At 54.0% G+C, this 47,354-nt stretch carries 53 protein-coding genes; 10 read left to right on the forward strand and 43 right to left on the reverse strand.

The genetic code is table 11. The features are described 5' to 3' along the window. Positions 1-194: 194 nt before the first annotated feature. On the forward strand, positions 195-743 hold the full coding sequence (locus tag KNP81_RS14200) for a DUF4256 domain-containing protein (RefSeq protein ID WP_029595342.1): 549 nt from the start codon (positions 195-197) through the stop codon (positions 741-743). Between the two features lie 24 nt (positions 744-767). Here the strand turns inward: KNP81_RS14200 and KNP81_RS14205 are convergent, their stop codons facing one another. The 24 genes from KNP81_RS14205 to KNP81_RS14320 all read right to left on the reverse strand — a co-directional run bounded on the left by KNP81_RS14205 (position 768) and on the right by KNP81_RS14320 (position 23,813). Further along, entirely contained in the window at positions 768-1,250 is a 483-nt protein-coding gene (locus KNP81_RS14205; protein WP_214720403.1) for a hypothetical protein, read from the reverse strand. Beyond that, positions 1,250-1,531: a hypothetical protein gene (locus KNP81_RS14210; RefSeq protein ID WP_214720404.1), complete on the reverse strand. Its 282-nt coding sequence runs from the start codon at positions 1,529-1,531 to the stop codon at positions 1,250-1,252. Before KNP81_RS14210 ends, KNP81_RS14205 begins: the two co-directional genes overlap by 1 nt. A gap of 209 nt (positions 1,532-1,740) precedes the next feature. Further along, positions 1,741-2,922 carry a glycine C-acetyltransferase gene (locus KNP81_RS14215; RefSeq protein WP_214720405.1) on the reverse strand — a complete coding sequence of 394 codons (1,182 nt, stop codon included), beginning with the start codon at positions 2,920-2,922 and terminating at the stop codon, positions 1,741-1,743. Between the two features lie 15 nt (positions 2,923-2,937). Continuing rightward, positions 2,938-4,014: an L-threonine 3-dehydrogenase gene (tdh, locus tag KNP81_RS14220; RefSeq protein ID WP_214720406.1), complete on the reverse strand. Its 1,077-nt coding sequence runs from the start codon at positions 4,012-4,014 to the stop codon at positions 2,938-2,940. Positions 4,015-4,183: 169 nt separating this feature from the next. Beyond that, on the reverse strand, positions 4,184-4,444 hold the full coding sequence (locus KNP81_RS14225; RefSeq protein ID WP_012726477.1) for a stage V sporulation protein S: 261 nt from the start codon (positions 4,442-4,444) through the stop codon (positions 4,184-4,186). A 26-nt stretch (positions 4,445-4,470) separates the two neighbouring features. After that, complete coding sequence (locus KNP81_RS14230) at positions 4,471-5,265, reverse strand: TIGR00282 family metallophosphoesterase (RefSeq protein WP_214720407.1); 795 nt, start codon at positions 5,263-5,265, stop codon at positions 4,471-4,473. Between the two features lie 48 nt (positions 5,266-5,313). Beyond that, entirely contained in the window at positions 5,314-6,876 is a 1,563-nt protein-coding gene (gene rny, locus KNP81_RS14235) for a ribonuclease Y (RefSeq protein ID WP_029595337.1), read from the reverse strand. Positions 6,877-7,063: 187 nt separating this feature from the next. Continuing rightward, entirely contained in the window at positions 7,064-8,113 is a 1,050-nt protein-coding gene (gene recA, locus KNP81_RS14240) for a recombinase RecA (RefSeq protein ID WP_021067612.1), read from the reverse strand. A gap of 76 nt (positions 8,114-8,189) precedes the next feature. Next, positions 8,190-9,416: a competence/damage-inducible protein A gene (locus KNP81_RS14245; RefSeq protein WP_021067613.1), complete on the reverse strand. Its 1,227-nt coding sequence runs from the start codon at positions 9,414-9,416 to the stop codon at positions 8,190-8,192. A gap of 68 nt (positions 9,417-9,484) precedes the next feature. Then, entirely contained in the window at positions 9,485-10,063 is a 579-nt protein-coding gene (pgsA, locus tag KNP81_RS14250; RefSeq protein WP_021067614.1) for a CDP-diacylglycerol--glycerol-3-phosphate 3-phosphatidyltransferase, read from the reverse strand. Positions 10,064-10,094: 31 nt separating this feature from the next. Next, entirely contained in the window at positions 10,095-10,946 is an 852-nt protein-coding gene (locus KNP81_RS14255; RefSeq protein WP_251130371.1) for a helix-turn-helix domain-containing protein, read from the reverse strand. Between the two features lie 48 nt (positions 10,947-10,994). Beyond that, positions 10,995-11,771, reverse strand: a complete 777-nt coding sequence (locus KNP81_RS14260) for a YmfK family protein (protein WP_021067616.1) — start codon at positions 11,769-11,771, stop codon at positions 10,995-10,997. A 97-nt stretch (positions 11,772-11,868) separates the two neighbouring features. Beyond that, on the reverse strand, positions 11,869-12,564 hold the full coding sequence (gene ymfI, locus KNP81_RS14265; protein ID WP_214720409.1) for an elongation factor P 5-aminopentanone reductase: 696 nt from the start codon (positions 12,562-12,564) through the stop codon (positions 11,869-11,871). Beyond that, positions 12,561-13,820, reverse strand: coding sequence for an EF-P 5-aminopentanol modification-associated protein YfmH (gene yfmH / locus KNP81_RS14270; protein ID WP_214720410.1), 1,260 nt, complete (start codon positions 13,818-13,820; stop codon positions 12,561-12,563). The genes ymfI and yfmH overlap by 4 nt, the downstream gene beginning before the upstream one ends. Continuing rightward, positions 13,817-15,055 (reverse strand): EF-P 5-aminopentanol modification-associated protein YfmF, encoded by a 1,239-nt coding sequence (gene yfmF, locus KNP81_RS14275; protein ID WP_214720411.1) that lies wholly within the window; start codon positions 15,053-15,055, stop codon positions 13,817-13,819. Before yfmF ends, yfmH begins: the two co-directional genes overlap by 4 nt. Positions 15,056-15,063: 8 nt before the next feature. Further along, positions 15,064-15,615 (reverse strand): cob(I)yrinic acid a,c-diamide adenosyltransferase, encoded by a 552-nt coding sequence (locus tag KNP81_RS14280; protein WP_021067620.1) that lies wholly within the window; start codon positions 15,613-15,615, stop codon positions 15,064-15,066. A gap of 52 nt (positions 15,616-15,667) precedes the next feature. Beyond that, positions 15,668-17,371: a sensor histidine kinase gene (locus tag KNP81_RS14285; protein ID WP_214720412.1), complete on the reverse strand. Its 1,704-nt coding sequence runs from the start codon at positions 17,369-17,371 to the stop codon at positions 15,668-15,670. Beyond that, positions 17,371-18,087, reverse strand: coding sequence for a response regulator transcription factor (locus KNP81_RS14290; RefSeq protein ID WP_021067622.1), 717 nt, complete (start codon positions 18,085-18,087; stop codon positions 17,371-17,373). The genes KNP81_RS14285 and KNP81_RS14290 overlap by 1 nt, the downstream gene beginning before the upstream one ends. A gap of 159 nt (positions 18,088-18,246) precedes the next feature. Further along, complete coding sequence (gene ccsB, locus KNP81_RS14295) at positions 18,247-19,431, reverse strand: c-type cytochrome biogenesis protein CcsB (RefSeq protein WP_214720413.1); 1,185 nt, start codon at positions 19,429-19,431, stop codon at positions 18,247-18,249. Next, on the reverse strand, positions 19,431-20,978 hold the full coding sequence (resB, locus tag KNP81_RS14300) for a cytochrome c biogenesis protein ResB (RefSeq protein WP_251130372.1): 1,548 nt from the start codon (positions 20,976-20,978) through the stop codon (positions 19,431-19,433). Before resB ends, ccsB begins: the two co-directional genes overlap by 1 nt. Positions 20,979-20,997: 19 nt before the next feature. Further along, positions 20,998-21,579, reverse strand: coding sequence for a redoxin domain-containing protein (locus KNP81_RS14305; protein WP_214720414.1), 582 nt, complete (start codon positions 21,577-21,579; stop codon positions 20,998-21,000). 136 nt (positions 21,580-21,715) lie between these two features. Then, complete coding sequence (locus KNP81_RS14310; RefSeq protein WP_021067626.1) at positions 21,716-22,474, reverse strand: pseudouridine synthase; 759 nt, start codon at positions 22,472-22,474, stop codon at positions 21,716-21,718. Next, positions 22,475-23,068, reverse strand: coding sequence for an SMC-Scp complex subunit ScpB (gene scpB / locus KNP81_RS14315; protein WP_021067627.1), 594 nt, complete (start codon positions 23,066-23,068; stop codon positions 22,475-22,477). It lies immediately after the preceding gene. Then, positions 23,046-23,813 carry a segregation and condensation protein A gene (locus tag KNP81_RS14320; RefSeq protein WP_214720415.1) on the reverse strand — a complete coding sequence of 256 codons (768 nt, stop codon included), beginning with the start codon at positions 23,811-23,813 and terminating at the stop codon, positions 23,046-23,048. Before KNP81_RS14320 ends, scpB begins: the two co-directional genes overlap by 23 nt. Positions 23,814-23,891: 78 nt before the next feature. Between KNP81_RS14320 and KNP81_RS14325 the strand changes: the two genes are divergently transcribed. Beyond that, on the forward strand, positions 23,892-24,362 hold the full coding sequence (locus tag KNP81_RS14325; RefSeq protein ID WP_214720416.1) for a DUF309 domain-containing protein: 471 nt from the start codon (positions 23,892-23,894) through the stop codon (positions 24,360-24,362). An 11-nt stretch (positions 24,363-24,373) separates the two neighbouring features. Here KNP81_RS14325 and KNP81_RS14330 read toward each other — a convergent pair whose 3' ends face one another. The 6 genes from KNP81_RS14330 to xerD form a co-directional block, all read right to left on the reverse strand. Further along, complete coding sequence (locus tag KNP81_RS14330) at positions 24,374-24,730, reverse strand: GCN5 family acetyltransferase (RefSeq protein WP_214720417.1); 357 nt, start codon at positions 24,728-24,730, stop codon at positions 24,374-24,376. A gap of 89 nt (positions 24,731-24,819) precedes the next feature. Beyond that, positions 24,820-25,260 carry a peptidylprolyl isomerase gene (locus KNP81_RS14335; protein ID WP_029334855.1) on the reverse strand — a complete coding sequence of 147 codons (441 nt, stop codon included), beginning with the start codon at positions 25,258-25,260 and terminating at the stop codon, positions 24,820-24,822. Positions 25,261-25,374: 114 nt separating this feature from the next. Continuing rightward, positions 25,375-26,676: a pyrimidine-nucleoside phosphorylase gene (locus KNP81_RS14340; protein ID WP_214720418.1), complete on the reverse strand. Its 1,302-nt coding sequence runs from the start codon at positions 26,674-26,676 to the stop codon at positions 25,375-25,377. Positions 26,677-26,704: 28 nt separating this feature from the next. Further along, complete coding sequence (locus KNP81_RS14345; protein ID WP_214720419.1) at positions 26,705-27,514, reverse strand: purine-nucleoside phosphorylase; 810 nt, start codon at positions 27,512-27,514, stop codon at positions 26,705-26,707. Positions 27,515-27,527: 13 nt separating this feature from the next. Then, positions 27,528-28,694, reverse strand: coding sequence for a phosphopentomutase (gene deoB / locus KNP81_RS14350; RefSeq protein ID WP_214720420.1), 1,167 nt, complete (start codon positions 28,692-28,694; stop codon positions 27,528-27,530). Between the two features lie 23 nt (positions 28,695-28,717). Then, complete coding sequence (gene xerD / locus KNP81_RS14355) at positions 28,718-29,602, reverse strand: site-specific tyrosine recombinase XerD (protein ID WP_021067635.1); 885 nt, start codon at positions 29,600-29,602, stop codon at positions 28,718-28,720. A gap of 225 nt (positions 29,603-29,827) precedes the next feature. On the opposite strand from xerD, the gene KNP81_RS14360 reads away from it, so the two are divergent. The 4 genes from KNP81_RS14360 to KNP81_RS14375 are packed head-to-tail and all read left to right on the forward strand — an operon-like array spanning position 29,828 to position 33,245. Continuing rightward, on the forward strand, positions 29,828-30,826 hold the full coding sequence (locus KNP81_RS14360; RefSeq protein ID WP_214720421.1) for an ROK family transcriptional regulator: 999 nt from the start codon (positions 29,828-29,830) through the stop codon (positions 30,824-30,826). Between the two features lie 11 nt (positions 30,827-30,837). After that, entirely contained in the window at positions 30,838-32,019 is a 1,182-nt protein-coding gene (locus KNP81_RS14365; protein WP_214720422.1) for an MFS transporter, read from the forward strand. After that, positions 32,016-32,396, forward strand: coding sequence for a VOC family protein (locus KNP81_RS14370; protein WP_021067638.1), 381 nt, complete (start codon positions 32,016-32,018; stop codon positions 32,394-32,396). Before KNP81_RS14365 ends, KNP81_RS14370 begins: the two co-directional genes overlap by 4 nt. 12 nt (positions 32,397-32,408) lie before the next feature. Beyond that, on the forward strand, positions 32,409-33,245 hold the full coding sequence (locus KNP81_RS14375) for a Cof-type HAD-IIB family hydrolase (RefSeq protein WP_214720423.1): 837 nt from the start codon (positions 32,409-32,411) through the stop codon (positions 33,243-33,245). A 46-nt stretch (positions 33,246-33,291) separates the two neighbouring features. Here the strand turns inward: KNP81_RS14375 and fur are convergent, their stop codons facing one another. Both fur and KNP81_RS14385 read right to left on the reverse strand, forming a co-directional pair. After that, on the reverse strand, positions 33,292-33,771 hold the full coding sequence (fur, locus tag KNP81_RS14380; RefSeq protein ID WP_016509373.1) for a ferric iron uptake transcriptional regulator: 480 nt from the start codon (positions 33,769-33,771) through the stop codon (positions 33,292-33,294). Positions 33,772-33,883: 112 nt separating this feature from the next. Continuing rightward, the gene (locus tag KNP81_RS14385) at positions 33,884-34,414 is read right to left on the reverse strand and encodes an NUDIX domain-containing protein (RefSeq protein WP_214720424.1); all 531 of its coding nucleotides are present in this window, start codon (positions 34,412-34,414) and stop codon (positions 33,884-33,886) included. Positions 34,415-34,490: 76 nt separating this feature from the next. Here KNP81_RS14385 and KNP81_RS14390 point away from each other — a divergent pair, with 76 nt between their 5' ends. After that, the gene (locus KNP81_RS14390; RefSeq protein WP_214720425.1) at positions 34,491-35,321 is read left to right on the forward strand and encodes an aldo/keto reductase; all 831 of its coding nucleotides are present in this window, start codon (positions 34,491-34,493) and stop codon (positions 35,319-35,321) included. A gap of 3 nt (positions 35,322-35,324) precedes the next feature. On the opposite strand, the gene KNP81_RS14395 is transcribed toward KNP81_RS14390, so the two are convergent. After that, complete coding sequence (locus KNP81_RS14395; protein WP_214720426.1) at positions 35,325-35,864, reverse strand: PadR family transcriptional regulator; 540 nt, start codon at positions 35,862-35,864, stop codon at positions 35,325-35,327. A gap of 126 nt (positions 35,865-35,990) precedes the next feature. Here KNP81_RS14395 and KNP81_RS14400 point away from each other — a divergent pair, with 126 nt between their 5' ends. After that, positions 35,991-36,305, forward strand: a complete 315-nt coding sequence (locus KNP81_RS14400; protein WP_214720427.1) for a thioredoxin family protein — start codon at positions 35,991-35,993, stop codon at positions 36,303-36,305. 33 nt (positions 36,306-36,338) lie between these two features. On the opposite strand, the gene KNP81_RS14405 is transcribed toward KNP81_RS14400, so the two are convergent. The 9 genes from KNP81_RS14405 to KNP81_RS14445 form a co-directional block, all read right to left on the reverse strand. Next, a complete protein-coding gene (locus tag KNP81_RS14405) occupies positions 36,339-37,268 on the reverse strand; it encodes an NAD(P)/FAD-dependent oxidoreductase (RefSeq protein ID WP_214720428.1) in 930 nt (309 codons plus the stop codon). Beyond that, the gene (locus KNP81_RS14410; protein WP_214720429.1) at positions 37,265-37,846 is read right to left on the reverse strand and encodes a CDP-alcohol phosphatidyltransferase family protein; all 582 of its coding nucleotides are present in this window, start codon (positions 37,844-37,846) and stop codon (positions 37,265-37,267) included. Before KNP81_RS14410 ends, KNP81_RS14405 begins: the two co-directional genes overlap by 4 nt. Then, on the reverse strand, positions 37,846-38,733 hold the full coding sequence (locus KNP81_RS14415) for an ABC transporter ATP-binding protein (protein WP_214720430.1): 888 nt from the start codon (positions 38,731-38,733) through the stop codon (positions 37,846-37,848). Before KNP81_RS14415 ends, KNP81_RS14410 begins: the two co-directional genes overlap by 1 nt. Next, the gene (locus KNP81_RS14420) at positions 38,730-39,431 is read right to left on the reverse strand and encodes an ABC transporter permease subunit (protein ID WP_214720431.1); all 702 of its coding nucleotides are present in this window, start codon (positions 39,429-39,431) and stop codon (positions 38,730-38,732) included. Before KNP81_RS14420 ends, KNP81_RS14415 begins: the two co-directional genes overlap by 4 nt. Then, positions 39,428-40,201, reverse strand: coding sequence for an ABC transporter permease family protein (locus KNP81_RS14425; RefSeq protein ID WP_214720432.1), 774 nt, complete (start codon positions 40,199-40,201; stop codon positions 39,428-39,430). Before KNP81_RS14425 ends, KNP81_RS14420 begins: the two co-directional genes overlap by 4 nt. After that, positions 40,188-41,357: an ABC transporter substrate-binding protein gene (locus KNP81_RS14430; RefSeq protein WP_214720433.1), complete on the reverse strand. Its 1,170-nt coding sequence runs from the start codon at positions 41,355-41,357 to the stop codon at positions 40,188-40,190. Before KNP81_RS14430 ends, KNP81_RS14425 begins: the two co-directional genes overlap by 14 nt. Positions 41,358-41,391: 34 nt before the next feature. Then, positions 41,392-42,138: an SDR family NAD(P)-dependent oxidoreductase gene (locus KNP81_RS14435; protein ID WP_214720434.1), complete on the reverse strand. Its 747-nt coding sequence runs from the start codon at positions 42,136-42,138 to the stop codon at positions 41,392-41,394. Next, positions 42,135-43,112, reverse strand: a complete 978-nt coding sequence (locus KNP81_RS14440) for an MBL fold metallo-hydrolase (RefSeq protein ID WP_214720435.1) — start codon at positions 43,110-43,112, stop codon at positions 42,135-42,137. Before KNP81_RS14440 ends, KNP81_RS14435 begins: the two co-directional genes overlap by 4 nt. A 101-nt stretch (positions 43,113-43,213) precedes the next feature. Beyond that, positions 43,214-44,650: an NADP-dependent glyceraldehyde-3-phosphate dehydrogenase gene (locus KNP81_RS14445; RefSeq protein ID WP_214720439.1), complete on the reverse strand. Its 1,437-nt coding sequence runs from the start codon at positions 44,648-44,650 to the stop codon at positions 43,214-43,216. 227 nt (positions 44,651-44,877) lie between these two features. Here KNP81_RS14445 and KNP81_RS14450 point away from each other — a divergent pair, with 227 nt between their 5' ends. Beyond that, entirely contained in the window at positions 44,878-45,753 is an 876-nt protein-coding gene (locus tag KNP81_RS14450) for a chemotaxis protein CheV (protein ID WP_214720440.1), read from the forward strand. Positions 45,754-45,796: 43 nt separating this feature from the next. On the opposite strand, the gene KNP81_RS14455 is transcribed toward KNP81_RS14450, so the two are convergent. Further along, positions 45,797-46,174, reverse strand: a complete 378-nt coding sequence (locus KNP81_RS14455) for an Hpt domain-containing protein (protein WP_214720436.1) — start codon at positions 46,172-46,174, stop codon at positions 45,797-45,799. Between the two features lie 141 nt (positions 46,175-46,315). Here KNP81_RS14455 and KNP81_RS14460 point away from each other — a divergent pair, with 141 nt between their 5' ends. After that, complete coding sequence (locus tag KNP81_RS14460) at positions 46,316-47,251, forward strand: magnesium transporter CorA family protein (protein ID WP_214720437.1); 936 nt, start codon at positions 46,316-46,318, stop codon at positions 47,249-47,251. Positions 47,252-47,354 lie beyond the last annotated feature (103 nt).

A 47,354-nucleotide genomic window follows, 5' to 3' on the forward strand; every position in this document is an offset into this window, starting at 1 on the left:
ACGCAAAAACACCTCCGATGCTAGCACTTTTTTTAAGTGTACCACTGCGAAGGTGTTTTTATATTGTCTCAAAAATTTAGGTTAGCCCATTCTTGCTTTGAGAGGGCGCCTGTTTTTAAACTTATTTCGGTTGCTTCAGATTCATTCTGCATAGCGTATACTAAAAGAAAACGCTGATTAGGAGGAAGCTAAATATGAATACGTTATCAAATCATGAAAAAGACGAGATATTGCAAACTCTGCATGTTCGATTTAATGACCACCCGGAACGGCATCCTGATTTCACTTGGCACGACGTCTTGACGCGTCTTCAAGCAAACGACCAGAAACTCGGCGTGCTTGCCGAGATGGAACGGACTAGCGGTGAGCCAGATGTCATTCGACTTCCGAATGGTGCCTTAGCTTTTTGCGACTGCTCACCTGAAAGCCCGAGTGGCCGACGCAGCCTCTGCTATGACGATGCGGCGTTAGCGGCACGAAAAAAAAACAAACCGGATGGGAGTGCCGTCGCATCAGCTGAGAAGATGGGAATCGAGCTACTCGACGAAGCAACGTATCGCCATCTGCAGACGCTCGGCACGTTCGACTTGAAGACGTCGAGCTGGATTGCCACCCCGGAATCGATTCGTCAAAAAGGCGGCGCCTTATTCTGCGACCGGCGCTACGACCAGATCTTCGTCTATCATAATGGTGCCGATTCGTATTATGCGGCCCGAGGATTCCGCGGAATGTTCATCCTTTAAGCAAGGCCACGTGCCTTGCTTTTTTTATGTGAAGAGCCAATTGAAGACGATGGGGACATACTTGACGAAAAATAGACTCACCGGTACGATGGCAAATGCTCTAAACACCCACATATACCATCCGTTATATTCTCGAGTGAAAAAGATCAACGCACTATATGTGACTGCATTCCCAGTAACATCTGGTTCTTCCATCCCTTGCGCAATAATTTCTTTCCATCCTGGAAGTAGACCCGGCGCAAACGAGGCCGCAAAGTCCGGCGTGATATCGTACTTCAACCGCACATACCAGGCGATTATATACACCGATATGAAAAGCAGTGACCACAGCGTCAGAGCAATATTAAGTAACAGCCCTTTCCAACTCTCACTCCGAAAATAAAACACACCAATTAAAATCAACACGCTAAAGATGACGTTGATAATGAATGGGGGTGAAATCGTCAGGATAGAAAATGTTTCGGCGGACATGATTGTTCCGACCGCTAAATTCGTGTTTTGCTCCATCACCACGTTCTCACTTCATTCACGTGCGGTAATAGCTCATCATACAATTCAACGTATAGTATCCCCATCCCCATGCCAATCCCGAGGAGCAACAGAAGTGCTCCTATGTGCTTTGTCGTCATGCAGACGATGATGACATGAAGCACGAGCGTACCAATAATGCTGTCCACAGTCGTACTATCCCCTGATACAATTCGTTTCGGCTTGATCAGCAAATACATGCCGGCGGTTGATAAAATGATACCTAGACAGACGCTTAAAAATAGAACAGTCGCTAACATCTTTCTTTTAAACTCCTTTATGTATGAAAATACGGTATGTGAAATAATAAATATCTAAAAACTATGAGTTACCTGTTCAAATTTTAGAGCCTGCCTTCCTATATGTCTACCAAAAATTTCAAATGAATGTACGAATGGGCATGATTGTTTATCTCACGACCACATCGCCCCAATAAAAAAACTGCAGACGATTTGTCTGCAGTTCAATCTTACGCGTGGAGTGTGACGTTCAATTCTTCGGCGACCGCCTTGAAGGCAGCGAGCGCACGTTCGAGGTCGTCACGGGTATGTTCCGCCGTCACGATCGTCCGAATCCGGGCCTTGCCTTTCTCGACCGTCGGGAAGGCGATGCTCTGTGCGAACACGCCGTGGTCTTTCAGCTTATCCGAGAATGTGTGCGCGAGCGTCTCTTCACCGAGCATGACCGGTGTGATCGGCGTCGTCGCATGGCCGATATCGAAGCCGAGATCACGAAGACCCGTCTTGAAGAACTCGGTGTTCGCCCAAAGCTTATCGAACAGCTCCTCTTCTTCTTTCATGACACGGATCGCCTCACGGTTCGCCGCGACGACCGCTGGCGGGTGTGACGTCGAGAACAAGAACGGACGTCCCTTTTGAATCAAGAAGTCACGAATGTCGTTCGAGCAGGCGACGTAGCCACCGAGGACACCGATCGCTTTCGACAGCGTCCCGACTTGGAGCGCGACCCGGCCGTCAAGCCCGAAGTGGTTGACCGTACCGCGGCCGTTTTTGCCCAGCACGCCCGAGGCGTGGGCATCGTCGACCATGACCGCCGCGTCATACTTCTCGGCGAGCTCGACGATTTCTGGAAGCGGCGCGATGTTGCCGTCCATCGAGAAGACGCCGTCCGTGACGACGAGACGCGTCCGATAGTCCTGCGTCTCTTTCAACGCCGCCGCTAAATCGGCGAGGTCGGTGTGCTTATAGATGCGGCGAGCCGCTTTCGTCAACCGGATGCCATCGATAATCGAGGCGTGGTTGAGCGCGTCACTGATGACGACGTCCTCCGGACCGAGGAGGGCCGACAAGACGCCGAGGTTCGTCGCGAAGCCCGACTGGAACACGAGCGCCGCTTCCGTATGTTTGAACTCGGCGAGCTCGCGTTCGAACGCCTCGTGCATCTCGAACGTCCCGGCAATCGTCCGGACCGAACCTGTGCCGGCCCCGAACTGTTCGACCGCTTCAATCGCCGCTTGTTTCAAGCGCGGATGGTTGGCGAGTCCGAGATAGTTGTTCGAAGACAGCTGGACGAGCGATTTGCCGTCGATCGTGACTTCGTTCGCTTGCGCCGACTCGAGCGGCACGAGTGAGCGGAACGTGCCCGCTTGTTTCATTTCATTGACTGCTTCTGTAATATGTTCAAATGCCATATCGATTCCCCCTGTTTATGGTAATAAGACCACTTTACCGCACTTCCCGGCCCGCATGAGCTCGAAACCTTGCTCGAACTCCTCGAGCTTGAACACGTGCGTGATAATCGGTTCTACGTTCAGCTGACCTGTCGCGAGTAGCGTCGACACTTGACCCCACGTCTCATACATCTTACGTCCGGTGATGCCCTGAACGCGCACCCCTTTGAAGACGACGTCACGCGTCAAGTCAATGGCGACCGGCTTGGCTGGTAGTGACAACACATTGACGTCCCCGCCGGCCGTGACCATCTTGAACGCCTGGTCGATGGCGACCGGATGCCCGCTCATCTCACAGACGACATCGATGCCGTCCCCATCGGTCTGATCCATGATCAGCTCGAGCGGATTTTGCTCGAGGCTATTGATGACGACGTCCGCCCCCATGTCTTCGGCGAGCTTCAACCGGTACGGGTTGACGTCAATCGCATAGACGCGGCTCGCGCCCGCCGCTTTGGCGACGCCGACGGCCATGAGCCCGATTGGCCCACACCCGACGATGGCGACCGACTTGGCCGACACGTCACTCGCGAGCACTGTATGGACGGCGTTTCCAAGCGGCTCTTGAATCGAGGCGAGCTTGGCCGGCATCGACTCTGGATTGACCCACAAGTTCTCTTCGGGCATGACGACGTATTCAGCGAAACAGCCTTGCGTGTCGACACCGATGATTTTCGTGTTCTTACAGATATGATACTGCCCGCGCAAACACTGTTTACATTGGTGACAGACGATATGCGTCTCGGCCGATACGGTTTGTCCGATTTGGATGCGTTTCGTTCCTTCCCCGAGCGCCACGACTTCCCCCGCGAACTCGTGACCGAACACGTATGGCGGTTTGACCCGGCTCTTTGCCCAGTCGTCCCACTCATAAATGTGGACATCGGTCCCACAAATCGATGTCGCTTTCACTTTGATTAACACTTCCCCGGTTCCTGGTGTCGGGATTGGCACTTCGACCAATTGGGCCCCGAATCCGGCCGTATGTTTTTGAATCGCTTTCATCACAGGTGTCGTTGCTTCCTTCTCTGTCGTAGACACGAGCTGTTCCATTGAAAACGTCCCCCTCTTCATCTCTTAATCGAACTTCACGTTCTCTTTCATCTTGTCATAAAATGACGAACCTGAGAAGATAGAACGTCGATTTTCCAGACAAAAAAGAGAAGCCATCCGCGCCGATGGCTTCTCTTACAAGAATAGGACCTATGTCCCGACCGCAAGCTCATCGTGGTTCGATGATGAGCTTGATTGCCGTTCGTTCTTCTCCGTCAATCATAATGTCGGTGAACGCAGGGATGCAAATCAAATCCAGCCCGCTCGGCGCGACGAAACCACGCGCGATCGCGACCGCTTTGATGGATTGATTGAGCGCTCCAGCGCCGATTGCTTGAATCTCACACGTTCCTTTTTCACGAAGTACGCCAGCGAGTGCACCCGCCACGGAGTTAGGATTCGATTTTGCCGAAACTTTGAGTACGTCCATTCTTGTTTCCCCCTCGGGTAGGTTGTTCAATCAAACCATACGGTCTGATCATCTAGGTGTATGCGTTCGATTTTCGTGGCTCGTTTCGATTGGTCATCGATTGTGATTAAAACTCCATTTAGTTGTTCCCGTCCCTCGGCAACTTCAAACCGGACCGGGAGCTGGGTGATGAATTTTCTTAAGACGACCTCGGCATCCATGCCGAGCACCCCGTCGAGCGGACCCGTCATCCCGACGTCAGTGATGTACGCCGTGCCATTGTTCAGGATGCGGTTGTCAGCCGTCTGAACGTGCGTATGGGTGCCGACGACGGCTTGGACGCGACCGTCAAGGTGATAGCCCATCGCAATCTTCTCACTCGTCGCCTCGGCGTGCATGTCGACGAAAATCGCATCGACCTCGCCGCGAATCTCTTCGACGAGCGCGTCGACGGTGCGGAACGGACAGTCGAGCGACGGCAGGAACACCGTCCCCATCGCGTTGATGACGGCGAGCTTCTTCCCGCCTTGTTTCAACACCATCATCCCGACACCGGGCGTACCGGTAGGATAGTTGGCCGGGCGGACGATGCGGTCGGCATCATCGATCCAGTCAAAGATGTCACGGTTGTCCCAAGTATGATTCCCCATCGTCACGCCGTGGAATCCAAGCTCGAGAAATTGTTGATAGATTTTTTTTGTGATACCGCGTCCGTTGGCTGCGTTTTCACCGTTGACGAGCATGAACGTCGGGCTATATTTGCTTTTTAAGCGTCCGATTTGGGCGCTCAAGATGTCGCGACCTGGTTTTCCGACCACGTCGCCGATAAATAAGATTTTCATAGTCTTGTCCTCCTCCAATAGAAAAAGCGGAGAATGTCTCCGCTCTTGTTACTTCGCATAATCGACGGCACGCGTTTCGCGAATGACCGTCACTTTGATTTGGCCTGGATAGTCAAGCTCATCTTCGATCCGTTTACAGATGTCACGGGCCATCTTGTTCGCCACGACGTCATCGACGACGTCTGGGCGGACGATGATCCGGACTTCACGTCCCGCTTGGATGGCATATGACTTCTCGACGCCTTCGAACGACTCACAGATCGCTTCGAGGCGCTCCAGGCGTCGGATATAGCTTTCGAGCGTCTCTTGACGGGCTCCTGGACGCGCCGCTGACAAGGCGTCAGCCGCTGCGACGAGAACCGCGATCGTCGATGTCGCTTCGACGTCCCCATGGTGCGAGGCGATCGAGTTGATGACGACCGGATGCTCTTTGTACTTCGTGGCGAGCTCGACACCGATCTCGACGTGGCTGCCTTCGACTTCATGGTCGATGGCTTTCCCGATATCGTGGAGGAGACCCGCTCGCTTGGCGAGCGTGACGTCTTCCCCGAGCTCGGCGGCCATCATGCCGGCGAGGTGGGCCACTTCGACCGAGTGGGCGAGCACGTTTTGACCGTAACTCGTCCGGTAACGCATTCGACCGAGCGTCTTGACGAGGTCCGGGTGGACTCCGTGGATGCCGGCTGAGAATGTCGCTTCTTCCCCGTATTCACGGATGCGTTCATCGACTTCACGACGTGATTTCTCGACCATCTCTTCGATGCGGGCCGGATGGATCCGACCGTCTTGAACGAGTTTTTCGAGCGTCATCTTGGCGATTTCACGACGGACCGGGTCAAATCCAGACAGGATGACCGCTTCCGGCGTGTCATCGATGATGAGGTCGATGCCGGTGAGTGTCTCGAGCGTGCGGATGTTACGTCCTTCACGTCCGATAATCCGCCCTTTCATCTCATCACTCGGCAAGTTGACGACTGATACGGTCGTCTCGGCGACGTGTTCGGCCGCATAACGTTGCATCGTGAGAGACAAGAGGTGTTTCGCTTTTTTATCAGCTTCTAATTTTGCTTTTTGCTCGATTTCTTTTTGAAGGAGAGCAGCATCGTGAAGCGCTTCCTGCTTCGCTTCGTCCATGATGATGGTCCGTGCTTCTTCTTTCGACAAGGCTGCCACGCGTACTAGTTCTTGGCGTGCCTCCTCATATAATTCCTCCACTTTGCTCTCGAGCGTTTCCGCTTCACGCTTCCGTTTCGCGAGTGCAGCCTCACGTTCATCCAAGGCGTCTTCTTTCCGTTCAAGCATGTCTGCTTTCCGGTCGAGAAGCTCTTCCTTTTGGACGAAACGATTTTCTTTCACTTTCTGCTCTTCACGTCGTTCGCGCAATTCTTGTTCGGTTTCATTGCGAAGTTGAATCATCTCTTCTTTTACTTCAAGCCGTGCTTCTTTTTGCATCGCTTCCGATTGTTGTCGCGCTTGCTCTACAATCTTGGTCGCTTCCGTCTCGGCACCTTGAATCTTCGCTTCGGCGATCGATTTACGCACAAAAAAACCTGCAACAAAAGCTATCGGCAAAAGGAGGATCAGAATAAGCTCTAATAGCCATTCCATCATGTTCACCTCCCTTTCGCAAGGTTATTTTATTTTTTCATGAATGAAAACGCGAGCGAGCCCGCGTATAGCTTTATTGTACTTATTTACCTGTTAGAATGCAATGCACGGACAGGATAGAACTACCAATTCATCAAAAAAATTATACTAAAAAAATCTCGCCTGAACCATGTCAGGCGAGAAAGGTTACTTACTCTTCGTCTAAAAGTGAGAGGACGTCATCGTTGTCAGCTTCGACTGTGACCGTCTTTTCACCGTTGAGACCGTAGTGGTCGCGGATCCGTTCTTCAACCGATGCGGCCACCGACGGGTTCTCTTTCATATACTGCTTCGCGTTCTCACGGCCTTGACCGAGACGCTCTTCGTTGTACGAGTACCACGCGCCGCTCTTTTGAACAATATCGAGGTCGGCCCCGATGTCGATGAGCTCGCCTTCACGTGAGATGCCTTCGCCGTACATGATATCGACTTCTGCCGTCTTGAACGGTGGCGCGATCTTGTTTTTGACGACTTTGATTTTCGTCCGGTTCCCGACCATGTCTTGACCTTGTTTGAGCGTTTCAGCACGACGGACCTCGAGACGGACCGACGAGTAGAACTTGAGGGCACGACCACCCGGTGTCGTTTCCGGGTTACCGAACATGATTCCGATTTTCTCACGGATTTGGTTGATGAAGATGACGATTGTCTTCGACTTGTTCGTCGCACCAGACAATTTACGGAGCGCTTGGCTCATGAGGCGGGCTTGAAGACCGACGTGTGAGTCTCCCATCTCCCCTTCAATCTCGGCTTTCGGAACGAGTGCCGCAACCGAGTCGACGACGAGGATATCGACCGCACCAGAGCGGACGAGGGCTTCCGCGATTTCAAGGGCTTGTTCCCCTGTATCCGGTTGTGATAAGAGCAACTCATCGATGTTGACGCCCAAGTTTTGTGCGTATTTCGGGTCGAGCGCGTGCTCGGCGTCGACGAAGGCAGCTTGTCCGCCACGCTTTTGAACTTCAGCGATGGCGTGAAGCGCCACCGTCGTCTTACCTGACGATTCAGGTCCGTACACTTCGATAACACGACCACGTGGATAACCACCTGCACCGAGCGCGATGTCAAGGGCGATTGAGCCTGACGGGGTCACCGAAACTTGCTGATCTGTATTTTCACCGAGGCGCATGATTGAGCCTTTACCGAATTGTTTCTCAATTTGGCGTAATGCCATTTCTAACGCTTGTTTACGATCACTCATAGATTAATGAGCCTCCTTTGATTGATACTTTCATTATAAGCGAAGCGAAGACGATACACAAGTTTTTTGCGAACGTTTATTCGCCTTTTTTCATTTGTTGCAGGAGCGCCCACATTCCGTCTTTCGTAGCCCGGGCTTGAATGACATGCCGCTCTTGATGCGGGTAATCACGTTCAATCACGTCAATCCCGTCCGGTGACCGGATGCCGATGAACACTTTTCCGACCGGCTGACCCGAATTTGACGTCGGACCGGCCTCGCCGGTGAACGCCAGCCCATAATCCGTTCCGGTCTGACGCGTCAGACCGAGGATCATTTCAAAGGCGACTTCTTTTGAGACGACCGAGTGTGAATCAATTGTATCAAGGGACACCCCTAAAAACCTATTTTTTAGCTCGTCGGAGTACGTGACGACCCCGCCCTTGAACACCGAGGATGCTCCTGGAACGGCCGTGAGCATCGCTTGGGCTTGACCGCCCGTGAGCGACTCGGCAATCGACAGCGTCGCCTTGCGCGCTTGTAACTCGTGAATCAGCCGTGCGGCGAGCGTATCCTCGTCTGAACCAAAGTAATAGTGACCGACCCGCGCCAAAATATCCTGTTTGACCCGTTCAATCATCTCCCGCGCCACGGTCTCAGTATCGGCGCGGGCGCTGATGCGCAGTCGTGCCTCGCCCGACTCGGCGTACGGGGCGACCGTTGGGTTCGACCCGGTCATCAAATCGACGACGGCCGCGTCGAGCGCCGACTCACCGATTTCATAAAAGCGCAACGATTCAGAGACGATGGTCATCCCGCCGAATTTTTCTGGGAACGTGGCGTCGACGATCGCTTTCATCTCCCACGGGACACCCGGTAACAACAGCCATGTCGGTTCGTCCTCGATCCACATCCCGGGCGCGAGACCGACCGGGTTGGTGAGCACTTCGGCCCCGGTTAAGACGTCTGCTTGCCGCGCGTCCCCTTCGTTCGGCTCGCGTCCGCGCGAGGCGACGAAACGATGGATCGTCTCGAGCGATGCCTCGTCACGGATGAGTGGACGACCGAGCACCTCGGCGAGTGTCGTCTTCGTGATATCATCCGCCGTCGGCCCAAGGCCGCCAGTGACAATGACGAATTCACTTCGTGATCGCGCTTGTTCGAATGTCGCTCGCAAACGTTCCTGATTATCTCCGACGACTACATGATACAGCACGGACAACCCATATTTCGACAGCTGTTCTGATAAGTAACGGGCGTTCGTGTTCGTGATTTCCCCTAAGAGCAGTTCAGAGCCTACCGCAATGATTTCGGTGCGTTTCATCCAAATTCCTCCTCCCAATAAAAAAACGAGCTGTTCGGCCAAGCTGAACAACTCGTCTATGCCGATGGTTACATCGACTTTACAATGATCTTATAGTTTTGTGCGAAATATTCGGCCCCTGAGTAAATCGTCAAGACGAGCGCGAGCCACATGGCCCATTCGCCGAACGGGATACCGACATAGCTGAAAATCGGGTTGCCGAACAGCAGGAAGATGATGGCAAAGAGTTGGACCCATGTCTTCGCTTTGCCCGACTTCCCGGCCGCGACGACGATTCCTTCATCGGCCGCCACGAGACGAAGTCCCGTCACCGCGAACTCACGCGAGAGAATGACGACGACGACCCATGCCGCGACGAGATCCATCTCGACGAGCAGGACGAGTGCCGCCGTGACGAGTAGTTTGTCAGCGAGCGGATCCATGAATTTCCCAAAGTTCGTGACCAAGTTGTGCTTCCGGGCGAGATGCCCGTCAAGCCAGTCAGTGATAGCGGCAATCGTAAAGATGACCGCGGCGATGAATTGATGGAGCGGTACGTCCGCCCCGAGGAAAGCGATGTCTCCCCAATCAAAATCTACGGCGAGTAAGACGACGAACACGGGGATGAGCAACACCCGTAACATCGTCAAACGGTTAGGTAGGTTCATCGAGAACTCCTCCTCTAGAAGGAGAGTCAACTTATTCTGCGTCGACTCTCTTTACAAATATATTTTGTGTGACCGGCGAGTCGGCTAATTCAAGCTCCCGGCCATTGACAACAATTTTCTCGACCCCACCGATCAAGCCGATTCGGATGCGAAGCGTATCCGTCTCCGCGTCCTCGATGACAATCGGGTTTTGTTTCGATTGGTTCGGATATTCCGGAGCGAGGAACGCTCCCTCGAGTGAGGTGTCCCGAACACCGACATATGTCGCCGGCGACTCTTTCACATGAATCTCCGTCGTCAGTTTATCGGCCGTCGCGATCTCATATGTGAGGTCTGCCCCGTTCGTCGACGCGACCGCAATCGGTTCCGTCTCTTCTGCCGGTTCTTCTTCGACCGGTTCTTCAGCCGGCGGTTCTTCTTCGACCGGCTCTTCTTCCGGCACGTCCTTGTTTTGATCAATGGTTACACCCGAGTTCGTCTGTTCAGTAGGTGACGCGTTTTGGTCGCCGAAATCAAGGTTTCGGACGACGTAATAGACGGCCGTCATCAACAGGAACGCGACGAGCACGAGCATGACTTTTGGTACCCAACGCGAGACACGGCTCGACGTCTCGGACGCTTTCGAATAGGTTTGCTTTCGCGATAATTGAACGGTCGGTTGCGGCTCGATTTTCGGCAAGTCTTTCGCATACGTTTCGTACAGTTCATCGACATCAAGTCCTAACGATTCCGCATACGTTTTAATGAACGCCCGTGCATAGAACGAGCCAGGGAGATTTTTGTAATCACCTTCCTCGATCGCGATGATATAGCGTTTTTGAATCTTCGTCGTCTGCTGGATTTGGTCGAGCGTCAAACCGCTCGCCTCACGCCTTTGTTTCAAAAAAGTCCCTAGTTCTGTCACAGGGGTCCACACCTTCCATTCAAGTAGTTATTCAAACCATTCTGCCTCACGATGTGTCTCTTGAGGAATGATAATCTCCTCATCTTGTGAGTTCCTCAGTTCGATGATGTAATCAAAGTCTTCGAACACGCAATCGGTGTTGCGCACGTATAGGTCCGGATGCTCGATGACTTTCACGGACGGCAACCGCATGACTTCTCGAATCAATTGACGATGGCGTTCATCCATCGTCCGCGTCGAGACGGCACCGTCGATGATATAGACGTGGTCCCCTTCGCGTTCTTCTTCGAACAGCGACGTCCGCACCGTCTGCTTCATGAGCGTCGATGACAGGAACAGCCAGCGCTTGTTCGCACAGACGCTCGCCGCAACAATCGACTCGGTCTTCCCGACACGCGGATTGCCGCGCACCCCGATCAACAAGTGCCGTTCTTCTTTCATCAGTTCGGCGACGAAGTCGACGAGGACACCTAAGTCCTCGCGGACGAATTTGAACGTCTTCTTGTCGTCATTGTCGTGCTCGATGTAGCGCCCATGTCGAATCGCGATTCGGTCGCGAAGTTTCGGTCGCCGGAGCTTGATGACGACGATGGCTTCCATCTTGCGCAAAATATGTTCCAGACGATGGACGTGATCCGCGGCCGGGGCCTTTAACAGCATGCCGCGGCGCTGGAGATCGACGCCGTTAATCGTCACGATTGAGATTTGAAGCATCCCCATCAGGGAAGCGATATCCCCCAGGATACCGGGCCGATTTTGGCAAAGTTCATATTCGAGATACCATTCTTCGAACTTATGATCCATCTCGTCCACCCTTTCCGATGTGTGCTCGCTACCTTGTTCATTCTAAATTATTTTAGAAGAATTGAAAAGAACTCGTTTCAGTCGTGGCGACAAAGTTTCACACCCAACCGCCATCGATACGGAGCACGGCACCGGTCATATAGGCTGCAGCCGGGGAGCAAAGGAAACGAATCGTCTCCGCCACTTCTTCAGGTCCGCCTAACCGGCCGAGCGGAATCTCCTCACGGGCCGTTTGTTTCGTCTCTTCTACCGTATCATTCATCGGAGTGTCAATCCACCCCGGTGTGACCGCGTTGATGCGGACATGAAACGGTCCCGCCTCACGCGCGAACGCTTTGACGAATCCGAGTTGGGCGGCCTTGACCGTCGAATAGAGGACTTCCCCAGCCGCACCGACCTCACCCCAGACGCTCGAGACGACGACGATATCCAAGGGGCGGTCGTACGCTTTTTGCCCGACGACGTGTTGCACGAGCCGGACCATCGAGCGGACATGAATCCGGTACAGCCGATCGAGTTCGAGGAGCGACTGGTCGACGAGCAACCCGTAGGCATGATTGCCGGCGACGTGGATGATGCGGTCTACCGGTCCGAGTGTGTCGAGCCAAGCCTCGAGCCCGGCCTCATCATCGAGGTCACACGTGACGACGTCAGCCGTCAGTCCTTCGCTCGCGACGAACGCACGGAGCGATTCCGCCTGCGTATGCGCCTGCAAGATGAGGTCATCGTCCCGGAACGACCTGGCGACGGCACGGCCAATCGCCCCGCTCGCTCCTGTAATCAGCGTCGTCACGGTTTCTTGACGATGCAGACGGTCCGGTGATCGGCTTGGAAGAGACGGTCATACGCGGCGTACAAATCGTCAAGTGAAATCGCATCGAGCAAATCCGGGATGTCGAACATGTTGCCACCGCTGAGCGCGTAACGTGAGAACTGGTTGGCGATGAACTCCGGTGAGTTGAGTGCTTTCAAAAACTGTCCTTTCATCATGCGCTTCTTGCGATCGAGCGTCTCGGCGCCGAGTTCGAGCGGACGATCGAGGGCAGACGTGATACGGTCGACGAATGGCTCGACGTGCGGCGTCTCCATCGACAGGACGGCGAAGGCGAACGTCTCTTCTGACGTATAGTCGAAGGAGAACGCGTCATCGATCAATCCTTCGGCATACAGTTCCGCATAGAGCGGCGCCGTCGTGTCGAACAAGGCGTGCATGAGGAGCTCGACGATGAGCTCTTGCTTCATGCCGTCCTTGCCCGTGAGCGGCGTATCCTTATATCCGATCATCACTTTCGGGACGGAGACGTCCATCTCGATAATGCGTTCGGCCAGATGCACCGTCTCCGGCTCCTCGATTTCTTCCCGCGCTGTCAACAGCGGCTGTGGGAACGTCTTCGCCGCCTGATTGGCGGTGATTTCCGCAAGGATGGCGTCCGGGTCGATATTCCCGACGACGAACAGCACCATGTTGCTCGGATGATAGAACGCTTGATGGCAACGATACAAATCGTCGGCCGTGATGGCGCTGATCGATTCAATCGTCCCGGCGATGTCGATTTTGACCGGATGTTCGGCGTACATCGCCTCAATCAAACCGAAGTAGAGCCGCCAGCCTGGATTGTCTTGATACATCTGAATCTCTTGGCCGATGATGCCTTTCTCTTTCTCGACCGACGCTTCCGTGAAGTACGGCGCTTGGACGAAGTCGATTAACGTCTTCAAGTTCTCGCTGACGTTCGACGTCGCACCGAACAAGTATGCCGTCCGTGTGAACGACGTGAACGCGTTCGCCGACGCGCCGAGGCGTCCGAATTGTTGGAACACGTCACCGTCCTCTTTCTCGAACATCTTATGCTCGAGGAAGTGGGCGATTCCGTCCGGTACGTCGACCCAGTCCTCTAGCTTGAACCGACGATCAATCGACCCGTATTTGGTCGTGAACGTGGCGTACGTTTTCTCATAGCCGGTCTTTTTCAATAAGTAAACCGTCAATCCGTTCTCGAGGACGGTATAATGTAGCGTCTCTCCGACGTTTGGAAAATCGAGTTTCATGCGGTTCCCCCCTTTAAACAATAGACGGCCTGTAGCGTCAATCGGTTCGCGAGCGCGGCCACGTCTTGACGCGACGTCCGTTCGATAATCGCCATCTCTTCGTCGAGCGAGAACGGACGGATGTCCGAACCGCTCATCCAAGCAATCAATTGACGCGGATTGTCGCCGAGTTGACGACGCTGATGGAATAACATCGCTTTCGTCTGTTCGAGCGTCTCATCCTCGAACGTGCCGGCTTGAAGGTCGACTAGCTGGTCGGCGATAATCGCCTCGGTCTTGGCCTGGTTCGAGGCATCGATTCCGGCGTAGACGAACAGCATCCGGCTGAGCGAGCTATACTGCGAGGCCGCGTAATAGGCCAAGCTCTCTTTTTCGCGGACGTTCATGAACAGTTTCGAGTGCGGGAAGCCGCCGAATAAGCCGTTGACGACTTGCATCCGGACGGCGTCCTCACTTCTCGGGTCGATGTCGACTTGATAGGCAAGGTGCAACTTGCTCTGATTGATGGCTTGATGTTCCTCGAGCCGTTGAAACTCACGGTCGACCGGCTGGGGATACTCCCGAACGAGACGTTCTCCGAGCCCTTCGAGCGGGGCGAACGCGTCCGTCACTTGTTCACGACTGACGTCTCCGACGACATAAACGTCGACGCGGTCGTGACGGATCATCGATTCATACGCTTCGAACAACGTCCGAGGTGTCACGTGCTCCAACTGGTCAAGTGTCCCAAGCGATGGGATGGCGAGTTCTCCGCCGAGCAGCTCTTGCAGACGTTGTTGGGCAAAGCGCATCTTGTCATCGTATACCGATTCGATCCGTTGACGCTGAAGGCGGGTCTCTTGCTCAACGATGAGCGGTTGGAACGCCCCGTCATAGGCGTTCGGACGAAGTAGCACTTCCTCGAGCAGTTTGATGGCTTGAGCTAGCACCGGTTCGCCGACGAGTTCGTCGTTCACGACTTCAAGCTGGAACTGGATGATATGCTCTTTGCCGACTTTCGAGGCCCCGGCGTACAGGCTTGCGTCATACAGTTGTTCGAGCGGTGTATGGAACAGTTCGATCGACGGATAGGCTTCCGTCGCCTTCTCCATCACATACGGCAACAAGGCGCGGGCTGCAATCGTCTCAGGCGACAATGGCGCCGCGAACGAGACGAGACATGTCGTCGTCTTGAATTTTTGGGTCGGGTAGACCGAATAGTGCAATCGCTGTTGAAATTGTTCGATTCCTTTCATAACTGGATCTACTCCTTCTTCTTTTTCGTTTTAAAGACATCGGCACCGCGGGCATATTCTTGGTCGGGCACACCGGCCACGACGTTGGCGTAACGGGCCGCAGTAAATAAGTAATCACTCAATCGATTGTAGTACGGGAGTTGACGGACGGCTGCATCGACATTGACAAGTTCTCGTTCGACACGGCGACAGACGGTGCGCGCCACATGCAGGCTTGCCGCTCCGACACTGCCTCCCGGCAAAATGAACCGGACGAGCTCAGGACATTTGGCCTCAAGCTCGTCAATCCACGTCTCAAGCTCCGTGACGATTACTAAATCGACTTGTTGCGGCGGGTCTTGTTTATACATCAGCTCCGAGCCGAGATCGAACAAGTCGTGCTGGATTCGTGTCAATTGGGTCCGGAGCGTCTCGTCCGTCTGATGGGCGAGCGCGAGACCGATCTGACTGTTCAACTCATCTAACAGTCCCATCGCCTGGATGTGGGGATGGACTTTCAAGACGCGTCCACCGATGAGCGACGTCTCGCCCTTGTCCCCGCCTCGTGTGTACAGTTTCATGTCATTTCCTCCTTTAGCCACAAATGGTGACCCATAGGAGTCACCATTGTCGTTATGCCTGCGGTTGCGTGTACGGGAGACGGATTGTGAACGTCGTCCCTTCGTCGAGCGCGCTTGAGACGTCGACCGTGCCGTGATGGGCATCGATGACGTTCTTGACGATGGCGAGACCGATTCCGGTACCTGCCTTGCCGCCGCTCGTCCGTGCTTTATCCGCTTTGTAGAACCGTTCGAACACGAACGGTAAATCTTCTTTCGGGATGCCGCTGCCCGTGTCGGACAGACGGATCACGAAGCCGGTCTCTTCTGCGCTCGCTTCGAGTCGAATCGAACCGGACTCGGTATGTGCGATGGCATTGCCGATCAAATTCGTGAACACTTGTTCCAATCGGTCCCCGTCCGCCTCAATCGTGTAACGCGGAGCCTCAGTCGAGAGGGTGATCCCTTTCTCGTTCGCCATCTGGTTGAACTTGCGCATGACGCGCGGTAAAAACTCACCGAGGTCGAACGTCGCGAATTGCATCGTCTCTTTGCCTGATTCAATCCGTGCCAAGTCGAGTAAATCGTTGACGAGTCGGGCGAGCCGGAGTGACTCATCATAGATGATGGACGCGAATTCTTTCGTCGCATCATCACTCTCGGTCATGCCGTCGATAATCGCTTCGGAATACCCTTGGAGCGTCACGAGCGGGGTCCGGAGTTCATGGCTGACGTTGGCGACGAAATCGGTCCGCATCTTGTCGAGGCGATGGCTCTCTGTCGTGTCACGGATGACGACGACGGCCCCTTCGAAATCGTCCTCGCCAAGAAGCGGTGTCACGGTCAACGTGTAATAATGGTCGTGCTGTTTCACTTCAATCGTCTTCTCCGGAGCCCCAGCGACGACGTCCTCATAGAGCGACAACACGACTTCGTGCGGTTGCTCGTCAATGAGGAGCGGTTGGGCTTGCGGATTCGTCACGATGACGTTCGCATGGCGGTCGAGGGTGATGACCCCATCGGCCATCGACCGTAAAATCGAGGCCAATTGTAGCCGTTCCCGATCGAGCGCGTTCACATACGTTGACAGCTGGCTGCTCATCGCATTGAACGAGCCGGCCAGTTCGCCGATCTCGTCGTTCGACTTTTGAACGAGGCGCAGATCGAACTGCCCTTCCCCTGTCTTGTTGACGGCGTCGCGCATCTCCCGGAGCGGTGCCGTGATGCGCGTCGATAAGAAGAACGCGAACACGGTCGTGACGATGATGGCCGAGGCGACCGTCCAAAAGATGATTGTCCGGGCCCCTTCGTTCGCACTCGAGATCGCATCAAGCGGTTCAATCAAATAAAGCGTATACTCGCCCGTCTCGAGTGAGAACGTCGTCCGGTATGCGAGCGCGGCCTGGTCGTCAAACGACGAGAAGTTCCCGATCGACGTCTCTCCGACGGCTTGATACGCTTCCCAGTCTTGACGTCCGAGTTCGGTCATGAGCCCATCGACTTCGGTCCCGAAATTCGAGCGGACCGTCCCGTTCTCCAATATATAGTTGGCGCCGTACACTTCGATGATTTGATCAACCGTCCGCGATGCGTCCCCTTCTTGGAGCAGTACGGATTGAACTTGTCCCCCGAGTTTGGCCAAATGGCCTCGTTCCTGATCAATATGAAACGAGTTGAAAAACTCGAGCATCAGAACGGAGACGATGAACAAGATAAGACTGACCAATACGAGAATCGTCAACCACAGCTTTGTGACGATGCTATTGCGGCGAATCATCACTCACTGACGACTTCGAACTTGTAACCGACACCCCATACCGTCGTAATCATGTGCGCGGCTTCTGGAGAGACCCGGTTCAACTTTTCCCGGAGTCGCTTCACGTGTGTGTCGACCGTTCGAAGGTCTCCAAAGAATTCATAGTTCCAGACTTCTTTTAATAGCTGTTCCCGTGAGAACACTTTGTCAACTTGCTTGGCCAAGAAGAACAACAGTTCATATTCTTTCGGCGTGAGCGCAATCTCTTCTCCGTCGACCGTGACACGGTGCGCGTCGTTATCGATCGTCAAATGCGGGAAGACGATTAAGTCTTTTGATTTTTCAGCCGTACGTAAATATTTGGTCGATCCTGAACGGCGGAGGAGCGCCTTGACGCGTAGGACGACCTCACGCGGGCTGAACGGTTTGACGATATAATCGTCGGCCCCGACCTCGAACCCTTGGACACGGTCGACTTCTTCCCCTTTCGCCGTCAACATGATGACCGGCGTCGCTTTCGATTTGCGAAGTTCGGTACACACCTCGACACCGTCCATTTTCGGCATCATCAAATCGAGCAAGATGACATCGAAATTATGCTCGAGGGCGAGCTGTAACGCCTCTTCCCCGTTCGTCGCTTCGACAATCACGTACTGTTCCCGTTCCAAATACATTTTTAATAGTCGGCGAATTCTTTCCTCGTCGTCGACCACTAAAATTTTTGTTTTATTAGCCATCCACTAAACCTCCTAATCGAACCATTACAAGATGTAGCGATTGTTGCACAATTGTGAACATTTCGCTCTCTTTCATAACTATACCACTCTATTATTTGGCTTCACAACGGTCAGTTGATAGCGCCATGAAAAAAGAAGCCACCGGAGTGACTTCTTTGTTTACGCATATGAATGCAAACCGGCGATGACAAGGTTGACGAAGACGAGGTTGAACATGATGACGGCGAATCCACCGACACAGAGCCAAGCCGCTTTCGTTCCCGTCCAGCCACGCTGGATCCGCATATGCAAGTAATAGATATAGATGAGCATCGTGATGAGCGCCCACACTTCTTTCGGGTCCCAGCCCCAGAAACGGTTCCAGGCGATTTGGGCCCAAATCATGGCGAAGATGAGGCCCCCGAGAATGAACACCGGCAAGCCGATGGCGATCGAACGGTAACTGATCTCGTCAGCGAGGTCGAGGTCGACCTTTTTCGCGAGCGGCTGTAACGCCTCGGCGACGCGCTTGCGTAAGATGACGAAACGGAGCAGCACATAAATCACAGCGCCGGCGATGACCGACCAGATGAGTGTGTTCAATTTCAACGTGTTGATGAACGTCGGCAAATCGAGTGACAAGCCACTGGCACCAGAGACAAGTTGCGCCCCTTCCGGTACGAACAGCATCGGCATGAAGTACTCATACGACTCTTGCGTTCCGCGGTCGTTCGTGAACTCGACGACGCCACCGGCACCAATCGCCTTGAAGAGCATCGAGACGAGAATGAAGCCGAGCGTACACATGAGCACGAACATCGTGACTTCGAGCCATGTCCGAGACTTCGACTGCTCGCGCATCGACGTCTCGTTCAGCAAGAAGATGAGGCCTGATGCAAAGCTGATGGCCAGAATCCCTTGTCCGAGCGCTGCGGTCGTGACGTGAATCTTCAACCAGACACTGTTCAAGGCTGGGATGAGCGGTGCCACTTCGCTCGAGAACATCGAGGCGAAGGCGATGACGAGCAACGCCACCGGCATGGCGAACAACCCGAGCACATCATTCTTATAAATGCCATACACGACGAGGAAGCCAAGCACCATCATCATTCCGAAGAACGTCGTGTATTCGTATAGGTTCGATACCGGCGCATAGCCGACCCCGACCCACCGTAAAATAAAATATCCCATTTGGGCGATAAAGCCGATGACCGCCAGCATGAACGCATATTTTCCATAGGCGATACGGTTGACGTTGCGGTCTTTGCGCATCCCGCTGACCGCGATTGTGAACAACACAGTCGCGACAGCGTACAGGATGAACGCGATGAAGAGCAAACGACTGCTCCACTGAATCCACTCCATTATGATTCCCCTCTTTCATTGGTTGAGTTGTCGTCTGTCTTTTTTTCAAACCGTGCCTGATCTTCCCAGATCGGCAGGCCATGTTTCTCTAGGAGCGGTGTGATTTCGCGGTTAAGTGAAGATGGGTTCTTGTTTGTGAAACCGGCGACAAGCACGTCCGTCTCGCCGTGACGGCGAATCCAGATGCGACGGTGCGGCCAATACATACCCATCACGATCCCGACCATGAAGATGATTCCCCCGACGATTAACACTGGATACGTCGAGTCACTCTTGACGCGAAGACCGCTCGTGCTCGCCATCTCCGTCCCGGCGAATTGGACCGCATAGCGATTCTCCTCGTCGGCAACGTTCAAGCGAATCCCGATCAAGTTCGATTCGGTCGTGCCGTCCGGCGTGTCAATCGCCATGAAGAAGGCCGGATTGAGCGCCCGTGGCGATTTCGTGTTCGGCTGGCCGTCCTTGACCTCAAAGTCCGGATACAAGTCGTTCAGTTTGACCGTGACGTCACCGAGGTCGTATGTCGTCTCCGGGTTTGTCAAATTGACCGTGAACGGTCCATACACGTCGCCTGTCTCTTTATCAGCGACATTGAATGACATCGACAAGAACTCTGGCCGACTCGAATACTGTTCTTGATACACTTCATATTTTTCAAACTTGAACGGATGGTTCACTTTCGTCGAACCGGTATCGACTTCCTCGAGTTGCGGCGATCCGTCCTCGTTCGTTCCGGTCTTCTTGAACAGCGTCAATTCCGTCTCATAGTTTTTTGGGACTGCACCCGCTTTTTCGATTGCCTCGGCAAACTTCGCATCTTCGGCGTTGTTTTCCGGATCATACATCTCTAAAATGAATTGATCGTTGCGGAGATAATATTCATCATCCGTCGCCTCGAGCGGAACCGTATCGCCTTCGCGCACCCATTCGAGCGTGTCCGTATGGAATGCCGGGAAGACGCGTAGCATCGCCCCGATGAAGAAGATGACGAGCCCGATGTGGTTGACGTATGGGCCCCAACGGCCAAAACGGTATTTTTCGGCGAGTAAGGCGTCGCCGTCACGCTTCACTTGATAGCGCTTCGCTTTTAAGGCGTCGCCGAAGGCATCGATTTGTTCGTCCGAGCCTTTGCCTTCTCCAATCAGACGTTGTCCGCGCATGAAGCGATCGGTACGTCGGACCGGCTGGTATTTCAATGCTTTATACAGCGGGAAAAATCGGTCGATTGACACGACGATGAGTGATAACGTCAGCATGACGATCAACGTGATGTACCACCATGATGTATAGAGGTTATGGAATCCTAACGTGTAATAAATCGTTCCCGGTGTTCCGTACTCGTCCGTATAATACTGACTCGCCGGCAACTGTTGCGGAATATACATCTCTTGCGGGAAAATCGTTCCAATCGCTGACCCGACGATGATGAGCCCGATCAGCCATAGACCGACCTTGACCGATGCAAAAAAGCTCCACACCCGGTCAATCCATGACCGTGGACGACGCTTCGATCGTAAATCGGCGCCGTCGTATTTCATATCTAGCATATGTGCGCCCCCCGTTCGCTTACAATGACTTCTCGGCCAACTCCATCAGTTTCTCTTTCGTGAGTTCACCTTCGTACTTTTCAATCACTTTGCCATCCGCATCGATGACGAATGTGACTGGCAAGTTATAAATCCCGTACGCCTTCTCGACTTCGCTGCGCGTGTCCATCAAAATCGGGTAGTCGAGCTTGACGCCGAGGTCGTTCACAAAATTATCGACCCGGAGCGGTGTCTCACCGACATTGACCGCCCAAAAATCAACGCCCATGTCTTGAAGGGCCGCATAGTTGTCCTGAACGACCGGCATCTCTTTCTCGCACGGTTCACAGAACGTGCCCCAGAAGTTCAAGAGTAGCCCTTTGCCGTCGTATGTTTCACGCTCGACCATCGTCGTCCCGTCTAAACTGACGAGCTTGAAGTTCGGCGCATCGTCACCGGCCTCGACCCGTCCGTCGTTGCCGGCTTGTTCAATCAATTGCATGATGACGACCGCTCCTGCGAACAGGACCATCGTCATGATCATGAGCCGCCAAAATGACCGTTTTTTCTTATGGGCCATCGCCTGATTCATGCGATCACCCGACTTTGTTTCTTTCGTCATGAGTTCACACCATCCTTCAGTTGTTATTGTACTGAAAAAACACCAAAAACGCACATTAACAGACTTTTTTCATCTTTTTGTCACACAATCTCCACAAACTAAAAAATCATCCTATCTCAGGACGATTTTTTAGTTGTTATTTTTTCTTTTTCTTGCCTCGTTGTACAGGGGGTACGGTCGGGTTGGCAAGTTCACGCAACTTGGATACTTCTTTGCGTGACAGTTCACGCCATTCGCCCGTCGTGAGACCGTCGAGCGTCAAGAAACCGAACTGTTCGCGCTTCAATTTGATGACTTCCGAACCGACTGCTTCGAGCATGCGGCGGATTTGACGGTTATGGCCTTCCGAGATGACGATTTCTAGAATGGCCGAGTTTTTCTTATGGTCGACCGTCTTCATCTTCACTTGGGCACTGCCCGTCTTATATCCGTCATCGAGCTCGACGCCCGACTCGAGTTGTTTCATCGCGATATACGAAGGAATGTTCTTCACTTTCGCCACATAGCGTTTCGGGATTTTGAACTTCGGATGGGTCATCATGTTCGAGAACTCTCCATCGTTCGTCAAGATGATGAGTCCCGTCGTGTTATAGTCGAGACGTCCGACCGGGAAGACACGTGATCCGGGTGGGACGAGGTCGGTGATGACTTTACGACCTTTATCGTCTTCGACCGTCGAGACGTAACCGCTCGGCTTGTAGAGGACATAGTAGACATGCTCTTCTTGTTCGATTTTCACACCGTCGACTTCGACTTCAGACTTCGGTCCGACTTTCGTCCCGAGTTCGCGCACGACTTTCCCGTTGACGCGGACCCGTCCATCTAAAATCATTTCTTCGGCTTTGCGCCGTGAGGCGACACCTGCTTGGGCAATCACTTTTTGTAAACGTTCCATTTATTCATTCTCCAATCTATCTTGCATAATCGCAGACGGCTGGCCGAAGAACAAATCACCTTCGTCCGAGAGCTCGTCTTCAAACGTTAATGGGGGCAATTCATCAAGTGAATTAAACCCGAAATGGTCTAGGAAATGCTCGGTCGTGCGGTACAACTTGGCCCGTCCGATCGTCTTGGCCCGGCCCGCCGACTCAATCAACCCTTTTGATAACAGCGTATGGATGACGCGTTCGACTTTGACGCCCCGCACTTCTTCGATATCGGCCCGGGTGACCGGTTGCTTGTACGCGATGATGACGAGCGTCTCCATCGCGGCCCGAGACAACGCTTGTTCGGCCATCGTGCCGACGTAACGCTGAATATACTCGGATACCTCGGGGACCGTCACGAGCTTGTACACGCCCGCCGATTCAATCAATTGGAACGGGCGACCGGAGTCTTTAAACGATACTTCTAGCTTACTCAACTGTTCGCGGGCGGCGGCTTCCGAAATGTCGAGTGTATCCGCGAGGGCACGCACTTCCATCCCTTCTTCGCCGACAACGAACAGTAGACTCTCAATAATCGTTTCATAAGACAGCAACGGCTTCATTCCTTTCCTTTGATGATTCGACGAACGAGATTTGAATGTCCCGTTCTTCTTGTTTGGTCGTGACGACACGCAACTTGATCAATTCGAGTAGCGCCATGAACGTGACGACGAGGTCGGAGACATCGGGCCGCTCCTCAAAAAACGAAAAGAACGAGGTCGTCCCTGCTGCCGAGACGTGCTCGTGCAACCGCGTCATCTGCTCCTCCAGCGTCCGTTCTTCGCGCTTGATCGTCTTCTTGCGGCGTTCTTTCCACCGCTTGCGCTCGACCATCTTCGAATAGGCGTGCAACAAGTCCGAGAAGTTGAGCGGTCCGTCGTACGGTTGGACGAGGTCGGACATATAGCGCGTCAAATCTTGGCCCGGGCGGCTGTACAGTTCGAGCCGAGACTCTTCCTGCTCGCGCATGAACACGACCGCTTCTTTATAGGCCTTATATTCAATCAACTGTCGAATCAACCCTTCGCGGGTCGGTTCTTCGCCGAAGTCAGGAATGTCATCCTCTTCGACCGGTACCGGTGGCAACAGCTGCTTGCTCTTCAATTGGAGCAACGTCGCCGCCATGACCAAATACTCACTGGCCACATCGAGCTCAAATTTTTGCATCGCCCGGATAAAGGCGACATACTGGTCCGTGACCTCGGAGACAGAGATGTCCGCGATGTCGAGCTCCATCTTGCCGATCAAGTGGAGCAGCAAGTCGAGCGGACCTTCGAACGTATCGATTTTGACGTTGTACGCTTCCATAGAGACACCTGCCATTTACATTTTTGCGCTTTAGTATAACATGTTTTGTAGTACCGTGACCACGAAAGGAGAAATTTGATGTCAACGCCTTTAATCCAGTATACGCTCTTGTTTGAATGCCATGCCGATTATTTCGAATGCCACGAAGTGCTCGAGGAAGCTTGGCAAGACGGAGGCCGTCAAGATTTAGGTTACGCCGCCTTGATTCAGTACGCCGTCGCCCATTACCATGCCCGCCGCGGCAATATGGCCGGGGCGAAAAAGAGCATCGCGGCGTTGCAGCAAAAGCTTGGATTGGCCGCGACCGAGCTCGAGGGGCACGGCATCGACGTGGACGCGTTCGCCAAGGACCTGGGTCGTTGGCCGCTTCCCGAGACGCTCCCGCTCGACAACCCGACGCGGCAACGAATCGAGCGTTTGAAGCCCACTTTCGAACCGACGACGCTCACGTTTGACGAGCTCGTCCATAAACATATATATCGAGACCGAACACCGGTCGTCAACGAGCGTCTCCGGGCGCTCGAGGCACGCAAAAAAGCTAGGCGCTGAGCCTAGCTTTTTTAGATTGCGACTTGATTCCATTTATCGAGCAAGTCCCCGGTCTTGCCTCGACCGACGAGCGTCAAGTCGAGCGGCAATAAGTTGCGGGTCTCATCGAGCAGTTCGTAAGAACGCTTCTCGCCGCGGAACGACGGAGACAGCGCGATATGATGGATGATCATCGTCGTCTCTTGTTGCTCCATCCCGATAATCCCGACGAAGTCTTCCCCGACTCTCCAGAGATAAAGGAATTTGGCAGGATCATCTTCATAGGACCGAACGAGGTCGAGCAAGGCGAGCGGAGATTTGTCGCTACATGAGAACGCGAGCAAGCCCATCGCCGTCTTTTCGTACGATTGTTTGTATTTCACCAGCATTGCTGGTTTCACCACCTTTAGTCATTCATGTTTCACTAAGTGAACACGTGAGAGACATGGCTCATTGTGCCATAACGTTCAGGCAGAAATCAATTCTCGTCCCAAACTTTAACTTCGGCCATCTTCGTGCCTTGACGAAGTTTGACCGCGTGCTCAAGACCAGACGTCACTTTTCCGAAGACCGTGTGGACACCGTCGAGATGTGGTTGTGGCTCATGGACGATAAAGAACTGTGACGAGCCCGTGTTGCGTCCGGCGTGTGCCATTGAAAGCGAACCCGCTTCATGTTTGTATGGGAACGATGTCGATGTCTCACATGGGATCGTCTTGCCTGAACCGCCCATGCCTGTCCCGTCTGGGCAACCGCCTTGGCTGACGAAACCTGGGATGACCCGGTGGAACGTCAAACCGTTATAGAAGCCGCTGTTCGCGAGCTCCTCGAAGTTGTCGACCGTGATTGGTGCCGCATCGTGGAACAAGTCGAATTCGATCATTTCGCCGTTCTCTAATTTCATAGATCCTTTTTTCATGAAAAGTTACCCCTTTATGTTCATATTGTCATTCTCACTCACACATTGCCCATTCTATCAAAAAAAACCGTCTGTCTCCACTATTTTGTGGAAACAGACGTTCTGACTTGCCGCTTACTGGATGACGGCGTGGACGAGTGGACGCGCCGTCGGCTCTGTCGCACCGAGTGTGTACGCGTGGTCCATCCGCTCGAGCGCAGATGTCATGTCTTCTTTGTTCGAACGGAGCACGGCGATCACGTCACCGGCCTCGACCTTGTCACCGACTTTCTTCTCGAGCGTGATACCGGCCGCGAAGTCGAGCTGATCATCTTTTGTCGCGCGACCTGCGCCGAGGAGCATCGCTGCCACACCGACTTCGTCAGCGATAATCGACTCGACGTAACCTGCTTGTTTCGCGACGAACGTCGTCTCATACTTCGCTTGCGGAAGTTTCGACAAGTCATCGACGAGCGACGCGTCGCCACCTTGTGCCGCTACGAACTGACGGAACACTTCGAGGGCACGACCGTCGGCCATCCGTTTCTCAAGGTCAGCGTACGCTTCCTCGAACGTCTGATAGAACTCGCCGAGTACCGCCATATGGCCGGCAATCGTGAGGGCAATCGTCTTCAAGTCGGTCACGTCTTTGCCCGAGAGGACTTCAATCGCTTCTTTCACTTCATTGGCGTTCCCGATTTCGAAACCGAGCGGCTGGTCCATATCCGTGATGACGGCGACCGTTTGACGGCCGACGTTCTTACCGATGGCGACCATCTCTTCAGCGAGCGCTTTCGCGTCGTCGAACGACTTCATGAACGCGCCTGAACCCGTCTTGACGTCGAGGACGATGCTGTCGGCACCGGCCGCGATCTTCTTCGACATGATCGAGCTCGCGATGAGCGGGATTGAATCGACCGTCGCCGTCACGTCACGGAGTGCGTAAAGACGTTTGTCGGCAGGCGTCAAGTTGCCCGTCTGACCGATGATTGACATCTTGATGTCGTTTACTTGCTTCGTGAACTGTTCTTCCGTCAACTCGACGTTGAAGCCAGGGAACGATTCAAGCTTATCGATCGTCCCACCCGTGTGGCCGAGACCGCGACCACTCATCTTCGCGACCGGAATCCCGATTGACGCGACGAGCGGAGCGACGATTAAGCTGATTTTGTCACCGACGCCGCCAGTCGAGTGTTTATCGACTTTTTTACCTTGGATGTTCGACAAATCGATGACGTCACCAGACTTGACCATCTCCATCGTCAAGGCCGCCGTCTCTTTCTCTGTCATGCCATTAAAGTAAATCGCCATCGAAAGGGCTGACATCTGATAATCAGGAATCGTCTCGTTCGTGAAGCCTTCGACGATGAAACGAATCTCCTCTTCGTTCAATTCGCCACCGTTACGTTTTTTCAAAATCAAATCGACCATGCGCATAAGTTTCGTCCTCCTAGTTGGGTAGTGGTTACATGCTTTGAATCGTGCCGCGTACGAGTGAAAGGAAGTCTTGGCGGACGCGTTCTGTCGTCTCGATGACTTCTTCATGGTTGAGCGGTTGATCTAAAATCCCGGCTGCCATGTTTGACACGCACGAGATGCCGAGCACTCGCATATCTGAGTGACGGGCCACGATGACTTCAGGCACCGTCGACATGCCGACGACGTCGCCTCCGAGCAGGCGAGCCATCTTGACTTCGGCCGGTGTCTCGTAAGTCGGACCCGTGTTCCCGAAGTAGACGCCTTTTTGAACAGAAAGTCCAAGTTTTGTGGCGACGCCTTCCGTCAATGTGACGAGCGCTTTATCGTACGCTTCTGACATGTCCGGGAAACGTGTTCCGAAGTCGCTCGCGTTCTTACCGATGAGAGGGCTCGTACCGAAGAAGTTGATGTGATCCGTAATGATCATCAAGTCCCCTGGGTTGAACGACTCGTTGCAAGCACCGGCCGCATTCGTGACGATGAGCGTCTCGACACCAATCAATTTGAGGACGCGGACCGGGAACGTGACTTGTTCCATTGAGTAGCCTTCATAAAAGTGGAACCGTCCTTGCATCGCGACGACGCGTTTTCCTTCGAGGTCACCGAAGACAAGTTGTCCAGCGTGTCCTTCGACGGTCGATACCGGGAAGTGCGGGATGTCCTCGTAAGGGATTTTGACCGCGTTCTCGATCTCGTCGGCGAGGACGCCGAGTCCTGAGCCGAGGATGAGTCCGATTTCTGGTGTTCCGTTCATGCGTTCCTGTAAAAATGCCTTTGTTTCGTTCCAATTTACCATGAGTAGTGCCTCCTCAAATTTCGTTTAAGAAACTCTTTCCGTGTGCTGGTGCATCGACATCGAAGTTATCCGCGACTGTGGCGCCGATGTCGGCGAACGTTCCTCGAATCCCGAGGTCGACTGCTGTCGCGCCGTGATGATGAACGATGAGCGGCACGTATTCACGCGTATGGTCCGTGCCTGGTGCCGTCGGATCGTTCCCGTGGTCGGCCGTGATGATAAGCAAGTCGTCTTCACGCAACTTCTCCATCACTTCCGGTAGACGGGCGTCATACTCTTCAAGCGCGATCGCATAGCCTTCTGGGTCACGGCGGTGACCGAAGAGTGCGTCAAAGTCAACGAGATTCAAGAAGCAGAGTCCTTCGAAGTCTTCATCGAGCGATTCGACAAGCTTATCCATCCCGTCCATGTTCGACTTCGTCCGAATCGCTTTTGTGACGCCTTCGCCGTCATAAATGTCGCTGATTTTCCCGAGGGCGATCACGTCTTTCCCGGCCGTCTCGAGCGTGTTCATGACCGTCTTGCCGAACGGTTTGAGCGCATAGTCGTGGCGGTTCGATGTGCGGACCCAAGCGCCAGGTGTTCCGAGGAACGGGCGGGCGATGATGCGACCGAGCATGTACGGGTCTTCGCGCGTGATTTCACGGGCGTATTCGCAGATGCGATACAACTCGTCGAGCGGGACGACTTCTTCATGCGCCGCGATTTGAAGCACCGAATCAGCCGACGTGTAGACGATCAAGGCGCCCGTGTTGACGTGTTCTTCACCGAGCTCATCCAAAATCTCTGTGCCTGATGCCGGCTTGTTGCCGATGACGTCACGTCCGCTGAACTCTTTGAGACGATTGATCAAGTCATCCGGGAACTCCTCAAAGACGCGGAACGGCGTATCGATATGAAGGCCCATGATCTCCCAATGGCCGGTCATCGTGTCTTTCCCGGCTGAAATCTCTTCCATACGTCCATAGGCGCTAGGCGTCTCAGACGGTTCGATGCCTTCGATCGGTTTAATATTCGCCAAGCCGAGACGGCCCATATGCGGCATGTTCAACCCACCGTGTTCACGAGCGATATGCCCGAGCGTGTCTGAACCGACGTCTCCGAACTGGTCGGCATCTGGGGCTTCCCCAATCCCGACCGAGTCCATGACGACCAAGAAAATACGTTTAAATTTCTTCACAAAAAGTTCCTCCTTTAGTGTCTTTACGCACGCGGATGATGTTTTCGATAGACATCGTGGAGTCGTGCCTTATTGACATGTGTGTAGATTTGAGTCGTGGAGAGGTCAGCATGCCCGAGCATCTGTTGAATGGCCCGAAGGTCGGCGCCGTTCTCGAGCAAGTGTGTCGCGAACGAATGCCGGAGCACGTGTGGCGTGATCTCTTTTTGAATGCCAGCCTCTTTGGCCCGTCGTTTAATCATCTTCCAGAATCCTTGACGACTGAGCCGACCACCACGTCCGTTCAAGAACAACGCCTCGGTCTCCCGACCACCAAGCCCGTTACGTGCCTGTTGGATATAGCGTTCGACAAAACTTTGGGCGACAGATGACACCGGGATAATCCGGGCACTCTCGCCTTTGCCTTCACACTGTAGATACCCCAATTCGAACTGTAAATCATCCAAATCGAGCCCAAGAAGTTCACTGACGCGCATACCTGTTCCGTAAAGCAGTTCGAGCATGGCCCGATCGCGCAGCGCGAGCGGGTCAGACGTCGGAACGCTGTCGAGCAATCGCTCGACTTCGTCTTGCGACCACGTGTCCGGTAGATGGCGCTCTGCTTTCGGCGTCTCTAAATAGAGCGCCGGGTCAGTCGTTGCCCCACCCGTCATCTTTAAATGATGATGGAACGTCCGAATCGAACTGACGGCCCGCCGCAATGATGAAGCAGCCCGACCGGCTTGCGACAACTCTTCCATATGCTTGACGATATGTGCCCGCGTGACTTCATTCCATTCAGTCACCCCGAGTTGGGTCAACGTCGATAAGTACTGGGTCAAATCGCTCGCATAGGCTTGTCTCGTGTTCGTCGACATTCGTTTTTCTACCGTCATGTACTGCAAAAATGACTCGACTTGCGAACGCATGACATCCCCCTCCTTCCTTGTTACACCTGAATACGCTTACATCATATCACTTATGTAAACCGTTGTGAAGACGTCTGACCTCATTTTTTTAAAAGCTTTTTTGTGACAGATTTGGGTGAGGTTTTCATCCATATATTTCGATTGAGGGCTTACAAATCTCATCATGATTTGTTACACTCAAGTCGACTTATTAAAATGATTTAAAAAGTTTGGGAGGAGTCGTCCATGGAACAGACCACTACTAATCTGACGGTCGCCGTCAGACGTCAACTCGTCTTATCCGGTCATTCGACCATCGCCGCCATCTCGGAGGCGACCCGGCTCAGCTTTCCGACCGTCAAGAAGCAGTTGGAGCAGTTGATGGAGGCCGGTGAAGTGTTCGAACACGGTTTTGAGGATTCACGCGGTGGTCGCCCAGCCAAACGTTACATCTATAATGAGCGGTTCACGCACGGATTGACGCTATACGTCGAGAAGTCGGTCGTCCGCTATCGTCTCATCGATTGCAAGGGCGCAACGATTAACGACGGGACGCAGGAGATTCTAAACGGGGACCACCTCGGTGCGCTCGGCTCGGTGCTCGACCGACAGTTGGACCGAACCCCCGACGTGAGCGCAATCTCCATCGGTGTCGCGGCGGCTGTCGCGGACGGGACGGTCATCTTCGCCCCGGACTATCCTACGTTCGCACACCTCGACTTAAAACATTGGGTCGAGTCACGCACAGCTCGCCCTGCCGTCATCGAGAACGACATGAACGCGGCTGTCTATGGATACGGACACACGCACGAACTCACTGGCGACCAGTCAATCGTCTACATCTATCTGGGAAAAAACGGACCCGGTGCCGGGATACTCATCAACGGACAGCTCATCCGTGGAAAGACCGGGTTCAGCGGGGAGATTTCGTTTCTACCACTCTATGACGACTCGACGTTTCATGACCGGATAGCGAGTGAGCGGTCGGCCCCGGCCCCATTGTCGGACGCCGCGCTCGATGCGCACGGTCGGCTCGTCGCGACCTTCACCGCGACGCTCAATCCGCACGCCATCATTTTTTCGGACGTCGATCTCGTCGATACCGAGTTGGAGGGGATTCGGAACGCCTGCCAGCGTCATATTCCGGCGGCTCACACCCCAGATTTATTGATCGGCATATGGGAGGAAGATTATTTCGCAGGCTTAGCTCGACGTTGCGTCGGGTTCATCCTTGAATCGATTTGAAGAGGTGAATTATGACAGGATTTTTATTATTGACCGTGATTTACATTGCCTTTATCAGTCTTGGCCTGCCCGACGCCTTGCTCGGTGTCAGTTGGCCGTTAATGCACGTCGAGTTCAACGCCCCGATCTCAATGGCCGGATGGATTTTTATGACCATTGCCGCGGGCACGATTTTATCGAGCCTACTCAGCGGTAGGTTACTCGAACGATTCGATACGAAGCAAGTCACGTTCGGCTCCGGACTCGTGACGGCAATGTGCCTGCTCGGCTTTTACGCGGCCCCGTCCTTGATCTGGCTTTTCGTCCTATCGATTCCACTCGGACTTGGTGCCGGGGCGGTCGATGCCGCGCTCAACCATTACGTCGCAGAAAACTATAAGGCGCACCATATGAACTGGCTCCATTGCTTCTGGGGCGTCGGAGCGACGGGCGGACCGCTCGTCATGGCCGGCGTCTTGACGGAGAGCGGTTGGCGTGACGGCTATTTAATCGTCGCATTGATTCAATTCGCGCTCGCCTTCCTCCTGCTCCTGTCGTTCCCGCTCTGGAAGCGCGAAAACAAAACGGAGCCCTCACCGCTCGAACGACAAGAGACGGCCGTGACCGCGCTCGAACGAAAGATGCCGAAAGGCCTCTCGTATGCGCTAGCCACGTTCCTTCTCTATTGTGGGATTGAGGCGCTCATCGGCCTGTGGGCCAGCAGTTACCTCGTCCAGATGAAACAGTTCTCTGTCGCGACGGCTGCGACGTGGGTGTCAATCTATTACGGCAGCATCACGCTTGGTCGCTTCCTGAGCGGGTTCCTCTCGTTCCGCTTCACGAATCGACAGATGATTCGGCTCGGGCAAACCCTCGCTTTAATCGGTAGCCTCGTGTTTCTCATTCCGGCGACCGGAGCGATGTTGGTCGGATTGATTTTTATCGGGCTAGGCTTGGCCCCGATTTACCCGAGCATGCTCCATGAGACGCCGCAGCGGTTCGGAAAGGAACGGGCAAAACGGTTGATGGGATTCCAGATGGCGTTCGCCTACACGGGCAGCACGTTCCTGCCCCCGCTATTCGGACTCATCGTGTCTCAGACGTCGCTCGGCTTATTTCCGCTCGTGACCGTCTTGATCATGCTCGGAATGCTCTGGAACACGGAACGCTTGAATTTGATCATGCACCAACCATCAAAGGAGGAACTTACATGAAAATCGAACACATCGCCATATGGGTGAACGACCTCGAACCGATGCGCCGCTTCTACGAGACGTACCTCGGGGCAACTGCAAACGATAAGTATACGAACGAACAAAAACAGTTCGAATCCTATTTTCTGACGTTCCCTGATTCGACATGCCGGCTCGAGTTGATGCGACGCCCGGACGTCCAAGGCACACCACGCGAAACGATCGGCTACGCGCATATCGCGTTCGCGCTCGGTAGCAAAGAGGCGGTCGATGCGTTGACACGACGACTCGAAGTCGACGGGTATCCGCTCATCGACGGACCGAGGACGACGGGAGACGGTTATTATGAAAGTGTCCTGCTCGACCCCGAACAAAATAAACTTGAATTGACGATTTAAGGAGATGAGACGATGATTCAGGCGATTTTACTCGACCTAGACGGAACGTTATTGACCGACCAGAAGATGATTTCACCGCGCACGAAACAGATCTTGCTCGACCTCCAGGCGGAAGGCAAAAAAGTCGTACTCGCCTCCGGACGGCCGAAACGGGGTATCGAACCGTTCGCCGAAGAGCTTAGACTGCATGAATACGGGGGACTCATCGTCTCCTCGAACGGGGCGTGCGTCACGGATGCGGCGACTAAAGAAACATTGTTCGAACAGGCGATTCATCCGAACGACGCTCGTGCCATTTTGGATCATTTGACCGGCTTCGATGTCATTCCGATGATCAATGACGAGACGTATATGTATGTCAATGACGTCTTCAACGGCATGCTCGAGTTGAACGGTGAACCGTTCAATATTATCGAGTACGAGTCGCGCGGCGGTCGGTTCCAATTACGGGAAGCACCCCGTCTCGCCGACGCCATCAATTTCCCCGTCTATAAGATTCTCGTCGCGGGACAACCTGACTATCTGCAGGCGCATGCCGCTTCGCTCGCCGGACCGTTCACGGACCGCGTCACCGGCATGTTCACGGCCGCCATGTACTATGAGTTCACAGACTTCGGCATCGACAAGGCCCGGGCGCTCGACCATGTGTTCCAAAACATCGGGATCAGCCGCGACCGTGTCATCGCGTTCGGTGACGGGCACAACGACCGGTCGATCATCGAGTATGCCGGCATCGGCGTCGCCATGGGCAACGCCGTCGAGGACATCTTGACCATAGCCACGGAAATGACGACATCGAACAATGAAGACGGGATCGCCACCGTCCTGTCCCGTTATTTGGCGACGTGACGACATACAAAAAACAGGCAGCCCTGATGAGGCTGCCTGTCTTGCGTTATCCGTTGATGACTGCTTTGTGACCTTCGAGCGTGACGCCTTTGGCTTGGCAGACTTTACAGATGCCGTGAAACGTCAAGCGATGGTCTTTGATTAAAAATTCATATTTGCTTTCGACTTTCTTCTCAACGTCGACGAGCAGGTCTTCCATGATTTCTTCGACCGAACCGCATTCGACACAGACGAGATGGTGATGCGAATGGTTCGCGCCTTCCGGTCTGAGGTCGAAACGTGCGACGCCGTCACCGAAGTTGACTTTGTCGACGACACCGAGCTCCGTCAACAGCTCGAGCGTCCGATAGACGGTCGCGAGCCCGATTTCCGGTGCGATGCTTTTGACAAGCATGAACACGTTCTCCGCGCTTAAATGGTCCGTCTCATTCTCAAGTAGAATCCGGACAGTTGATTCTCGTTGCGGTGTCAATTTATATCCTTTGGCGCTCAATTGCTGTTTGATCCGTTCAATTCGCGTTTCCATAAGGCGCCCCCTCTTAGCATAATTCACTATTCAAAGCATACCGAAGTTCGTCCGGTTTTTCAAATTAAAATGATTCCTATGTAAGTGTAACATAACTCACTCTAGTTTAGAATCATTTCAATTTAGATAATTGCCACCATTGAATCGCCATAATCGTTTTCGCGTCCGTGATGCGTCCACTCGCCAGCAAGTCGACCGCCTCGTCGAACGTGAAACGTTGGACTTGTAAAAACTCATCCTCATCGAGGTTCATCGGACCGGCCGTCAAGCCTTGGGCGACATAGACGTCGACCCGCTCGCTACAAAAACCGGGCGCCCCATAAAATGAGAAGATTTTTTCGAGCGTCTCGGCCGTATAACCCGTCTCTTCTTCGAGTTCGCGTTTCGCGCTCATGAGCGGTTCCTCGCCGACTTCTAGTTTTCCGGCCGGAATCTCGAGTGACATCGATTCGAACGCTTTCCGGTACTGTTCGACGAGGACGATGCGGTCGTCTTCATCGACGACGAGAACGGCGACGGCTCCGTTATGGTAGACGAGTTCGCGGACCGAGGTGCCTCCGTTCGGGAGCGAGACGACGTGTTTCTCGACGTTAAAGATCTTTCCTTCGTAAATGACTTCCCGTTCAATCGTTTTCTCTTCCATTTGTATGTACCCCTCACTTTTCCTATATACTGTGATTATGATTCATATCGTCAGACGGAACAAGGAGGAATTATCAATGGCAGAGTTAGGGTTAGGAACGATGTCGATTTTAAAGCATGGGGAAGCGGAAGGTCGTCGAATTTTAGAGGCAGCCTTTGACGCCGGGATTCGGCATTTTGATACGGCCGACGTCTACGATCATTTCGAGGTGGAACGGCTTGTCGGTTCAACGTTCGCCGGACGCCGGGATGAGCTGTTCTTGACGAGCAAGGGTGGGAACGTGCGAACCGAGGACGGGATGCGCTGGGATCCGAGTGCCGCGTATTTGGAACAGGCGCTGGCCGATTCGCTCGAACGTCTCCAGACCGACTATTTGGACTTATATTATGTCCATGGTGGTACGATCGAGGACGACCTTGATGAGACGATCGCCTTCATGCGCCGTCAAAAACAAGCCGGGGTCATCCGACAAATCGGATTGTCCTCGATTCGTCCGAACGTCATTCGCTATTGGCTCGAACACGGTGAGCTGGACGTCTTGATGACGCCTTATTCGTTGCTCGATCGTCGTATCGAATCGCTCGACCTCGACATCCCGATTGTCGGGCGCGGCCCGCTCGCCAAAGGGCTATTGACCGCCGCGTGGTCAAAACGCTTGTCGGACAAAGGGTTCGAGGCATGGTCTGCATCCGAGTTGCGCGACGTGTTGCCGACGATGCCGACACCAATTCAAGCGTATGCCCTCGCCGCCGCGAAACGGACGTGTGCCGTCGTCCTGCCTGGTGCCTCTTCGGTCGATCAATTGAACGACTTGATTGCCGCCAATCAGGCCGACGTCGACTCGGACGAACTGGACGAGCTGTTGGCACGGTTGCCGGTCCATCCCTACACAAAACATGCGACCTGAACGTCAGGTCGCATCGGTATCACGTTGTTTCATTTGTTCGATGGCCCAATCGGCCCAACCCGCATAATTTTCCATCATCCGAATCGCATACTCGCTCGTCAATAAATAACCGAGCGTGTCGGCCTCAGACTGATGGGCCGCTTGAAACGCCCGGATTTGATGGGCGACTTGCTCGTGATGCGCTTTCGTCTCCTCGACGTAGCGAATCGCCTCGTCGAGCGGGAGCAACTGCAATAGGCTGACCCGGAGCAAGTTCTCATCTTTCATCTTCGGTTGGTACGAGGTCGGTTGCCGTAGCCAGTCAATCAACTCTTGGCGTCCCGTCTCGGTAATCGAGTAAATCTTTTTGTCCGGTAAATCATGTTGGGCCACGTGCTCAGAGGAGACGAGTGCTTCGTCCTCCATTTTTAACAGTTCACGATAAATCTGTGTATGATGGGCGTGCCAAAAATGAATCATTTGCGCTTTGAACGTCGCGTTCAAGGCATAGCCGGTAGCGGGTTGATGGGTCAATAACCCGAGTAGTGCATGACGTAACGCCATAACCATCACCTATCCTTGCGGTTCTATTTTTATTAGTGTATCACATATTGCGGCGCGACCGAGAATGCCAATCGGTTGACGCCCATTGCGATTACACAGACAATATACGTGAAGGGAGAGATTTTTATGAAACCGATTCAATCCGATCAGCAATTCCAAGAAGCCATTCAAGATAAAGGCATGGTCGTCTTCACGACGTCATGGTGCCCGGACTGCCGTCGCCTCGATATGTACGTCGACGAACTCGTCAAAGACTACCCACAGTTCAACTGGTACGTCGTCGACCGCGACGAGTTGCCGGAATTGTCGGACGCCCAAGAAGTGCGCGGTATCCCGTCACTTCTCTTCTATAAAGGAGGCGTCAAGCAAGAACACCTCCACTCGGCGAACGCCAAGACGGAGATGCAAATCCGTTCGTTCCTCGATACGTTGAACGCATGAAAAAAGACGACCCTCGCGGTCGTCTTTTTTTGTTCAGTTGAATCGCGCGAGATAACGTCGGTCAATCGTCCGTTTCAACTGATACGGCAACTGCCCGTGCCACGTCCACTTCCCGTACGTCAAGAGCGCCCGTCCCGGAGTCGTCAATAAGATATTGAGCGACGTCCGCGCTTTGAATGGCCGCGGTGTGCCGAGCAAGAGACGTGCGACGTGCCGCCCCGAACGGACGGCATCGACGCCTCCGTTCAACCGGGCCGCCATATCGCCGGTGACAAAGATATCGCGATAGACCGGGTGTCGCAAATCGTCCTCGGTCTCGATGAACGCCGTTGCTTCGGCCAGCCCTGCCGTTGACCACCAGTCGTCGGCGACGACACCGGTCGCATCCAAGACGAGTCCATCCTCTTGTCCGGGTTGGAACGGGGCCATGATGAGCGTCACACCGCTCCGGACGAGACGACGTGCCATGCGCTGCGCGACGCGCCGTGGGAGTTCCGGCAACAGACGACGCGCATACAATGTCACGCGTCGCTGATCCCGGATACACGCGAAGGCGAGCTCGACCCCGGCCTTGCCGCCGCCGACGATTGTGATGGCCTCGCTGTCCCTAATCTCATCCATGACATGTGACGTCATCGGCTTTAACTTCGTCCCAATCCCGCGACTTTTCGCACCGGTCGCAAGCACGAGGAGATCATAGCCGACTTGTCCGCGGTCGGTCTCGATGATCCGGGCATCCGGGTCGAGGCCGACGAGGCGTTGGGCGACCGGCGTGACATCAGGTCGCAACCGTGTCGTCGCCGATTCCATCTCCCCGGCGATCACTTGCGGGAACGCACCCGTATAAATCGCTTCACGCCCCCCGATGTATTGGACGTCATATCGTTCCCGGAGCGCGTCGAGCTGCTCGAGAATCTCGAGCTGTCCATGGCCGAGCCCGACGAGAACGAGACGCGGCTTCATCGTAAAATCCGCCGTGCTTCGAACAAGCGCTGCAAGATGGTCGCCACTTCAAGGACGAGGAAAATCGTCGCGATGACACCGATCCACATCGGGAACAAAATCATGAGCGTGAACAAGAGGAAACATTCCGTCCGCTCCAAAATCCCAGGTTGATAATAAAATGATTTCTCCGACCGACGGGAGCTGCTCGCGCCGACGGCGAGAAACAACGTCATCGCCACGACGAACGAACCGAGCAACAGCAGAAAAATCGGCATATGTTCTGGATGACGTAAGGCGAGCGCGATGACGACGGCAATCTCGACGATCCGATCGAACACGAGGTCGAGCACCGTCCCGAAGCCCGTCTTCTGCGAACGTCGCGCCATCGTCCCATCGAGGACGTCGAACAGGCCCGACACCCATAAGAGCAAGACGGCCGTCCACAGCATGTCGTTATAAATGAACAGGCCGACCGAGATGCCGATGATGCCCCCGAGGATGGTCACTTCATTCGGGGTGAACTTCCATTTCAAGAGCCGATCGGCCCCGCGCTCGATGACGGGACGAACGAACCGGCTACCGTATGTGTCTAACATCAAATTCCTCCTTGTCTCTTCCGTAAATAATACGTCCCACCGTCCCGGAACGATTCATGACGCGGCAAGATGACGTATTCTCCATGCGCGCGGCGATACTCCCCGAGACGATGCCCGAATCGCGTGAACGACCGGACGAGCTCGACCGGCTCGTCCGTCGGGTCGTCCGTCACCTCGATGTGAATCGAAGCGGTCAGCTCCGAGCCCAGTTTGATAAAATCGCCGAACGTCGATTCCGTCTCGCCTAATGCTTGCGGGGTGCCGCTCGCACGGATATGCCCTGCTTCGAGCAGCGTCACCCGGTCAGCGACGAGCATCGCTTCTTCCCGGTCATGCGTCACGAGCAGCGCCGTCAACCTGAGTTCACGGACGAGGTCTCGAATCAGGCGCTGCAACTCGTATTTGAGTTCGGGATCGAGGTTCGTGAACGGTTCATCGAGTAGAATGAGCCGCGGTGAAGCCGCGAGTGCCCGGGCAAAGCTCACCCGTTGTTGTTCTCCGCCCGACAGCTCGTGAATCTCAGCGTCATAGCGACCTGCTAGTCGGACGCGGGCGAGCCATGTCTCCGCTTCTTGACGCGACCGGTTCGGCGTGGCCAACGTCACGTTCTCGCCGACCGTCAAATGCGGGAACAAGAGTGGGGATTGCGATAGCATCGTGACTCGGCGCAAGTGGGGCGGCACTCCGTCGAGCGACGTTTCGTCCCACCTCACCGTGCCCGCGTCTAGCGTTTCAAGACCGGCGACGATGCGGAGCAACGTCGACTTTCCGGACCCGCTCACCCCGACGAGGGCATGAATCTCGCCGCTCGGAATGTCTAAATCGATGCCGCGTAACACGTCGCGGTCTTTAAAACGTTTGTGGACGCCTGATAACACTAAACTCATTGTAACCGCCCTTTCACCAATCTGATCCAGATGCCAAACAATCCACCGAGTCCAAGATAGAGCAGGACCGGCACGAGGATGAGCACCCATGTATTTTGTAACGCCAACGCGACGTCATTGCCAGCATAGGCCTGGTAGAGCCGCGTCGTGACCGTCGGGATGAGTCCGGCCCCCATCAATTGGACGAGCACGAATTGACTCAACACGATGACGTTCGAGAACAAGACGATCGTCCGAATTGTCTCTTTTAAGAGCGGGAACAAGACGAGGCCGAACCGGCTCCACGGGGCGAGCGTCAACGTCTGTTCGAGGAGCGGTCGACCGATCACGTACATGGCGTTATACGCCAATCGAATCGAATATGGCAGTGTCGTGACGAGTAACACGAGCCCGACGCCGATGTGGGTGCCAACCAAACCGAGTTGCGCCAAGGCGATATACATCCCGAACATGGTCGCTAGGACCGGGATGAAGAGCGGGAGGAACGTGAACCATTCGACTGCAGTCTTCCATCTCGATTCAGTGAACATGAGCCACCATGCCGTCCCGATGCCGAGCCAGACGTTGACGAATCCGAGTACGAGGACATAAACGACCGTATTACCGATCGCCTTATCCCAGTTGAACGTGGCCGGGAACGCCAAAAACAGCCCGACGAACGGGAACAGAATCAGACCCGCGGTAAGAAATCGACTCATCGTCTCACCCCCCGCTCGATCCGCCGTCGTCGTTTAGCCGTCAGCGTATAGGAGCCGATGACACCGATAAAGATGAACAGCGTCCAGACGAGCGCAACGGCGTACGACTCGAACGCATTTAAAAACAGCCCGGTCGTCAACCGTTCATACGCGAGCACCCCGAGCAGTTCGGGGAATGTGACCCCCAATAAGGCCGGCACTTCATAAGCGAACGAAATGAACGCGACGAGCACCCAAAACGAGTCGAGGAGCGGTTTGACGAGGAACGGCCATTCGGCCACTTTAAATTGTTCGAACGGCGTCAGTTGAAGCGTCTTCGCCATGTCGACGTAACCCCGATTCAGTTGGGCATACGTCCCGATTACCATCAAAAACACGAACGGCACCTCTTTCCAAACGTACGTCAAAATGACGACGAGGTGGTGACGTTCGTTCGCCTCCACCACCCCATAGAACGGGAAGCCACTCGAGAACAAGACATAAAATAAATACGCGGCCGCGACGTGCGGGACGAACATCGGCCATCTGAGTAGCGACGCGAGCCATGTCGACCGGCGTCGGTACACCGACCGGGCGAGCCATGTCCCGATGACAAGTGAGAGGACCGTCGAGACGAGTGTCACATACAGCGTCACGGCGAGACTGGCGCGCCAGGCCTCATCGTTCAACTCAGACCAGTCGAAGCCGACGGTCTCGTAGATCAAGAAGGCGACACCGGTGAACGGCAAGGCCAGAACGAACAGACTGATCCATAGACTACTGCGCGACACGTTCCCACTCCTCGCGAATTGCGTCAATCACGGCCGGCCCATAGTCGGGAATCGATCGTTCGGCGAGACGTTCCGGATCAGGATAAGTGACCCCGTCATCAAGCTTCAAGAAGGCGTCACGGTCGGACGCATCGAGTTTCGTCAAATCAAGCGATGTCCCGTCCCCCCAGTATGTCGCATCTTGTTTGGCGAGCTGGGCTTCCGGTGACAGTAACTCATTGATGACCACGAGCGCACCGTTAGGATTGGTCGCGTTGAACGGTACGGCGAGAAAGTGTGTCGAGGCGATTGAATGTTCGAGCACGAGCGCCCGTGTCCCGTTCGGAAACACGCCGTCATTGCGTTCCGCCTCGGCGCGCCGCTCATTGAAGCCCATCGTCATCCAAACGTCACCCACGGCATACAACTGGTCGAGTTGGGCGAGCGATTTTGGATACGTCGACCCTTGTTTCCATAGGTTCGGCGACCACGTCGCAAGCTTCTCCCAGAATTCGTCTGGAATCTCACCATCGCCGGCCGCAGCACCATACTCGGCGTACAACAGATGCCGGACGAACGCGTTCCCGGTGAAGTCTGTCACTTCAGGATACGTGAAACGGCCCGGATTTTCTTCGGTCCAACGATGTAATTCGTCGAACGTCGTCGGTGGATTTTTCACGTTGTCAGCATCGTAATGTAATACGAACTGGACGTTGCCCCAGGCGACCTCGAGCCCGTTCGTCGGAGTGCCCGCATCGTTCGCTTGCGCTTCCTCGTTCAACAGTGCGGCATTCGGGATTTTGTCGAGCAGGTCGCCCTGCAACAAGTCGGCCTCGGCGGCGTTACGGAAATTGTCCCCATTGATCCACATCAGATCGATGGTGCCTTCTTCTCGGTTCGCCCGTTTGTCGAGCGACAATTGGCGCACGAATTCGGCCGTGTCCATCGGGACGCGGTTCAATTCCACGTCATACGTCTCTTTCAGACGGGGCGCGACATATTCATCGATATAGCGATTGATGCCGTCATCGCCTCCCCACATATAGAAATTGACCGTCGACTGTTTCGCTTCTTCAGCCGCCTGTTCGAACGTCGGTGCGATTTCGGCGCGCGTCGTCCCGCAGGCAGCGAGGAAGACGAGTGACAGCATCAAGCCAAATTGTTTCAATCGGCGCATCATAGCTCCCCCTTTTTTCTCTGTGTTGACCCATTTACTTTCTGTCAAATCCCCGTTTTGCGAGCCGCTCGAACATGACCGGGCACATTGCGTACAGTTTTGCGCCAAGATTCATCCACCATGGGGCGTTCACTTCACGTTTTGTCGCCTCACATGCAGCGACGACGCGTTTTGCGAGACGATCGGGGTCGAGCATAATCGATTTCACGCTCGCCTCGTAACGTCCACTCTTGTCGGCCCGAAGAAAGAACGGCGTCGCGATCGGTCCCGGGTTGACGGTCAACACATGAATCCCAGCCGGCTTCAGTTCCAACCGCAACGCGTTCGAGAATTGAAGCAGCGCCGCCTTTGATCCGGCATAGACGGCCGATTTCGGGGTCGGGACTTTCGCCGCTTGCGAGCAGACGTTGATGATCGTACTGCCACGGCGCATCGTCCGCGCACAGTCACGTGCCAGCAACATCGGGGCGTTCGCGTTCAAGCGCATCGTCTCCTCGATGACGTCGGTCGTTTGATCGACGACCCGGTCGAACTCGCCAATCCCGGCATTGTTCACCCAGACGTCAATCGCTCCATATGTACGTTCGACTTGTGCCACGAGCGTACCATAGTCGGTACAGACGTCGGCCACCATCCAATCGGCCGATAATTTCTGTCCGAGTTCGCGCAACCGCTCCTCGTTTCGTGCAATCAACGTCAATCGGGCACCCGACTCATAAAAAGAATGCGCCAGCGCGGCCCCAAAGCCGCTCGACGCACCCGTGATGACAATATGTCTCATTCTACGATTTCCTCCGCTCTCACATAAATCCATTTTCCGTCCGCCAACTGCTTGACGATGCGCCCCCGTTCCTCGAGCAACGTCAAACGGGCGAACACTTCACTGAAGACGAGCGGCATCGCCCGTCGCATCTTGCGTCCATACAGACGCATCGACCAATCGAACACGCTCAAACCGTCGACCCAGTCGTTGAGAAGGAGCTCGCTCCGCTCATAGCGCTGACTGATACGGGCCTCAATCAACGGAAGCGGCTTGTGAATCGGTTCCCCGTGCCCGCTCACGACGAGCTTCAAATCGACCGCTTGCAATTTCCGTAACGAATCGAGATAAAGGACGACCGGCGAGGCGAACCCTTCTCCTTCGTACGGTTGCTCGATGAGCGGATTCGGTTCGACCGCATCAATCAAATGGTCGCCCGCAATCAACACGCCTCCCGGACCGAGCAGTCCGAGCTGGTCACTCGCATGTCCGGGCAGATGAATCGTCTTCCACGCCCCGTCGCTTGTCACATCCTGCCCGTCCTCGAACGTCATCGTGACGGTCGTCGGTCCAATCCAGCGCAACGCCTCCCGATAATCGGGCAGTTTATTCACAATCGCCTCCGGTGTCCCGAACCAGTGCGCCAAGTCGTGTAAAAACTGATTGCCCCGTTTGATGAAGTTCGGGGTCTGTTCCAAGTAGCGAACGAGTTTCTCATGCCCGTAGACGGGAATCGAGGCGTCCCGCAGACGCCACGCCTGTCCCGCATGGTCGGCATGATGGTGCGTCAAAAATAAAAAGTCAATATCTGCGAGCGTCAGTTCGAGCTCGGCCAATTGTGTCGTCAATGACGTCCACGCCTCTTCCGTGTCCGGTCCGCAATCGACCATAAAGAAACGGTTCATATGTTCGACGACATAGACGTTCACATTGCCGACCTCGAACGGCGTCGGTATATCGAGTCTTGCCAGTTGGCTTGAAATCCAGTTCGCCACGTCCCCACAACCCCTTCCACCTATCTTCACTCATTATACCTGTCCGAAAGAAGGGATTTCAATCACACAAAAAAAGGAGAGGATTTCTCCTCTCCGATGTCTTATAAGTTGATGACGGTGACTTTATCACGTGTCATCGTCTCGAGGCTGCGTCCAATCCCTTGAACGCCGAGGCCTGACTGCTTCACGCCGATGAACGGGAAGTGGTCTGGGCCACGTTCCGTACGGCCGTTCACTTGGACCGTACCGACTTCAAGCTTGTCGGCGACCGTGAAGGCGCTGTTCACGTTTTGTGTGAACACGCTCGCTTGAAGACCGAACTCGGACTCGTTCGTGAGTTCAATCATCTCGTCGAGCGAGTTGACACGGATGACCGGCAAGACCGGTCCGAACGGCTCTTCCCAAGCGACGCGCATGTCACGCGTGACATGGTCGAGGAGCGTCGGATGCAAGAGATTGCCGTCGCGCTCGTTTCCGTGGACGACCGTCGCTTGCTTGTTAACGGCATCGTCAATCAAGCCTTGGACGTAATCTGCCGACTTCTTGTCGATGAGTGGGACGATGAAGCTGTTATCAATCGGTGAACCGACCGTGAGCTTCTCGACACGCTCTTTCAACATGCCGACGAGTTCGTCTGCTTGGTGCTCGAGCACGAATACGCGCTTGATGGCCGTACAGCGTTGCCCTGAATACGAGAACGCCCCGCTGACAATTTGATCAGCCGCAAGCGTGAGGTCTGCGTCTTCGAGGACGAGCGCCGGGTCTTTTCCGCCAAGTTCGAGCACGACAGGTACCATCGATGCCTGTTGTGACAAGTGTTGACCTGTTCCCGTACCGCCTGTGAACGTAATCATGTCGATTCCAGGATGCGATGTCAAATAGTCACCGATGACCGATCCGCGTCCTGTGACGAGGTTCAAGAGACCGCTCGGAAGACCAGCGTCTTGGAGCGCCTCGACCATCTTCACACCACTGATGGCACCTTGTGTCGCCGGTTTGAAGACGACCGCGTTGCCGGTGATGAGCGCCGGGGCGATTTTGGCTGCTGCCAAGTTGACCGGGTAGTTGAACGGTGAAATCGCGAGGACGACACCGAGCGCTTCTTTCTTGATGATTGCCATCTTGTTCTTCGAGCCGCCTGGGAATGAGTCCCCTTGCATGAAGCCGCCCGTGAAACGAAGACCTTCTTCAGCCGTATAACGGATGATTTCTGCTGTCCGAACGACTTCTTTTTTCGCGTCGCTCAAGTTCTTCCCGACTTCACGCATGATGATTTGACCAATCTCATCGACACGTTCTTCGAGTTTATCTGCCCAAGCGTACAACAGTTCGGCACGCTTGTTGACCGGAAGCGCCGCCCATTCCTGTTGTGCGCTTTTCGCGCCGTGAATCGCCTCGTCGACTTCGTCGCGAGACATCGCTTGGACGTGCCCGACGATTTCATCTGTATAAGGTGAAACGAGTTCGATTGTTTCGTTCGTTGTTGATTCCTGCCATTGTCCATTAATTAAATATGGATACGTGTTCATACTCATAATCTCTATCTGCCTCCTGAGTAAGCTTTGATATCTCGTTGCCACCCCCATTGTATGCAAAATCAAATCGGTTGAACAACTATAAAGATTCAGTTTATGTAATGTAAACGGTTACGCGTCAATTTTTTGTCAATTCCGCCTCGACTTTGCCACTTTCAACTGAAGATGTTCATCAAATCGACCGATAGAAGAGATGAGAGTACGTGAACTAGGAGGGACCACCAGTGAGCATGGATCATAATATTTTACTTGAGGCAGGCACGAACGAATTAGAGATCGTCATTTTCCAGTCAGGCCCGTTCATTTTCGGGATTAACGTCATGAAGGTACGTGAGATTATCACGATGCTTCCCCTCACTCCGCTCCCGGGCACTCCGGAAGCGATCATGGGATTGATTGAGCTCCGCGGTGAAGTCATGACCGTCATCGATTTACCGATGGTCATCGGACATCCGCGTGACGTCGGGGACAATGATCGCTTGATCGTCTGTGAGTTCAACGGAGAGAAATCGGTGCTCCGCGTCGATCAAGTGACGGAGATTAAACGCATCTCATGGGAACAGATTGACACGCCGTCCGATCTCGCGCGCGGCATGCAAGGCATCACGAACGGGGTCGTCAAGACCGGCGACCAAATGATTATCCTCCTCGACTACGAGCGCATCGCCCTCGAGCTGTCCCGTAAGGACATCATGGCCCGCGAGTCGGTCAAACGTCTCGGTGCCCGGGAGCGCTCGAACAAACATGTCTGGATCGCCGAGGACTCGGAGATGCTGCGGACGCTTATCATCGATACGCTCGATGACGCCGGCTATTTCAACACGACCATCTTCAACAACGGGAAGGAAGCGCTTGATGCGTTCGAACAGAGCGATGTCCAATGTGACTTGCTCATCACCGATATCGAGATGCCGCAAATGGACGGGCTGCATTTGACGAAACGACTCCGCGACATGGATCGTTTCGCCGACTTGCCAATCGTCATCTTCTCGTCGCTCATCTCGGACGATTTGAAACATAAAGGCGACGCGGTCGGGGCAAACGCTCAAATCACGAAGCCGGAGATCGGCATCTTGATTGCCACCCTCGACGAATTTTTAGCCTAAACCAAGAAAACGGGACGTCGCCTCATGGCGAAATCCCGTTTTTTTATGAAAATTTATTTAATCGCGCATCCCATTCCTCATCGAAGCGTCGCATATCGGCCTCGATGTCGTCGAGAATCGGTTCAAGGTTTTCGGTCTCGTTCGTCTCCCCTGCGACTTCGAGCTGATGGAAACGTGCGGCCGTCTCATCGAGTCCGACCGAATAAGAGGCCCCTTTCAACAAGTGGGCGAGCTGTTCGATTTGTTCATGGTTCCGTTGCGTCACCATACGTCTCAATTCAGGGAACTTCGTCTCGAATTGACGGATATATGTCTCGGCAATCTTTTTCAAGAAATCTTTATTTCCGCTAGCGATTTGATGGAGCTCCGCCAACTTTTCTTCGTTAAACAGAGCATTATGGGGCGTTTGTGACAACTCCATCCCTCCTTTACCTCAATCCTACTAACATTCCTACCCACTGTAGCATGTTTTCGAGAAAAAACAAAAAAACTCCTCTTTTTCCGATTGCACTCTCTCATTCGCCTACCTATAATTAGGTTGAGCTAAGGTAGGAGGAACATTATGCTAACGATTTACCGTACCGACGCATCTGGGCGTGTCGACGAAATCGAAGACTTTGACAAAGGGAGCTGGATTCAACTCGTCAACCCGACGAAAGACGAGGCCGATCAAGTCATCGCTGCCTCCGGCATTCCTGAAGATTTCGTTTATGACCCGCTTGATATTGAAGAAAAACCACGATTTGAAAAAGATGATGAGGGTCTCCTCATGATCATCGACGTCCCTTACGTCGAAGAAGACGACACGGGACGCACTTATAATACGATTCCACTCGGGATTATCGTCACCGGACGCCATTTCATTACCGTCTGTTCGCGTGACCTCGACGTGCTCAATTTGTTCGCCAACGGAAAAGCCCGTCTGTTCCGGACGAACTATCGGAGCCGGTTCGTCTTTCAGATTTTGCACCGAGTCAGCATGACGTACTTGCGCTTCCTTCGCCAAATCGATCGGCGCATGGACGAGCTCGAGCAAGAGTTGCAACGTTCGATGCGAAATCAGGAAATCTTTCAATTGATGAACTTACAGAAGTCGCTCGTCTACTTCATGACGTCGCTCAAAGCGAACGACAGCGTCCTCGACCGCATCGTCAAGACACCGAGTCTCGAGAAGCACGAGGAAGACGAGGAACTGCTCGAGGACGTGTTCGTCGAGCACCGCCAGGCGATGGAGATGGCGTCGATTTATAACGATATCATCAGCATCAAGATGGACGCCTTCGGTTCGATTATCTCGAACAACGTCAACTTCGTGATGAAGTTCTTGGCTTCGATCACGATTGTACTCAGTATCCCGACGATGATTTCCGGGATATTCGGGATGAACGTCCAAGTGCCGTGGGAAGGCCAACCGATTGGCTTCGTGTTCGCCATCACGATGATGATCGGATTCTCAAGCCTCGCGTTTTACATTTTGTGGCGCAAACGATATTTCTAAAAAAAGATGGTGTTTAGACTGACCTAGCTATATGAGACACTAATAAAAACACCTTATTAGGCTGCCACCACACCATATTTTATCGGTGTGAGGTAGCCTAATT

The organism is Exiguobacterium sp. s149 (assembly GCF_018618395.1).
In the GTDB taxonomy this organism is placed as follows: domain Bacteria; phylum Bacillota; class Bacilli; order Exiguobacteriales; family Exiguobacteriaceae; genus Exiguobacterium; species Exiguobacterium chiriqhucha.

What these genes read in the sequence shown, in the direction of transcription:
- KNP81_RS14200 (WP_029595342.1), top strand. Translation starts at nt 195, where the DNA reads ATGAATACGTTATCAAATCATGAAAAAGACGAGATATTGCAAACTCTG.
- KNP81_RS14205 (WP_214720403.1), bottom strand. Translation starts at nt 1,250, where the DNA reads ATGGAGCAAAACACGAATTTAGCGGTCGGAACAATCATGTCCGCCGAA.
- KNP81_RS14210 (WP_214720404.1), bottom strand. Translation starts at nt 1,531, where the DNA reads ATGTTAGCGACTGTTCTATTTTTAAGCGTCTGTCTAGGTATCATTTTA.
- KNP81_RS14215 (WP_214720405.1), bottom strand. Translation starts at nt 2,922, where the DNA reads ATGGCATTTGAACATATTACAGAAGCAGTCAATGAAATGAAACAAGCG.
- tdh (WP_214720406.1), bottom strand. Translation starts at nt 4,014, where the DNA reads ATGGAACAGCTCGTGTCTACGACAGAGAAGGAAGCAACGACACCTGTG.
- KNP81_RS14225 (WP_012726477.1), bottom strand. Translation starts at nt 4,444, where the DNA reads ATGGACGTACTCAAAGTTTCGGCAAAATCGAATCCTAACTCCGTGGCG.
- KNP81_RS14230 (WP_214720407.1), bottom strand. Translation starts at nt 5,265, where the DNA reads ATGAAAATCTTATTTATCGGCGACGTGGTCGGAAAACCAGGTCGCGAC.
- rny (WP_029595337.1), bottom strand. Translation starts at nt 6,876, where the DNA reads ATGATGGAATGGCTATTAGAGCTTATTCTGATCCTCCTTTTGCCGATA.
- recA (WP_021067612.1), bottom strand. Translation starts at nt 8,113, where the DNA reads ATGAGTGATCGTAAACAAGCGTTAGAAATGGCATTACGCCAAATTGAG.
- KNP81_RS14245 (WP_021067613.1), bottom strand. Translation starts at nt 9,416, where the DNA reads ATGAAACGCACCGAAATCATTGCGGTAGGCTCTGAACTGCTCTTAGGG.
- pgsA (WP_021067614.1), bottom strand. Translation starts at nt 10,063, where the DNA reads ATGAACCTACCTAACCGTTTGACGATGTTACGGGTGTTGCTCATCCCC.
- KNP81_RS14260 (WP_021067616.1), bottom strand. Translation starts at nt 11,771, where the DNA reads ATGGATCATAAGTTCGAAGAATGGTATCTCGAATATGAACTTTGCCAA.
- yfmH (WP_214720410.1), bottom strand. Translation starts at nt 13,820, where the DNA reads ATGAAACTCGATTTTCCAAACGTCGGAGAGACGCTACATTATACCGTC.
- yfmF (WP_214720411.1), bottom strand. Translation starts at nt 15,055, where the DNA reads ATGAAAGGAATCGAACAATTTCAACAGCGATTGCACTATTCGGTCTAC.
- KNP81_RS14280 (WP_021067620.1), bottom strand. Translation starts at nt 15,615, where the DNA reads ATGAAACTGTACACACGAGGCGGGGACAAGGGCGAGACGTCGCTCATC.
- KNP81_RS14285 (WP_214720412.1), bottom strand. Translation starts at nt 17,371, where the DNA reads ATGATTCGCCGCAATAGCATCGTCACAAAGCTGTGGTTGACGATTCTC.
- KNP81_RS14290 (WP_021067622.1), bottom strand. Translation starts at nt 18,087, where the DNA reads ATGGCTAATAAAACAAAAATTTTAGTGGTCGACGACGAGGAAAGAATT.
- ccsB (WP_214720413.1), bottom strand. Translation starts at nt 19,431, where the DNA reads ATGGAGTGGATTCAGTGGAGCAGTCGTTTGCTCTTCATCGCGTTCATC.
- resB (WP_251130372.1), bottom strand. Translation starts at nt 20,978, where the DNA reads ATGCTAGATATGAAATACGACGGCGCCGATTTACGATCGAAGCGTCGT.
- KNP81_RS14305 (WP_214720414.1), bottom strand. Translation starts at nt 21,579, where the DNA reads ATGACGAAAGAAACAAAGTCGGGTGATCGCATGAATCAGGCGATGGCC.
- KNP81_RS14310 (WP_021067626.1), bottom strand. Translation starts at nt 22,474, where the DNA reads ATGGAACGTTTACAAAAAGTGATTGCCCAAGCAGGTGTCGCCTCACGG.
- scpB (WP_021067627.1), bottom strand. Translation starts at nt 23,068, where the DNA reads ATGAAGCCGTTGCTGTCTTATGAAACGATTATTGAGAGTCTACTGTTC.
- KNP81_RS14320 (WP_214720415.1), bottom strand. Translation starts at nt 23,813, where the DNA reads ATGGAAGCGTACAACGTCAAAATCGATACGTTCGAAGGTCCGCTCGAC.
- KNP81_RS14325 (WP_214720416.1), top strand. Translation starts at nt 23,892, where the DNA reads ATGTCAACGCCTTTAATCCAGTATACGCTCTTGTTTGAATGCCATGCC.
- KNP81_RS14330 (WP_214720417.1), bottom strand. Translation starts at nt 24,730, where the DNA reads ATGCTGGTGAAATACAAACAATCGTACGAAAAGACGGCGATGGGCTTG.
- KNP81_RS14335 (WP_029334855.1), bottom strand. Translation starts at nt 25,260, where the DNA reads ATGAAAAAAGGATCTATGAAATTAGAGAACGGCGAAATGATCGAATTC.
- KNP81_RS14340 (WP_214720418.1), bottom strand. Translation starts at nt 26,676, where the DNA reads ATGCGCATGGTCGATTTGATTTTGAAAAAACGTAACGGTGGCGAATTG.
- KNP81_RS14345 (WP_214720419.1), bottom strand. Translation starts at nt 27,514, where the DNA reads ATGGTAAATTGGAACGAAACAAAGGCATTTTTACAGGAACGCATGAAC.
- xerD (WP_021067635.1), bottom strand. Translation starts at nt 29,602, where the DNA reads ATGCGTTCGCAAGTCGAGTCATTTTTGCAGTACATGACGGTAGAAAAA.
- KNP81_RS14360 (WP_214720421.1), top strand. Translation starts at nt 29,828, where the DNA reads ATGGAACAGACCACTACTAATCTGACGGTCGCCGTCAGACGTCAACTC.
- KNP81_RS14365 (WP_214720422.1), top strand. Translation starts at nt 30,838, where the DNA reads ATGACAGGATTTTTATTATTGACCGTGATTTACATTGCCTTTATCAGT.
- KNP81_RS14370 (WP_021067638.1), top strand. Translation starts at nt 32,016, where the DNA reads ATGAAAATCGAACACATCGCCATATGGGTGAACGACCTCGAACCGATG.
- KNP81_RS14375 (WP_214720423.1), top strand. Translation starts at nt 32,409, where the DNA reads ATGATTCAGGCGATTTTACTCGACCTAGACGGAACGTTATTGACCGAC.
- fur (WP_016509373.1), bottom strand. Translation starts at nt 33,771, where the DNA reads ATGGAAACGCGAATTGAACGGATCAAACAGCAATTGAGCGCCAAAGGA.
- KNP81_RS14385 (WP_214720424.1), bottom strand. Translation starts at nt 34,414, where the DNA reads ATGGAAGAGAAAACGATTGAACGGGAAGTCATTTACGAAGGAAAGATC.
- KNP81_RS14390 (WP_214720425.1), top strand. Translation starts at nt 34,491, where the DNA reads ATGGCAGAGTTAGGGTTAGGAACGATGTCGATTTTAAAGCATGGGGAA.
- KNP81_RS14395 (WP_214720426.1), bottom strand. Translation starts at nt 35,864, where the DNA reads ATGGCGTTACGTCATGCACTACTCGGGTTATTGACCCATCAACCCGCT.
- KNP81_RS14400 (WP_214720427.1), top strand. Translation starts at nt 35,991, where the DNA reads ATGAAACCGATTCAATCCGATCAGCAATTCCAAGAAGCCATTCAAGAT.
- KNP81_RS14405 (WP_214720428.1), bottom strand. Translation starts at nt 37,268, where the DNA reads ATGAAGCCGCGTCTCGTTCTCGTCGGGCTCGGCCATGGACAGCTCGAG.
- KNP81_RS14410 (WP_214720429.1), bottom strand. Translation starts at nt 37,846, where the DNA reads ATGTTAGACACATACGGTAGCCGGTTCGTTCGTCCCGTCATCGAGCGC.
- KNP81_RS14415 (WP_214720430.1), bottom strand. Translation starts at nt 38,733, where the DNA reads ATGAGTTTAGTGTTATCAGGCGTCCACAAACGTTTTAAAGACCGCGAC.
- KNP81_RS14420 (WP_214720431.1), bottom strand. Translation starts at nt 39,431, where the DNA reads ATGAGTCGATTTCTTACCGCGGGTCTGATTCTGTTCCCGTTCGTCGGG.
- KNP81_RS14430 (WP_214720433.1), bottom strand. Translation starts at nt 41,357, where the DNA reads ATGCGCCGATTGAAACAATTTGGCTTGATGCTGTCACTCGTCTTCCTC.
- KNP81_RS14435 (WP_214720434.1), bottom strand. Translation starts at nt 42,138, where the DNA reads ATGAGACATATTGTCATCACGGGTGCGTCGAGCGGCTTTGGGGCCGCG.
- KNP81_RS14450 (WP_214720440.1), top strand. Translation starts at nt 44,878, where the DNA reads ATGGATCATAATATTTTACTTGAGGCAGGCACGAACGAATTAGAGATC.
- KNP81_RS14455 (WP_214720436.1), bottom strand. Translation starts at nt 46,174, where the DNA reads ATGGAGTTGTCACAAACGCCCCATAATGCTCTGTTTAACGAAGAAAAG.
- KNP81_RS14460 (WP_214720437.1), top strand. Translation starts at nt 46,316, where the DNA reads ATGCTAACGATTTACCGTACCGACGCATCTGGGCGTGTCGACGAAATC.